Annotated in this window: 54 protein-coding genes and 1 pseudogene (1 of these 55 only partly in view); 18 read left to right on the forward strand and 37 right to left on the reverse strand. The window is 62.5% G+C overall.

Annotated elements, in window-relative coordinates:
* From hppD to CIT26_RS31260, 3 genes are all read left to right on the forward strand, one after another.
* Nucleotides 1–581, forward strand: the 3' portion of a protein-coding gene (gene hppD, locus CIT26_RS31250) for a 4-hydroxyphenylpyruvate dioxygenase (protein ID WP_095496145.1). Its footprint begins 532 nt before the window's first position; 581 of the gene's 1,113 nt are visible here — the last part of the coding sequence; its start codon lies beyond the left edge, outside the window; the stop codon is at nt 579–581.
* 72 nt (nt 582–653) lie between these two features.
* Complete coding sequence (locus CIT26_RS31255; protein ID WP_095496146.1) at nt 654–878, forward strand: type II toxin-antitoxin system Phd/YefM family antitoxin; 225 nt, start codon at nt 654–656, stop codon at nt 876–878.
* On the forward strand, nt 875–1,252 hold the full coding sequence (locus CIT26_RS31260; protein WP_095496147.1) for a type II toxin-antitoxin system VapC family toxin: 378 nt from the start codon (nt 875–877) through the stop codon (nt 1,250–1,252). Before CIT26_RS31255 ends, CIT26_RS31260 begins: the two co-directional genes overlap by 4 nt.
* On the opposite strand, the gene CIT26_RS31265 is transcribed toward CIT26_RS31260, so the two are convergent.
* The 4 genes from CIT26_RS31265 to hmgA all read right to left on the reverse strand — a co-directional run bounded on the left by CIT26_RS31265 (nt 1,231) and on the right by hmgA (nt 5,444).
* Nucleotides 1,231–1,791 (reverse strand): DinB family protein, encoded by a 561-nt coding sequence (locus tag CIT26_RS31265; RefSeq protein WP_095496148.1) that lies wholly within the window; start codon nt 1,789–1,791, stop codon nt 1,231–1,233. The two genes, CIT26_RS31260 and CIT26_RS31265, sit on opposite strands and share 22 nt — an antisense overlap.
* 345 nt (nt 1,792–2,136) lie before the next feature.
* Nucleotides 2,137–3,150, reverse strand: coding sequence for a fumarylacetoacetate hydrolase family protein (locus tag CIT26_RS31270; RefSeq protein WP_095496149.1), 1,014 nt, complete (start codon nt 3,148–3,150; stop codon nt 2,137–2,139).
* Between the two features lie 48 nt (nt 3,151–3,198).
* The gene (locus CIT26_RS31275) at nt 3,199–4,134 is read right to left on the reverse strand and encodes an MBL fold metallo-hydrolase (protein WP_095496150.1); all 936 of its coding nucleotides are present in this window, start codon (nt 4,132–4,134) and stop codon (nt 3,199–3,201) included.
* Entirely contained in the window at nt 4,131–5,444 is a 1,314-nt protein-coding gene (gene hmgA, locus CIT26_RS31280) for a homogentisate 1,2-dioxygenase (protein WP_095496151.1), read from the reverse strand. The genes CIT26_RS31275 and hmgA overlap by 4 nt, the downstream gene beginning before the upstream one ends.
* 146 nt (nt 5,445–5,590) lie before the next feature.
* Between hmgA and CIT26_RS31285 the strand changes: the two genes are divergently transcribed.
* Nucleotides 5,591–6,028 carry a MarR family winged helix-turn-helix transcriptional regulator gene (locus tag CIT26_RS31285; protein ID WP_167391607.1) on the forward strand — a complete coding sequence of 146 codons (438 nt, stop codon included), beginning with the start codon at nt 5,591–5,593 and terminating at the stop codon, nt 6,026–6,028.
* A 240-nt stretch (nt 6,029–6,268) separates the two neighbouring features.
* Here CIT26_RS31285 and tdh read toward each other — a convergent pair whose 3' ends face one another.
* The 3 genes from tdh to CIT26_RS36910 are packed head-to-tail and all read right to left on the reverse strand — an operon-like array spanning nt 6,269 to nt 8,713.
* Nucleotides 6,269–7,303 (reverse strand): L-threonine 3-dehydrogenase, encoded by a 1,035-nt coding sequence (tdh, locus tag CIT26_RS31295; RefSeq protein WP_095496153.1) that lies wholly within the window; start codon nt 7,301–7,303, stop codon nt 6,269–6,271.
* 52 nt (nt 7,304–7,355) lie between these two features.
* Entirely contained in the window at nt 7,356–8,543 is a 1,188-nt protein-coding gene (locus tag CIT26_RS31300; RefSeq protein WP_095496154.1) for a glycine C-acetyltransferase, read from the reverse strand.
* A gap of 2 nt (nt 8,544–8,545) precedes the next feature.
* The gene (locus CIT26_RS36910) at nt 8,546–8,713 is read right to left on the reverse strand and encodes a hypothetical protein (protein ID WP_167391604.1); all 168 of its coding nucleotides are present in this window, start codon (nt 8,711–8,713) and stop codon (nt 8,546–8,548) included.
* Between the two features lie 120 nt (nt 8,714–8,833).
* On the opposite strand from CIT26_RS36910, the gene CIT26_RS31305 reads away from it, so the two are divergent.
* Nucleotides 8,834–10,906, forward strand: a complete 2,073-nt coding sequence (locus CIT26_RS31305; protein ID WP_095496155.1) for a putative bifunctional diguanylate cyclase/phosphodiesterase — start codon at nt 8,834–8,836, stop codon at nt 10,904–10,906.
* A gap of 54 nt (nt 10,907–10,960) precedes the next feature.
* Here the strand turns inward: CIT26_RS31305 and CIT26_RS31310 are convergent, their stop codons facing one another.
* From CIT26_RS31310 to CIT26_RS31320, 3 genes are all read right to left on the reverse strand, one after another.
* Nucleotides 10,961–11,413, reverse strand: a complete 453-nt coding sequence (locus CIT26_RS31310; RefSeq protein WP_095496238.1) for a type II toxin-antitoxin system VapC family toxin — start codon at nt 11,411–11,413, stop codon at nt 10,961–10,963.
* A gap of 18 nt (nt 11,414–11,431) precedes the next feature.
* Nucleotides 11,432–11,674, reverse strand: coding sequence for a type II toxin-antitoxin system Phd/YefM family antitoxin (locus tag CIT26_RS31315; RefSeq protein WP_095496156.1), 243 nt, complete (start codon nt 11,672–11,674; stop codon nt 11,432–11,434).
* A 79-nt stretch (nt 11,675–11,753) separates the two neighbouring features.
* Nucleotides 11,754–12,179 (reverse strand): MarR family winged helix-turn-helix transcriptional regulator, encoded by a 426-nt coding sequence (locus tag CIT26_RS31320; RefSeq protein ID WP_095496157.1) that lies wholly within the window; start codon nt 12,177–12,179, stop codon nt 11,754–11,756.
* 117 nt (nt 12,180–12,296) lie between these two features.
* Between CIT26_RS31320 and CIT26_RS31325 the strand changes: the two genes are divergently transcribed.
* Nucleotides 12,297–12,704 (forward strand): hypothetical protein, encoded by a 408-nt coding sequence (locus CIT26_RS31325; RefSeq protein WP_095496158.1) that lies wholly within the window; start codon nt 12,297–12,299, stop codon nt 12,702–12,704.
* 141 nt (nt 12,705–12,845) lie between these two features.
* On the opposite strand, the gene CIT26_RS31330 is transcribed toward CIT26_RS31325, so the two are convergent.
* Nucleotides 12,846–14,891: an oxidoreductase gene (locus tag CIT26_RS31330; RefSeq protein WP_095496159.1), complete on the reverse strand. Its 2,046-nt coding sequence runs from the start codon at nt 14,889–14,891 to the stop codon at nt 12,846–12,848.
* A gap of 110 nt (nt 14,892–15,001) precedes the next feature.
* On the opposite strand from CIT26_RS31330, the gene queF reads away from it, so the two are divergent.
* The gene (queF, locus tag CIT26_RS31335) at nt 15,002–15,463 is read left to right on the forward strand and encodes a preQ(1) synthase (protein ID WP_095496160.1); all 462 of its coding nucleotides are present in this window, start codon (nt 15,002–15,004) and stop codon (nt 15,461–15,463) included.
* A 28-nt stretch (nt 15,464–15,491) separates the two neighbouring features.
* On the opposite strand, the gene CIT26_RS31340 is transcribed toward queF, so the two are convergent.
* From CIT26_RS31340 to CIT26_RS31360, 5 genes are all read right to left on the reverse strand, one after another.
* Nucleotides 15,492–16,676: a mandelate racemase/muconate lactonizing enzyme family protein gene (locus tag CIT26_RS31340; RefSeq protein ID WP_095496161.1), complete on the reverse strand. Its 1,185-nt coding sequence runs from the start codon at nt 16,674–16,676 to the stop codon at nt 15,492–15,494.
* Nucleotides 16,677–16,687: 11 nt separating this feature from the next.
* Nucleotides 16,688–17,218 carry a hypothetical protein gene (locus CIT26_RS31345; RefSeq protein WP_095496162.1) on the reverse strand — a complete coding sequence of 177 codons (531 nt, stop codon included), beginning with the start codon at nt 17,216–17,218 and terminating at the stop codon, nt 16,688–16,690.
* Nucleotides 17,219–17,225: 7 nt separating this feature from the next.
* Nucleotides 17,226–17,702 (reverse strand): DUF3828 domain-containing protein, encoded by a 477-nt coding sequence (locus tag CIT26_RS31350; RefSeq protein WP_095496163.1) that lies wholly within the window; start codon nt 17,700–17,702, stop codon nt 17,226–17,228.
* A 97-nt stretch (nt 17,703–17,799) separates the two neighbouring features.
* Entirely contained in the window at nt 17,800–19,449 is a 1,650-nt protein-coding gene (locus CIT26_RS31355) for an ABC transporter substrate-binding protein (protein WP_095496164.1), read from the reverse strand.
* A 42-nt stretch (nt 19,450–19,491) separates the two neighbouring features.
* Nucleotides 19,492–21,042, reverse strand: coding sequence for a trimethylamine methyltransferase family protein (locus CIT26_RS31360; protein ID WP_095496165.1), 1,551 nt, complete (start codon nt 21,040–21,042; stop codon nt 19,492–19,494).
* Between the two features lie 92 nt (nt 21,043–21,134).
* On the opposite strand from CIT26_RS31360, the gene CIT26_RS31365 reads away from it, so the two are divergent.
* Complete coding sequence (locus CIT26_RS31365) at nt 21,135–22,037, forward strand: LysR substrate-binding domain-containing protein (protein ID WP_095496166.1); 903 nt, start codon at nt 21,135–21,137, stop codon at nt 22,035–22,037.
* A gap of 54 nt (nt 22,038–22,091) precedes the next feature.
* Here the strand turns inward: CIT26_RS31365 and CIT26_RS31370 are convergent, their stop codons facing one another.
* Entirely contained in the window at nt 22,092–22,400 is a 309-nt protein-coding gene (locus CIT26_RS31370) for a putative quinol monooxygenase (RefSeq protein ID WP_095496167.1), read from the reverse strand.
* A 120-nt stretch (nt 22,401–22,520) separates the two neighbouring features.
* On the opposite strand from CIT26_RS31370, the gene CIT26_RS31375 reads away from it, so the two are divergent.
* On the forward strand, nt 22,521–23,483 hold the full coding sequence (locus CIT26_RS31375; protein ID WP_095496168.1) for a GlxA family transcriptional regulator: 963 nt from the start codon (nt 22,521–22,523) through the stop codon (nt 23,481–23,483).
* A gap of 61 nt (nt 23,484–23,544) precedes the next feature.
* Nucleotides 23,545–25,434 (forward strand): DNA mismatch repair endonuclease MutL, encoded by a 1,890-nt coding sequence (gene mutL, locus CIT26_RS31380; protein ID WP_095496239.1) that lies wholly within the window; start codon nt 23,545–23,547, stop codon nt 25,432–25,434.
* Nucleotides 25,435–25,677: 243 nt separating this feature from the next.
* Here the strand turns inward: mutL and CIT26_RS31385 are convergent, their stop codons facing one another.
* The gene (locus CIT26_RS31385; RefSeq protein WP_095496169.1) at nt 25,678–26,571 is read right to left on the reverse strand and encodes a DMT family transporter; all 894 of its coding nucleotides are present in this window, start codon (nt 26,569–26,571) and stop codon (nt 25,678–25,680) included.
* A gap of 90 nt (nt 26,572–26,661) precedes the next feature.
* On the opposite strand from CIT26_RS31385, the gene CIT26_RS31390 reads away from it, so the two are divergent.
* Entirely contained in the window at nt 26,662–27,588 is a 927-nt protein-coding gene (locus tag CIT26_RS31390) for a LysR substrate-binding domain-containing protein (RefSeq protein ID WP_095496170.1), read from the forward strand.
* Nucleotides 27,589–27,731: 143 nt separating this feature from the next.
* The gene (locus CIT26_RS31395) at nt 27,732–27,965 is read left to right on the forward strand and encodes a DUF2093 domain-containing protein (protein WP_095496171.1); all 234 of its coding nucleotides are present in this window, start codon (nt 27,732–27,734) and stop codon (nt 27,963–27,965) included.
* A 93-nt stretch (nt 27,966–28,058) separates the two neighbouring features.
* On the opposite strand, the gene lpxK is transcribed toward CIT26_RS31395, so the two are convergent.
* The 6 genes from lpxK to CIT26_RS31425 form a co-directional block, all read right to left on the reverse strand.
* On the reverse strand, nt 28,059–29,087 hold the full coding sequence (lpxK, locus tag CIT26_RS31400; RefSeq protein ID WP_095496172.1) for a tetraacyldisaccharide 4'-kinase: 1,029 nt from the start codon (nt 29,085–29,087) through the stop codon (nt 28,059–28,061).
* A gap of 1 nt (nt 29,088) precedes the next feature.
* Nucleotides 29,089–30,405, reverse strand: a complete 1,317-nt coding sequence (waaA, locus tag CIT26_RS31405) for a lipid IV(A) 3-deoxy-D-manno-octulosonic acid transferase (protein ID WP_095496173.1) — start codon at nt 30,403–30,405, stop codon at nt 29,089–29,091.
* Nucleotides 30,402–31,190, reverse strand: a complete 789-nt coding sequence (locus tag CIT26_RS31410; RefSeq protein WP_095496174.1) for a lysophospholipid acyltransferase family protein — start codon at nt 31,188–31,190, stop codon at nt 30,402–30,404. The genes waaA and CIT26_RS31410 overlap by 4 nt, the downstream gene beginning before the upstream one ends.
* A 6-nt stretch (nt 31,191–31,196) precedes the next feature.
* Nucleotides 31,197–31,442 (reverse strand): DUF4170 domain-containing protein, encoded by a 246-nt coding sequence (locus tag CIT26_RS31415; protein WP_029354097.1) that lies wholly within the window; start codon nt 31,440–31,442, stop codon nt 31,197–31,199.
* A 76-nt stretch (nt 31,443–31,518) separates the two neighbouring features.
* Entirely contained in the window at nt 31,519–32,325 is an 807-nt protein-coding gene (locus CIT26_RS31420; RefSeq protein ID WP_095496175.1) for a 3'(2'),5'-bisphosphate nucleotidase CysQ, read from the reverse strand.
* Nucleotides 32,312–33,655, reverse strand: coding sequence for a TldD/PmbA family protein (locus tag CIT26_RS31425; protein WP_095496240.1), 1,344 nt, complete (start codon nt 33,653–33,655; stop codon nt 32,312–32,314). The genes CIT26_RS31420 and CIT26_RS31425 overlap by 14 nt, the downstream gene beginning before the upstream one ends.
* 348 nt (nt 33,656–34,003) lie before the next feature.
* Between CIT26_RS31425 and CIT26_RS31430 the strand changes: the two genes are divergently transcribed.
* From CIT26_RS31430 to CIT26_RS31440, 3 genes are read left to right on the forward strand one after another with little or no spacing between them, the layout of a single operon-like run.
* Nucleotides 34,004–35,077 (forward strand): glycosyltransferase family 2 protein, encoded by a 1,074-nt coding sequence (locus tag CIT26_RS31430; protein WP_167391609.1) that lies wholly within the window; start codon nt 34,004–34,006, stop codon nt 35,075–35,077.
* Nucleotides 35,052–35,744 carry a class I SAM-dependent methyltransferase gene (locus CIT26_RS31435; protein ID WP_095496176.1) on the forward strand — a complete coding sequence of 231 codons (693 nt, stop codon included), beginning with the start codon at nt 35,052–35,054 and terminating at the stop codon, nt 35,742–35,744. Before CIT26_RS31430 ends, CIT26_RS31435 begins: the two co-directional genes overlap by 26 nt.
* Entirely contained in the window at nt 35,737–36,177 is a 441-nt protein-coding gene (locus tag CIT26_RS31440) for a GtrA family protein (RefSeq protein ID WP_095496177.1), read from the forward strand. The genes CIT26_RS31435 and CIT26_RS31440 overlap by 8 nt, the downstream gene beginning before the upstream one ends.
* 6 nt (nt 36,178–36,183) lie before the next feature.
* Here CIT26_RS31440 and CIT26_RS31445 read toward each other — a convergent pair whose 3' ends face one another.
* The 7 genes from CIT26_RS31445 to CIT26_RS31480 all read right to left on the reverse strand — a co-directional run bounded on the left by CIT26_RS31445 (nt 36,184) and on the right by CIT26_RS31480 (nt 44,650).
* On the reverse strand, nt 36,184–36,807 hold the full coding sequence (locus CIT26_RS31445) for a hypothetical protein (RefSeq protein WP_095496178.1): 624 nt from the start codon (nt 36,805–36,807) through the stop codon (nt 36,184–36,186).
* Nucleotides 36,794–37,957 (reverse strand): class-II aminoacyl-tRNA synthetase family protein, encoded by a 1,164-nt coding sequence (locus tag CIT26_RS31450; protein ID WP_095496179.1) that lies wholly within the window; start codon nt 37,955–37,957, stop codon nt 36,794–36,796. Before CIT26_RS31450 ends, CIT26_RS31445 begins: the two co-directional genes overlap by 14 nt.
* A gap of 110 nt (nt 37,958–38,067) precedes the next feature.
* Entirely contained in the window at nt 38,068–40,059 is a 1,992-nt protein-coding gene (locus tag CIT26_RS31455; protein WP_095496180.1) for a glycoside hydrolase family 127 protein, read from the reverse strand.
* A gap of 27 nt (nt 40,060–40,086) precedes the next feature.
* The gene (locus CIT26_RS31460) at nt 40,087–40,944 is read right to left on the reverse strand and encodes a carbohydrate ABC transporter permease (protein WP_095496181.1); all 858 of its coding nucleotides are present in this window, start codon (nt 40,942–40,944) and stop codon (nt 40,087–40,089) included.
* Nucleotides 40,944–41,867, reverse strand: a complete 924-nt coding sequence (locus CIT26_RS31465) for a carbohydrate ABC transporter permease (protein WP_095496182.1) — start codon at nt 41,865–41,867, stop codon at nt 40,944–40,946. Before CIT26_RS31465 ends, CIT26_RS31460 begins: the two co-directional genes overlap by 1 nt.
* A 351-nt stretch (nt 41,868–42,218) precedes the next feature.
* On the reverse strand, nt 42,219–43,475 hold the full coding sequence (locus CIT26_RS31475; RefSeq protein ID WP_095496183.1) for an ABC transporter substrate-binding protein: 1,257 nt from the start codon (nt 43,473–43,475) through the stop codon (nt 42,219–42,221).
* A 119-nt stretch (nt 43,476–43,594) separates the two neighbouring features.
* Nucleotides 43,595–44,650 carry a LacI family DNA-binding transcriptional regulator gene (locus CIT26_RS31480; RefSeq protein WP_095496184.1) on the reverse strand — a complete coding sequence of 352 codons (1,056 nt, stop codon included), beginning with the start codon at nt 44,648–44,650 and terminating at the stop codon, nt 43,595–43,597.
* Between the two features lie 388 nt (nt 44,651–45,038).
* On the opposite strand from CIT26_RS31480, the gene CIT26_RS31485 reads away from it, so the two are divergent.
* From CIT26_RS31485 to CIT26_RS31495, 3 genes are all read left to right on the forward strand, one after another.
* Entirely contained in the window at nt 45,039–45,815 is a 777-nt protein-coding gene (locus CIT26_RS31485; protein WP_206072837.1) for a Hachiman antiphage defense system protein HamA, read from the forward strand.
* Entirely contained in the window at nt 45,799–49,314 is a 3,516-nt protein-coding gene (locus tag CIT26_RS31490) for a DEAD/DEAH box helicase (RefSeq protein WP_095496185.1), read from the forward strand. Before CIT26_RS31485 ends, CIT26_RS31490 begins: the two co-directional genes overlap by 17 nt.
* A 651-nt stretch (nt 49,315–49,965) precedes the next feature.
* Entirely contained in the window at nt 49,966–50,526 is a 561-nt protein-coding gene (locus CIT26_RS31495; RefSeq protein ID WP_095496186.1) for a dihydrofolate reductase family protein, read from the forward strand.
* A gap of 470 nt (nt 50,527–50,996) precedes the next feature.
* On the opposite strand, the gene CIT26_RS31500 is transcribed toward CIT26_RS31495, so the two are convergent.
* The 6 genes and pseudogenes from CIT26_RS31500 to CIT26_RS31525 form a co-directional block, all read right to left on the reverse strand.
* A complete protein-coding gene (locus CIT26_RS31500) occupies nt 50,997–51,710 on the reverse strand; it encodes an ABC transporter ATP-binding protein (protein WP_095496187.1) in 714 nt (237 codons plus the stop codon).
* Nucleotides 51,707–52,447 (reverse strand): ABC transporter ATP-binding protein, encoded by a 741-nt coding sequence (locus CIT26_RS31505; protein WP_051407931.1) that lies wholly within the window; start codon nt 52,445–52,447, stop codon nt 51,707–51,709. Before CIT26_RS31505 ends, CIT26_RS31500 begins: the two co-directional genes overlap by 4 nt.
* A 2-nt stretch (nt 52,448–52,449) precedes the next feature.
* Nucleotides 52,450–53,436, reverse strand: a complete 987-nt coding sequence (locus CIT26_RS31510; RefSeq protein ID WP_095496243.1) for a branched-chain amino acid ABC transporter permease — start codon at nt 53,434–53,436, stop codon at nt 52,450–52,452.
* Between the two features lie 13 nt (nt 53,437–53,449).
* Nucleotides 53,450–54,322 (reverse strand): branched-chain amino acid ABC transporter permease, encoded by an 873-nt coding sequence (locus tag CIT26_RS31515; protein ID WP_095496188.1) that lies wholly within the window; start codon nt 54,320–54,322, stop codon nt 53,450–53,452.
* A 179-nt stretch (nt 54,323–54,501) separates the two neighbouring features.
* Complete coding sequence (locus tag CIT26_RS31520; protein WP_095496189.1) at nt 54,502–55,773, reverse strand: amino acid ABC transporter substrate-binding protein; 1,272 nt, start codon at nt 55,771–55,773, stop codon at nt 54,502–54,504.
* Nucleotides 55,774–55,958: 185 nt separating this feature from the next.
* Nucleotides 55,959–56,361: pseudogene (locus tag CIT26_RS31525) on the reverse strand (YciI family protein); the annotation flags it as partial.
* Nucleotides 56,362–56,395 lie beyond the last annotated feature (34 nt).

Below are 56,395 nucleotides of genomic sequence, written 5' to 3' on the forward strand. Positions count from 1 at the left end.
GCAACATGGACAAATGGTGGGATTTCTATCGCGACCTGTTTGGCTTCAAGCAGATCCATTTCTTCGACATCGACGGCAAGATCACCGGACTGGTCAGCCGCGCCATCACTTCGCCCTGCGGCAAGATCCGCATCCCGCTGAACGAGTCCAAGGACGAGACCAGCCAGATCGCCGAATATCTGAAGAAGTATAATGGCGAAGGCATCCAGCACATCGCCGTCGGCACGGACGAGATCTACGGCGCCACCGACAGGCTGGCCGCCAACGGGCTGAAGTTCATGCCCGGCCCACCCGAAACCTATTATGACATGTCCCATAACAGAGTGCACGGCCATGACGAGCCGATCGAGCGCATGAAAAAGCACGGCATCCTGATCGATGGCGAAGGCGTGGTTGACGGCGGCACAACCAAGATCCTGCTGCAGATCTTCTCGAAAACCGTGATCGGCCCGATCTTCTTCGAATTCATCCAGAGGAAGGGCGACGAAGGTTTTGGCGAGGGCAATTTCCGTGCGCTGTTCGAATCGATCGAGCAGGACCAGATCAAGCGTGGCGTGCTGAAGGTGCAGGCGGCGGAGTGAGGCGACCGCGCCAATAAATTCCTTGCGGTTCGATCAATTATGACCTAAATTCTGGTCATAAAGGATTCAACCATGAATATCTCGATCGCTGAAGCCAAAGCGAAATTGTCGGAACTTGTCAGCCGGGCGGAAGCTGGCGAAGAGATCGTGCTCACCCGGCATGGCAAGGTCGCTGCTCGCCTCGTACCGCCAGCATCGCCCGACCTCCTGCCTCGCATCGGCGCCCTAAAGGGTAAAATCCGGATCGCTGACGATTTTGACGAACTCGGTCCCGAATGGGACGAGTACGTTAAATGACGATTGGCCCGTTTCTCGCCGACACGCAAATCATCCTTTGGTCGATTGCGGACAATCCTCGTCTTCGCGAACCGCATCGTGCCATTCTAGCGTCAGATGCGGTCGTCTTTGCCAGCGCCGCCAGCGTTTGGGAGATCGCCATCAAGCGCGCTATCGGAAAGCTTGAAGCTCCCGACGATCTGGCAACGCTACTTCCGAAGATGCGCTTTCTTCCCCTCACCATTACGTTTCAACATGCGCAAAGGGCTGGGGGCCTGCCTCATCACCACGGTGATCCATTCGACAGGCTTCTCATCGCACAGGCGCAAGTGGAGAACCTAACCATTCTGACGGCTGACCCGCATTTCGCCCGTTACGATGTCGCCTTGGCCTGATCGCCTAAGTCCAGCCGCTCGACCTCGGCTTTCCTGAGTTTCAGATCATAGTCGAGGAAGAACTCGTCGAGCTGCGGCGGCTTGACCGAGGTGCCGGACAGCATGGCGTGCACCTGCCCGCGATGATGGATGTCATGGATGAAAAGGTGGGCGAGCAGATCGCCGATGCGCTCCGGTATTTTTCCGTCCTCGCGCCGGTCGGTGACGACGCGGCGATCGAGATCGTCGGCCGACAGGCGGTCGCAAAAGGCGATCAGCCGCCGGTCGGCCGCGACCTGGGCGGCAAACAGCGCTGATGGTTCATCGAACGGCACGAAATCGTCATGGGCCGCGGCGCCAACGCCGCCCTGCTCGAGAAAATCGAGATAGAGATGATCGACAGCCAGGATGTGATTGAGCGTTGCCTTGATCGAGGGAAAGAAGCTGGTTCGCTCGGCTTCGAATTCACCAGGCTTAAGCTCCAGCACGGCGCGATAGAGCCGGTCGTTCGACCAAAGATTGTTGCGCGCCATGCGGCGATTATGGTCCAGCAAGTCCACGTGACATACTCGCCCAACCAGCCCAGGCAATCAAGTTCACAGCAATACCGATAGCACCTATGGCTAGCAGACGAGCGATCATGCCACACCGCAGCGCTTGCGTTTCAACATCGCTTGCAACGTCCCGGTTCAAAGCGACGTAAATAAGCTTCGCCCGACGCGCAACGCTGCTGAAGTTGCGGAGTCTTTCAGATCGGTCCTCAACCTGATGGCAAAATCGGATTGCCGAAATTAGAAGCCAGGCAGTAGCGATGCCACAAATTCCCACAAACCAGAGATAAGTAGCAGTGTACGGCATCCTGATCCTGCCAGCGCTTCGGAACGACCGCTAGATATAGGATTGCTTCAAATTGCGTAGTTCTCGACCTTCTGCTCAATCGCACCAAAAATCGAATGTCCGGTCCTGTCCTTCATCTCGATGCGCACAGTGTCGCCAAGGCGCAGGAATGGCGTTGTGGGTTCACCAGCCTCGATGGTCTCGATCATGCGCAACTCGGCAATGCAGGAATAGCCGGCGCCGCCCGCCGAGATAGGCTTGCCCGGGCCATCGTCGAGCTTGTTGGAGACCGTCCCCGAACCGATGATCGTGCCGGCCGCCAGCGGCCGGGTTTTTGCGGCATGCGCGATCAGCGCCGGAAAATCGAAGGTCATGTCCACGCCGGCGTTAGCCCGGCCGAATGGCTTGCCGTTGAGGTCGACCAGCAGCGGCAGGCTGACCTTGCCGCCATCCCAGGCATCGCCGAGTTCATCCGGCGTTACCGCGACCGGCGAAAAGGCCGAGGACGGTTTCGACTGGAAGAAGCCAAAACCCTTGGCAAGCTCTGGCGCGGTAAGGGAACGCAGCGTGACGTCATTGACCAGCATGACCAGCCGGATCGCGGCCCGCGTCTCATCTAGGCTTGCTCCCATCGGGACATCATCGACAATGACGGCGACCTCCCCTTCCATGTCTATGCCGAAAGCCTCGTCGGCCGCCCGGATCGGATCACGTGGCGCGATGAAACTGTCCGAACCACCCTGATAAATCAGCGGATCGGTCCAGAAGCTTGCCGGCATCTCGGCGCCGCGCGCCTTCCGCACCAGTTCGACATGGTTCACATAGGCCGAGCCATCCGCCCATTGATAGGCGCGCGGCAACGGCGAATGGGCGTTATGCTCATGAAAGCGCGCTGACGGCACCGCATTGTTCTCCAGCGATTCCGTCATGGCGGCGAGATGCGGCGCTATCCGGCTCCAGTCGTCGAGCGCCGCCTGCAGCGTCGGCACCAGAAACGAGGCATCGGTGAACCGCGTCAGGTCGCGCGAGACGACGACCAACTTTCCGTCGCGCGTCCCGTCCTTCAATGTAGCAAGCTTCATGTGGTTTCCTCTCCTGATGCGGCTTTGTTGCCGCTTTGAATTTTTGTTTTACGCACGATCTCTTCCGAAAACTGGTTCCCATTTTTCGCTAACGCGGTCCTTCGGTTCGGGATCATCCTCCAGCCCCACAACAAGGCCGTCGCGAGCGATCGTCAAGTCACCGGCCCATGTTTTCCTGACGGCGGCAATCCAGTCGGCCTCGCCGATCTCGGGATCGTCGGCCGGGATGAGGTGGTTGAGCACCAGTCGCCCGACCCCGGCGTCGGTGGCAATGCGACCCGCCTCCCCGGCGAAACTGTGGCTGGCGAGCAGATGTTCTCTGAGCCGCGCGCCGTTGCCGGTTTTCGCAACGAGTCGCTCGATGCCTTCTTCCAGCATGGCTTCATGGATGAGGATGTCGGCGCCTTTGGCAAAATCGGCCAATGGCGGAAAGAATGCCGTATCGGCGGAGAACACGACGCATTGTCCGGCATGCTCGAAGCGCAGCGCAAAGCAGTCGGTCACCGGCGGATGGTCGACGCGCAGCGCTGAAACCTTCAGGCCGCGCTCCTCCATCACCCGGCCTTGGCCGAATTCGATGATCGAAACCATGTCGAGAATATCCGGCCGGCCTTCGTCGGCGATGCGTATCTCGATGTCGAATTCCATCGCCTGGCAAAAGCGCTGCCAGTAATGGCCAGTGCCGGGCGGGCCGAACACAGTGACCGGTGTCGCCAGACCCGCCGTCCATGCTGTGTGGATCAGCGGACCGAGTTCCAGCACATGGTCGGAATGCAGATGGGTGATGAAGACCAGGTCGAGCGCCTTCAGGCTGATGCCGGCGTCGGCCAGCCCGCGCGTCACGCCAAGCCCGCAATCGACGACGATGTTGCGGCCGCCGATCTCCAGCAGCGACGAACTTGGCCACGGCCCGCTCGGCCGGAGCGCCGGGCCGCCCTTCGAGCCCAGCAGCACCAGCCGATCCCGCGTAGGATCAGCGCTCAAGACCAGTCGCCCTCGGGCGTGCCGTTGAAGCGCTTCTTCAGATCGGCCCAGCAGTCGATGTAATTCTCCTGCCGGGTTTCAACTTCGGCGGCGTAGCGGGTCAGCATCTGCGGGAATCGCGTCTCGAACATGAAGGCCATGGTGTTGTCGAGCTTGACTGGTTTCAGCTCGGCGCGCGAGGCCTTTTCGAAGCCAGACGCGTCAGGCCCGTGGGCCAGCATCAGATTGTGCAGGCTGATGCCGCCCGGAATGAAGCCCTCCTCCTTGGCGTCGTATTGGCCATGGATCAGGCCCATGAACTCGCTCATGATGTTGCGGTGGTACCAGGGCGGACGGAACGTGTTTTCGGCCACCAGCCAGCGCGGCGGGAAGATGACGAAGTCGATGTTGGCGGTGCCCTCCTCGCCGCTCGGCGCGGTCAGCACCGTGAAGATCGACGGATCGGGATGGTCGAACAGGATCGCGCCAACCGGCGAAAACGTCGCGAGATCATATTTATAGGGCGAATAATTGCCGTGCCACGCCACCACGTCCAGCGGCGAATGATCGAGTTCGGCGACATGAAACTGGCCGCACCATTTCACGATCAGCCGGCACGGCGTCTCCTTGTCCTCGAACCAGGCGCAAGGCGTCTTGAAATCGCGCGGATTGGCCAGGCAATTGGCGCCGATCGGGCCACGATCCGGCAGCGTCAGCTTGGCGCCGTAATTCTCGCAGACATAGCCGCGCACTGTTTCATCGACCAGTTCGACCTTGAACACGAGGCCGCGCGGCAGCACCGCGATCTCGCCGGGTCGCAATTCGATGACGCCCATTTCGGTAACGAAGCGCAGCGCCCCCACCTGCGGCACGACCAGCAACTCGCCGTCGGCGTTGAAGAAATGGTCGTCGACCATCGAGCGGTTGGCGACATAGACATGCGCCGCCATGCCGGTCTGGCCAAGCACGTCGCCGGCGGTGGTGATCGAGCGCATGCCGGCAATGAAGTCGGTCGGCTCCTTCGGCATCGGCACCGGCTTCCAGCGATATTGGCCGAGCGCCAGTTCGTGATCGCCGATATTCGGCGCGCTCTTCCACAGCGGATAGGTCGCCGCCTTGAAGCGGCCGGTGTGCCTGACGCTCGGCCTGATGCGATAGAGCCAGGAACGCTCGTTGGTGCCGCGCGGCGCGGTGAAGGGCGAACCCGAAAGCTGCTCGGCATAGAGACCGTAGGCCGGCCGCTGCGGCGAATTCCGCCCTTGCGGCAGCGAACCGGGCAAGGTTTCAGTTTCGAAGTCGTTGCCGAACCCCGGCATGTAGGAAAAGGCCATGATTTCCTCCCGGATTCACACTGCCAGAGCGTCTTTTGTGCGCCCACGAGGACGCGCGGCGCTCCGGAATTGACCAAACTGGTTTCATTTGTAACCATCGAAAATGTAACTATCAACCAGCAATGCATGCTGCGCGGACGCGGAACATGGAACCGGAAATCCTCGAACTCGAAAGCTTCCTGCCCTACAGGCTCTACCGGCTCGCTGACGCTGTCAGCCGCGAATTCTCCAGAATTTACAAAGATCGCCACGGCCTGACGCGGCCCGAATGGCGCACGCTGGCCGGGCTCGGACAGCACGGCAGTATGACCGCGACAGCGCTCGGCGAACAATCGGCCATGCACAAAACCAAAGTTTCGCGCGCCGTCGCCGAACTCGAACAGCGTCGCTGGCTCACACGAAAACCGGATGAAAAAGACCGCCGCATCGAGCATCTGACGCTGACCAGAGCGGGCCTTGCCGCCTATCGCGAAATGGTGCCCTTGGCGAAGGCGTTTGAGCGGGAATTGCTGGCAAAACTCAGCGCTGGCGAGCGCGCAGCGGTCACGGAAGGGATGGCGGCACTTAAGGGGGCATTTGGATAGATCAACGACGAAACTATGAAACTGCTACGCAGCGATCCTTCCCACCCCCTCTGGCCTGCCCGGCCATCTCCCCCGCAAGGGGGGAGATCGGATGTCACTAATGCTTTCGCCAATCATCAATGTTGCAGAGATGGGCGCAGCGGCGAAGCTGCCAATCTCCCTCCTTGCGGGGGAGATGGCCGGCAGGCCAGAGGGGGGTGCTGTCCCTCCAACGTATCCGGAACGGCACCCGGCCAACACCTACCAGTCCATCACCACCTTGCCCGAATTGCCGCTGCGCATTGCGTCGAACCCAGTCTGAAAGTCGTCAATGCCGATGCGGTGGGTGATTAGGCCGCTGACATCGAGCGGGCCCTGCACCAGTGCGATCATCTTGTACCAAGTCTCGAACATCTCGCGGCCATAAATGCCCTTGAGATGCAGCATCTTGAAGATGACCTTGTTCCAGTCGATCTCGAAGCCGGTCGGCGCGATGCCCAGAATGGCAATCTTGCCGCCATTGTTCATGGCCTCGATCATGTCGCGGAAGGCGGGTGCAGCGCCCGACATTTCGAGGCCGACGTCAAAACCTTCGGTCATGCCGAGCGCCGGCATGATGTCGCGCAGCTTTTCCTTCGACGCGTCGACCACATGCTGGACGCCGAGCTTTTTCGCCAGTGCCAGTCGTACCGGGTTGATGTCGGTTATAACCACTTTTCGTGCGCCGACGCACTGCGCCACGAGCGCACCCATGATGCCGATCGGCCCGGCGCCGGTGACCAGCACGTCCTCGCCGACGAGATCAAAGGACAATGCGGTGTGAACCGCATTGCCCAAGGGATCGAAGATTGCGGCGATCTCGTCGGGCACGTCATCGGGGATCGGCACGACATTGTGCTGCGGGATCGCCAGATATTCGCCGAAGGCACCCGGCCGGTTGACGCCGACACCGAGCGTGTTGCGGCACAGATGCCCCCTGCCCGCCCGGCAGTTGCGGCAGTGGCCGCAGACGATGTGGCCTTCGCCCGAAACACGCTGGCCGATCTTGTATTCGGTCACCGCCGCACCGAAGTCGGCGACCGTGCCGACGAACTCGTGGCCGGTCACCATCGGCACCGGCACGGTCTTTTGCGCCCACTGGTCCCAATTGTAGATGTGGACGTCGGTGCCGCAGATCGCCGTCTTCTTGATCTTGATCAGAACGTCGTTCGGGCCGATTTCCGGTACCGGCACTTCTTCCATCCAGATGCCCGGCTCGGCCTTGGCCTTGACCAGCGCCTTCATCATGTTCGACATTCTTTTGTCCCTTGAATCTCTTGATCCGGAATCGCTTTTCGGTTCCGGCCGTTCAGGAAATCACTCCGAGTTCGCGCCCGACTGCGCCGAACGCCTCGACCGCACGGTCGATGTCGGCGCTGGAATGGGCGGCCGACATTTGCGTGCGGATGCGAGCCTGGCCCTTCGGCACCACCGGAAACGAGAAGCCGATGACATAGATGCCGCGCTTCAGCATGCGCGCCGCCATCTCCTGCGCCAGTGTCGCATCGCCCAGCATGACCGGGATGATCGGATGATCGGCGCCGGCAAGCGTAAAGCCGAGCTTACCCATTTCAGACCGGAAGTGCGCCGCATTGGCATAGAGGCGCTGACGCAGCGCATCGCCATTGCCGATCAGTTCGAAAACCCGGATCGAGGCGCCGGCGATCGCCGGCATCAGCGTGTTGGAAAACAGATAGGGACGCGAGCGCTGGCGCAACCAGTCGACCACCTGGCTCTTGGCTGATGTGTAGCCGCCCGATGCGCCGCCCAATGCCTTGCCGAGCGTGCCGGTGATGATGTCCACCCTGCCCTCGACGACACAATGCTCGGCCGAGCCGCGGCCGTTCTTGCCAACGAAGCCGACTGCATGGCTGTCATCCACCATCACCATTGCATCGTACTTCTCGGCGAGATCGCAGACGCCCTTCAGATTGGCTATGATGCCGTCCATGGAAAATACACCATCGGTGGCGATCAGCCGAAAACGGCAATCCCTTGCCTCCTTCAGCCGCGCCTCCAGGTCAGCCATGTCGTTGTTGGCATAGCGGAAGCGCTTCGCCTTCGACAGGCGCACGCCGTCGATGATCGAGGCGTGGTTCAGCGCGTCGGAGATGACCGCATCCTCCTCGCCGAGCAGCGTCTCGAACAGGCCGCCATTGGCATCGAAGCACGAGCCGTAGAGGATCGTATCCTCCATGCCGAGAAAGCCAGAAATCGTCGCCTCGAGCTGCTTGTGCTCTTCCTGCGTGCCGCAGATGAAACGCACCGACGCCATGCCATAACCATAGCGGTCGAGCGCCTGCTTGGCCGCGTCGCGCAATTCGGCGCTGTCTGCGAGCCCGAGATAGTTGTTGGCGCAGAAATTCAGCACCTTTTCGCCGCCCACCTCGATCTCTGCCGACTGCGTGGAGGTGATCACCCGCTCGGATTTGTAGAGGCCGGCCAATTTCAGCCCTTGAAGCTCGCTGTCGATATGGGAGAGGAATGCCGCGCTCATGATCAGGCCCTGTTGAGATTGAATGGACTGTCGCCCCGCGCGGGCGAAAAATCCACCGCAAAAGCGACCGCTTCGGTGATGCGACGGCCAGTGACCAGAATGCCGCCCCAGAATGCCGCCAATGACGGATGCTCAAATGCAGGCGCGGCGCGAAAGAACGCGATAACCATTTCACGAGCTTTCCACCGCTGGCGCTGTCGTAGCTCTGTCGACTTCCAGAGCTGTTAACACTTTCAAGCCAATGGTTCTCACACCCAACAATCTGTCGGCGAGAGGGACCGCCCCAGAAAATGTCGCAGCAACCGGCGCAAACCATTTCGAGCAGGCTCATACTGTTGATCAAGGCCGGCTATTGGCTGGCGCTGCTGATCATTGCAGCCATGGTGATGGCCTCCTTCATCCTTCTCCAGCAGATGATGGCTGCCCAGCGGCACGACGATACGCTGCTCGATATTGTCGGCACGCAAAAGGCGCTGTCGCAACGCATTGTCTTCCTTGCCAACGCGGCCGGTGCTGCTTCGCGCAACCAACAACCGGCTCTGGTCACCGCATTCAAACAGGCCACGGCGGAGTTCGAGAGGAACTACGACCTTCTGCTCGAGCGGGTCGTCGCCGACCTGGCGTCACCGGCAAGGTTCGATCCAAAATCAGTCGAGAGCGTGCTTTTCGCCAAGCCGTTTCATCTCGATTACTTCTCGGTCGGGCTTATCGCCAACGGCGAACGCCTGGTTTCGGCGTTTGAATCGCAATTCGGTATGGCCGATAATGGTGGCTACAAGGGCGGCGGCGAACGCGTCAACCTCGACGCTTCCATCGCCAATGCGACCCTGTCGGGCTATGCGGCACTCGGCCAGCGCATCAGCGCCCATGCCGATGCACGATCGGAAACACTTCTCGATCTCCATCGAACGCTGTTCTACACCACCATCGGCGTCATCGTGCTGGTGGCACTTTTCATCTTCAGGCCGATGTCGAACGCCATTCTGCGCAAGACGCATGAACTGATCGATGCCCGCAATTCCATGGCCTTCATCGCCGTGCATGACGGCCTTACCGGCCTGCACAACCGCACCTTCCTGACCGACCATTTTGATACGCTGATCAAGGGAGCACAGCGCCGGCGAGAGCGGCTTGCGGCGGTCCACCTCGACCTCGACCGGTTCAAGCAGATCAACGACACGCTTGGCCACGCCGCCGGCGACTATGTGCTGGTGGCGACGGCGCAGCGCATGCGCGATTCCTGCCGGGCGTCGGATCTCTGCGTGCGTCTCGGCAGCGATGAGTTCGTAATGATCCTCAATGGTGCCGGCGGCACCGAGGACATCAACATGGTCGCCAGGCGCGTCCTGACGCAGATCAACGAACCGATCGTCTTTCGGGGCACGACCATCCTTCCGGGCGCCAGCGCCGGCGTCGCCGTCTATCCGGTCGACGCCGACAATGCGCAAGATCTGCTCGTCCATGCCGACCTCGCGCTCCACTCCGCCAAGAAGCAGAGTGGCGGCAGCCTCTCATTCTTCTCCGAGGAGTTGCGGCATGAACTCGATTTCCGCAAGCAGCTCGAGCATGACATTAGGATCGCGATCGCGGAGAAGGCGTTCCAGGTTTATTTCCAGCCGCAGGTTTCGTTGTCGAACGGTACGATCAGCGGCATCGAGGCGCTGGTTCGCTGGAAACATGCCGAGCGCGGCATGATCGCACCGGGCGAATTCATTCCCGTCGCCGAAAAATGCGGACTCATGCCAGCGATCGGCCGCATCGTCATCGCCAAAGCAATCAGCGAGGCGGCCGAGTGGAACCGCGCCGGTGTTGCCTTTGGACGGCTCGCCGTCAACGTGTCCGGCTCCGAACTGCGTGAGCCCGATTTCGACGCCTTCCTCTTCGGCGTGATGGAAAAAACTGGCCTGCCGCCACAAAAACTTTCGCTGGAAATCGTCGAATCCGTCATTCTCGACGACGAGAAGACCGGCATAGCGGCAAAGCTGCGGCACATCCGCGCCGCCGGTGTTCATCTCGAACTCGACGATTTCGGCACCGGCTACGCGTCGCTCAGCCACGTCAACCCGAACGAGATCGACCGGCTGAAGATCGATCGCCGCTTCGTCCAGAACATCAATGAGAATGACGACAACACCAAGATCGTGCGGGCCATCACCGAACTCGCCCGCGGCCTCGGCATCTCGATCGTCGCCGAGGGCGCCGAAACCGAGGCCGAGCTCGATTCGCTGATGGCGATCGGCTGCGACCAGGTGCAGGGCTATTCCATCGCCTTCCCGATGCCGCAGGACACGGCACGCGAATGGCTGGTCGCGCGGGCGCCGAAGAAAGCCAGGCTAACGCTGCTGCGGGGAAGCCGGGCGTAAGGCGCCAACCTTGACATGCCGCTTCGGAAGTGGCGGCCTGACGGGTGAGTCCGGCTAAGGTGCCGCCGACTGTCCCAATGGTGGCAAATTCTTCAGCGGATTGAGCATCGGCACCCCAAGCGGTGCAAAATGACGCTCGTTGTCCGTCAGTATCGTCAAACCGTGGACCTCGGCCGTCGCGGCGATCGCTATGTCTTCGAACCCTGGCCGATGCGCCCTTGCCCGATCAAGGATGACCCCGGCGGCATGTGCGGCGCGCAAATCGAAGGGAAGAACCCTCTCTCCATAAAGGTGCTCGACCGCTTGCCACCAGTTGCGTAGCAAATCCGCCTTTGTCGTCGCACCCTCGCGCTCGGCCTTCGCTATCCCTGCAGCGATTTCGGATACAGTGACAACGGACAGGAACAGGTATTCGCTGGCTTTGTCGAGCCATGTTGCCAGCGCTGCCCGATCAGCCTTCTTGGCCGGAGCGATTGCCGAGATGATGTTGGTGTCCAACAGAAACATCAGGACCAATCGACCGCGTTACAACGCAACCTTGCGAACCTGTTTGCGGGAACGGGGAGGAATATCGCCTTTGTCACCGGGAAAAGTCGCTAGCAATTGTCCGAAGCTAGGCACCCGCGACAGCCGTTCGTAGTCTTCGAACGACAGGATCACGGCCTGCTTGCGCCCGTGACGCGTGATGACGGCAGGTTCTCCCGCGACGGCCTGATCGACCACCGCCGAAAGCGTAGCCTTGGCATCCTTCAACTGAATTTCGCGCATGCTGTTGCTCCAGTTTATGACCACTGTGGTCATAAATAGCATCGCGAGCCCACTGAAACAATACGTCCGACAGTTGGGATCAATCGACATTCGCCCGCAGCGCCGCCAGGACTTCCGCGAACTCCGCCAGCCTGTCGTCGGACAACCCGGTCCGCAGCCGCTTGTCGAAGGCAAGAGCCGCCGTGCGCAATTTCAGGAACAGCGCCTCTCCGGCTTCAGTCAGTTCGACCTGGTGAACCCGGCGGTTTTCCGGATCGCGGCGTCGGGTCAGCAGGCCTTGCGTCTCCATCGCGTTCAGATGGTGGGTCAGCGTCGCGCCTTGGATTCCGATCATGCCGGCGAGCTCGCGCTGGTTGGCCAGCTCGCGCGACTTGATCGACAACAGAGTGACCCAGACCGGCAGCGTGCCGCCCGCCTCGACCAAGGCAGCGTCGAAGGCCTGTGCGACAAGCTTTGCGGTGCGGGCGAGATTCATCCCGACTGGCGGGCGGTCAAAGGGCGTCATGATCCGACACTAGAGCAAGGGAAAGACCGATGGAACTGGCCCATGACGTTATATTGACATCTAATCATTTGATATCTAACTTTATGGTACGCGGTGGGAAAAGGAGGAAATGCGGTCATGCAATATGTCTACATCATCGTCCTCGGCCTCCACGTCATGGCCGGTGTGTTCTGGGCCGGAACGACCATCGCTGTCGCCCGCGATCCGGAGATCCGGATCGAACGGTTTTTCCGGCCGCAAATGGGTGCGGCCGGGATGGTTTTCCTGACCGGCGCTCTGCTCTGGTATTTCTTCCACGGCGGCTACTTCGGTTCGATGGAAATGGTTCTGGCGCTGGGTATCGCGACAGCCTTGATTGCCGGCGGCGTCCAGGGCGCGCTCGTCGGCTCGGCAAGCAGGCAGCTTGCCGGCACTGACGCAGCGACGGAAACCCAGCTGCGCGCGAAGATGACACGAGGCGAACGCATCGCCGGCGGGCTGCTGGTCATCACAGTGCTCTGCATGGCCACCGCCAGGTTGTTTTGAGCGGGGCCTGCCGCAATCTCAGCTTAAAGATCGTACGGTGTCTGGCGGCAAGCCGGCGGCGTGCGCGGCGCGCAGATCGGACCAACGTGCCTGGTGGCTCTCCGTGCGGAGGTTGGGCTGCGCGCCACCAATCAACAGTCCTCAGATCCGCAATCCGAACCTGATGCCGTCATAGATTGCGGCGTGGATATTGCGCGAGGCGACCGCATCGCCGATGCGGAAGAGCACGAAACCACCTTGAGGATTGCGCGCCGGAAAAATGTCGCCACCACTGACCAGCCGCTCGTAATCGACCGCGCCGCCGTTCTTCGACAGCGGTTTCAGTGCCAGATAGAGATCATCGAGCGGCAGCGTGCCGTGCTCGACCACCACCTGATCGACCCGCCGTTCGCCACGCCAGCCGTCGGCAAAGTCTGAGCCGAGCTCCGCAACCAGCTGATTGCCCTCGCGCCGAACCGAACGCAGCCGGGTGTTGATGGTGATGGTGACGCCTTTTTCCTGGAAGGCGCGCATATAGGGCACGTGGTTCATGCCGCCCATTTCCGGGGCGAAGAAGCGTTCGGGCGAAACCAGCTCAAGCTTTGCACCGCTATTGGCGATCAATTCGGCGGCACCCATGCCCTGATGGCCGCCATTGTCGTCGTAGAGCAGCACGTTCTCGGCCGGTTTGATGCTACCGGCCATGATATCCCAGCTCGAAGTGACGAGGTTGTCGCCCGCAGCCAGCGGCGGGTTCTGCGGCAGGCCGCCGGTGGCGACCACCACCACGTCCGGCGACAGCGCCAGAACATCGTCCTTCTCCGCCCAGGTGTCGTAGCGGATCTCGACGCCGAGCCGGCCGAGTTCGGCCAACCGCCAGTCGATGATGCCGATCAGCTCCTTGCGGCGCGGGTTTTGCGTCGCCAGCCGAACCTGGCCGCCGGCTTGGCTCGATGCTTCCAGCACCGTCACCTGGTGACCGCGCTCGGCCGCGACACGCGCCGCCTCCAGACCGCCGGCCCCAGCGCCGACAACGACCACGTTTCGCTTCGGTCCCTCGGTCCTCGGGATGATGTGCGGAATATCAGCCTCGCGGCCGGTTGCGGCATTGTGGATGCACAGCGCCTCGCCGCCCTCATAGATGCGGTCGAGGCAGTAAGTGGCGCCGACGCAAGGGCGGATTTCGTGCTCGCGGCCCTCCATCACCTTCCGAACGATATGCGGATCGGCCATGTGGGCGCGGGTCATGCCGACCATGTCGAGCTTGCCGGTGGCGATGGCGTGACGCGCGGTGGCGACATCGGCAATCCGCGCCGCATGGAAGGTCGGGAATTTCGTCGCCGCCCTCACCTCGCCGGCGAAGTCGAGATGCGGCGACGACCGCATGCCGGTCACCGGGATGACTTTGGTCAGCGCGGCATCGGTTTCGATCGAGCCGCGGATGATGTTGAGGAAGTCGACCTTGCCGGACCCCGCCAGCCGTCTGGCGATCTCGACGCCTTCCTGTTTCGAAAGGCCCTTCTCAAAATCCTCGTCGGCGACCATGCGGATGCCGACGACAAATTTGTCGCCGACCGCTGCCCGCACGGCGTCAAGCACCATGCCGGTGAAGCGCAAGCGGTTGTCGAGCGAACCGCCGAAATCGTCGTCGCGCTGGTTGGTGGCGGGCGACCAGAAGCCGTCCATCAGGTGGCCATAGGCCTCGAACTCGATCCCGTCGAGGCCGGCGGCCTGGCAGCGCTGCGCAGCGGCGGCGTAGTCGGCGACGATGCGCTCGATATCCCAGTCCTCGATGGTCTTGGGGAAGGCGCGGTGCGCCGGCTCGCGTACAGGCGAGGCGGATAGCACCGGCAGCCAGTCGGCCTTGTTCCAGCCGGTGCGGCGGCCGAGATGGGTGATCTGGATCATCACCTTGCAGTCATGCTCGTGGCAGGCATCGGCGAGCTCGGTGAGCCAGGGCACGATGTGGTCGTCATAGGCATGCAGATTGCCAAAGGCGGCAGGGCTGTCGCGCGAGACGATCGCCGAACCGGCAGTCATGGTCAGCGCCATGCCGCCTTTGGCCTTTTCGGCATGGTAGAGCCGGTAGCGCTCTTTCGGCATGCCGTCCTCGGAATAGGCCGGCTCATGACTGGTCGACATGACCCGGTTCTTCAGCGTCAGGTGTTTTAGCTTATAAGGCTGGAGAAGCGGATCGTTGGTGGTCATCGTCTTCCTGCTGTTTCAAATTGTGCTAAAGAGCGGCAAATTTTTGTTTTTACGCTCGTTGTCCCAACACCGCTGCGCAGTTTGGGCGACGTGCAGCAAGGAATCCGCCCATGACCGATACGAAAAACCTTACCCAGCTCGGTACCAACGTCGAGGCGCCACAGAGCCCTGAAGCGGCAGTGCTGGAAACCGTGCCGTTTTCGCGCGGCGACGGGCCGCCGGCCATCGTTCGCTTCACCTGCCCGGAATTCACCTCGCTCTGTCCGGTCACCGGCCAGCCGGACTTCGCCCATATCGTCATCGACTATGCGCCCGATGCAGTGCTGGTGGAGTCGAAGTCGCTCAAGCTGTTCATGACCTCGTTTCGTAACCATGGCGCCTTCCATGAAGAGTGCACCGTCATGATCGGCCGCCGCATTGTCGCCGCGACCAAGCCGCTGTGGTTGCGCATTGGCGGCTATTGGTATCCGCGCGGCGGCATTCCGATCGACGTGTTCTGGCAAACCGGCGCGCCGCCGGAAGGCGCCTGGCTGCCCGACACCGGCGTGGCGCCCTATCGTGGCCGGGGTTGAACCGGATCCGTCGCGCAAGTCCATAGCATCAATTCAGCGGCAGCCGCCGGTAACGGCCAGGATTGTTCGGGTCGCTGAAATGGTGCATCGGCCCGTGTTCGGCGAAGTGCGCTGACCAGCGTTTCATTGCGGCTGGATCGAGCTCGACGCCCAGCCCGTCACCTTCCGGCACGCGCACTGTGTTGCCGGTCTGCCGGAACGGTCCGTCCTTGATCACGTCGCCTATCTGCCAGCGAAACAGCGACTGCGATGCTTCCGTGATCCACGGCGTCGCCGCCACGACGTGCAGATAGGCCGATGTCATGATGCCGAGATCGTTCGAGTAGCACCAGAACCCCTTGCCCATCGCCTCGCAGGCGGCGATGAATTTCAGGGTTTTCGACAGTCCGCCGAGTGCTGCGAAATTGCAGACGAAGTAATCCGGAGCGCCAAGCGCGACCGCCCGTCTGAGATCCGGGACATGCGTGGAGAAAGGAATGCGCGAGTGCTGGCGCAGCGCCGCCATCTCCTCGAAGGTTGCGACCGGATCTTCGTAATTGCGGATGTTGAACGGCTCGATCTCGCGCAGCACCCAGCGCGCCGTGGTCAGCGACCACTGCATGTTGGAATCGAGTTTGATCTGCGCCTTATGGCCAAGCGCCTCGCGCAACATCCGCACCGTCCGGATCTCGAGTTCGGGATCGCCCATGATCAGCTTGCCTTCGAAGATCGTCGAGCCATGCTGCTCGCGCATCCTCAGGCAGTAGTTGACGATCGCTTCGGGGGTCATCTCGCCGCCCGCTCCATCCTGGGCGGAGCGAAAAGAGAAATATTCCGAAAACGGAATGTCCTTGCGCACCGCGCCGCCAAGCAGCTTGTAGAGCGGCATGCCGAAAACCTTGCCTCTGATATCCCACAGCGCCAGCTCGACGGCGCCGAACGCCACCGAGGCTGCATTCTCGCCGGTGTTGGCGGTAATCTGCCAGGGCGGCACGCAGCGCGCCTCGCAGTCGGCGATGTCGAGCGGATCGGCGCCGATCAGCGCCGGCACGATCTCGGCCTTGATCACCTCGCCGAAATGCCACCACGGCGCCTCGCCCAGTCCGACCACGCCTTCGTCCGTCTCGACCTCGATGATCGATTTCGAGGCGCCGCCATAAAGCCCGGCCGTCCACCAGAACGGAGCGTCGAGCGGAACGTTGACATGGGTGACGCGGATGTTGGTGATCTTCATCGGTTTCCTTCTCACTCGCACTGGTATTGGCTGAGCGCCCATTCGCCGGTCACCGACAGAAGGTCTGATATCTTCCAGTCACCGTCGACTTTCATGAATTTCCATTCCAGCCGGTGCGGATTGCCGGCGACGACGAAGGCGACGACCACCTTGGCCTCGTCGCCATTGACCGCTTCGATGGTCTTCAGGCTCTTGTCGATCTCGGCCTTGTCGTACGCCGCATTGTCGAGCGCCATGTTGGGATCGAGACACTCGCCCTGCCCTGATTTGCGCAGCGCATCGCTCTTGTCGAGCACCGACTTCGCGGGATCGGCGAAGTGGCTGCGCTCTGCCGGATCGAGCTCAACCCCGACATGCTCGTAGAACGGTTTCACCACCGCCGTTGGCGAGCCCGGCTGCACCGGGGCGGCCGGGGGCCCATCAGTCGGCAGGGACGCGGCCGGCGCATTTGCGGGCGGCGCGCCGAACAGGCCTTGAGCGGCGGTGCTGCTCAACCCCGCCGCCAGCAGGCACACAGTCGCCAGGGCCAGGGCGCGGACCATGGCATCACTACGGAGTCTGGCCAGCCAGGCATTCGAGCGCACTCAGCGTCCAGCCGCTGGTCTTCGAGGTGATGTCGGCGATCTTCCATTTGCCGTCGATCTTCTTCAGCGACCAGACCATTTCGCGTTTGGAGTCATCGCCTTCCGGGAAAAGGTTGAAGGTCACCGTCACGTTGGCGCTGTCGCCATCCACCGCTTCCGACAGCTTCAGCGTCTTGGCGACTGTCTTCTCGTCATAGTCCTGCGCGTCGAGACCGGGGGCGAAATCGATGCAAGGCACCTCATCCGGCTTGTTCTTCTGCGCCAGATCGTTGAGGTCGAACAGGTTGGTCACCGGCTCGGTGAAACGGTCGCGGTATTTCGCGTCGGCCTCGAACTTGACCTCGGGCATGTAGAAGAACTTCACCGCGTTGGATGCCGGCCCGGCCAGGGCGGCCGCAGGCGCTGCGATCGAGAGAGCGGCGGCAAGCACAGTCAGTCTCATCCGATAATCTCCAGGCTTTCGTGGTGGGAACCGTTCAATACCACGAATCCTGCATCCCGGCTTTTTTGCGGCCCATGAAATCCCCTTGGGCGTTAACTCAGGCGTCCAGCCAGACGTTCTGGAGATCCATCTCGAAAGTCTGGTGAACAGCGTAATTCTTCACCTTCTTGCTCATGTGGCAGTACAGTTTCTGCCAGAACGGCTGAATGATGACGCCCGAATCCTGCAGGATCTGCTCGACGTCCTTCATGACCTCGCGGCGCTTCTCCACGTCGACGAGGGAGAGAGCCTGCTTGAGCTTGGCGTCGAAATCAGCATTCGAGAACGCCGTTTCATTCCAGGCCTCGCCCGTGCGATAGCCGAGCGCCAGCACCTGGACGCCAAGCGGGCGCATGTACCAGATGGTCAGGGAATAGGGATATTTCGTCCAGTCATTCCAGAAGGTCGAACCCGGCAGCACCGTGCGTTTCACCTTGATGCCGGCCTCACGCAGCTGGCCGGCGATCGCGTCGCCGGTGTTCTTTTGCCAATCGTCCTCGACGGTGATCAGTTCATGCTCGAAGTCGGCCTGTCCGGCCTCGGCCATCAGCTTCTTGGCACCCGCGGCGTCGCGCGTCTTCTTGGGCAACGGGTAGTATTCCGGATGGATCGGGCTGACGTGATGGTTTTCACCGGGGGTCCCTCGCCCGGCATAGCCAAGTTCCAGTACGGCATTGTTATCGACGGCCATTTGCAGGGCGTTGCGCACCCGTTGGTCGTCATAGGGCTTGTGCGTAATGTTGGTCCGGGCAACGAGCGTCGTCGCTGTCGCGACCTCCGTTTTCACCAGATCCATCTTGTCGAGGATGTCGATGAAGTCGGCGGGCGTCTCAGCGTTGAGGTCAATTTCGCCGGAGTCGAATGCATTCACCGAGGCATTGAAGTCGGTGCCGTAGTCGACAAATTCGACGCTGTCGAGCGGCGATTCACCGCCCCACCACTTGCCATTCTCACGACGCTTGACGACCGCATTCTGGCCGACCGAATAAGACACCAGTTCGAAAGGCCCGGTCCCGATAGGCTTTTTGATAGGATCGGCGCCGTCGGCATCGAATTTGCGATGGACCACGAGCGCTGGATAGTCGGTGAAGTTCGGGATCAGCGAGATATCAGGTTCGTTCAGCTTCAGCTTGACCGTGTTGTCGTCGACCTTGGTGATCGCGCCGTCCCTGGCCTTGCCGGTTTTTGCGTCGATCAGTGCGCCGACGCGCGCGGCCATGGAATTGCCGGCGGCACCTTTCTCGCACCAGCGCGTCAGGTTGTAGACCACATCATCGGCGTTGAAAGCATCGCCATTGTTCCAGGTGACGCCCTTGCGCACGTGCAGCACGTATTCGGTGGCGTCGTCGTTGATGTCCCAGCTTTCGAGCAAGACCGGCTCGAATGTGAATTCGTGCGTGTAGCGGACAAGCGGTTCGAGCCAGGTGCGGGTGATGTTTGCCATCTCCACCCAGTCGTAGGTGCGCGGATCCTTTTGCCCCTTCACCGACATCGACACGTGCAGCGTTCCGCCTTTCTTCGGCTCCTCGGCCAAGGCCCGTTCCGGCACGGCGAGACCGATCATGCCGTAGGCCAAAGCCGTGGATGCGCCAAAGGTGCTTGCCAGCGCCAGAAACTCGCGCCGGTCCACACGACCTGAGCGGGCTTCTTCCGCCATCGCCTCGATAGCATTCGGCACGCGATCACCGTTGCTTCTGAAGAGTGCCATTTTTTCCTCCCTTATGTTTCCGTCAGGTCTTCGCCTGTTGCATTAACTAACGCTGTCCGGCAGCTTTTCCTCGCGCAGCGCGATCAACTCTTCGAGACCATCGGCGATGCCCTCATCGAGCTTCGGCTCCTCATAATCCGCGAGCATGTTGCGCGCTTTCTCGCGGCCGCGGGTGTCGTGGTCCTTTGCGCCTTCAGCCTTCCACTGTTCATACGAATTGAAGTCCATCATGCTGGGCATGAAGAAGGCCGACTCGAAATGTTCGAGCGTGTGTTGGGTGCCGAGGAAATGGCCGGCGGGGCCTACCTCGCGGATCGCCGCCATCGCGTCCTTGAAATCGTCGAAGGAGAGCCCGCCTGCGTATTTGTACCAGGCAACAAGCTGTTCGCAGTCCGTCGCGAATTTTGAATAGCCGCAGGTCAGGCCGGCCTCGAGCCATCCGGCGGAGTGCCAGATGTAGTTGGCGCCGGAAAGGATGGCGGCATGCATCAGCATGTTCGCCTCGTAGCCCGCCTGGGCGTCGTTCAGCTTCGATCCGACATGGAAGCCCGACGTGCGCCACGGCAGCCGGTATTTCCGCGCCAGTGCTCCCATCAGATACATCATCTGGGCGGCCTCTGGCGTGCCGCCCATGGGAGCGCCGGTCTTCATGTCCACCGTAACCATGAACTGTCCGTAGATCTGCGGCGAGCCCGGACGGAGAAGCTGTGTGAACGCGACGCCCGCCAGCGCTTCCGCATTGACCTGCGCGACCGCACCCACGGCAGAGGCCGAAGTCGAGGCGCCGCAGAGGGCGAACGGCGCGAGAATCAGCGGCTGGTTGTGGCGCGCATAGACCTTCATCGCGTCCAGCATGGTGGCATCCCACACCAGCGGCGAATTGCAGTTGGTGATCGCCACCAGGACCGGGTTGTCACGGACATAGTCCTCGCCGAACACGATGCCCGCCATCGCCATCGTGTCTTCCGCTCGCTCCTTGGACGTCACGATGCCCATGAACGGCTTGTCGGAGTGCTTCAGCGCTGAATGGATGATATGGAGGTGACGCTTCGGCACCGCAATTTCCATCGGCTCGCAGATGATCGAGCTCGACGAGTGCAGCGCTGGCGCCATGTAAGCGAGCTTATGGAAATTCTGAAGGTCGGCGAGCGTGCCATAGCGCCTGACGTTGTCGAGGTCGCGCACGTAAGGCGCGCCATACATCGGCACGAAGATGGAGTTGTTTCCGCCCACGCGCACCGAACGCTGCGGATTCCTCGCATTGAGCGTGAACTCCGAAGGGACCTTCGATACGAGCTCCATCAGGAGGGCGCGGTCGATCCGGACTCTTGTGTCCGAGACATCGGCTCCCGCCGCCTTCCACATTGCGATGGCCTCGTCGTCGCGGAACTCGCATCCCACCTCTTCGAGGATGCTGAGCGACTCCTGGTGGATGAGTTCCACCGCCTCGTCCGGGACCATCTGATATACCGGAATCTTACGGACCAGGGTCGGAAACGACGCTATGGGCGTTCCCCGCAGCGCCTTGCGCCCCAGGCGGCCACCCGCTCGACGATTGGTGTGTTCGGTCACTTCAGCGGCCTGTGTGTTCATGGCAACTCCATCCTCCCAGAGCCAGTCAACTTAGCGAGACGAAATATTGCTGTGACGTTGGAAAATCCTGATCTCCTGTATAAGCTCTGCTTATGCGAAGCCTGCGCCACCTCTTGCCCTCGGCCGGCAGCCTGATCGTCTTCGAGGCGGCCGGGCGGTTGTCGAGCTTCACCGCCGCCGGGCGCGAACTCGGCATGACGCAGGCTGCCGTCTCCTACGCCATCCGCGGGCTCGAGCAGCAGCTCGGCGCCAAGCTGTTCCAGCGCCGCCACCGGCAGGTCAGCCTGACCGAAGCCGGCAATCGCTTTCATGCCGACGTCTCGCTCGGCCTGTCACACATCCGCAAGTCGGCGGAGGATCTGCGCCAGCAGGCGACCGGCGGCCATGTGACGCTGGCCGCGTCGACTGCCTTCGCCTCGTTCTGGATGATGCCGCGCCTGCAACAGTTCCGCGACGAATTGCCGGGCATTGATCTGCGCATCCACACCGCCGACCGCGATCTCGACATCATCGCCGAAGACATCCCGCTCGGGGTCCGCGGCGGCGAACCCAGGGAATGGCCGGACTATCATTCGCTGCCGCTGGCCGATGAGGAAATATTCCCCGTTGCCGGCGCGAGCTATGTGGCGCGGTTCGGGCTGCCGGAGGCCGTCGAGGGTCTCACATCGCACCGGCTCATCCATCTCGAAGAGCCGTTTCGCGAGGCCGCGAGTTGGGACGAGTGGTTCCAGTCGGCCGGGGTCAACATCACCGACGCCGGGCGCGGCTTGCGCATCAACGACTATGCGTTGGTGATCCAGGCGGTCATGGAGGGGCAAGGCATTGCGCTCGGGTGGGGTCACCTCACCGAGCGGCTGCTGGCGTCAGGGCTGCTGGTGCGCGTCACCGGCCACACGATGACGACCGGCAAGGGTTTTCATATCATCTGGTCCAGGAACCGCGAGCTCACCGACAACGCCCGCAAAGTGCGGGACTGGCTGGCCGCGCAAGCGTGAAGCTGCCGCTGCAATCCGGCACATGGCCGGACCGCAGCGCGCAGCGGGCGCAGGTCAGACGGAACCGTCGTTCTTCAGGCCGAGCACGTCGATCTTGTCGATGGTCGGCGGGCCGACAAACAGTGTTTCGGCATTGGCCATCAGCGCCTTGGCGATCTCGCCGGTGAGATGCGCCTGCCGCCCCGTCTCGTCATGAAAGGCATCGAACACACCGAACATGCTGGGGCTTAGCCTGAGCGCAAACCAGATTGGCGTGGTGGCCTCCTGGTTGGCCAGTTGCAGGCCTGTCTTCAGGAACGCGGCGACATCGTCCTCCTTGCCGGGCTTGGCTTCGAAGCGTGCGAACAATGCGAGCTTGATCATCGGTCTTCTCCTCCACGTTGGTCGTTGTTGGGCGGCCGATCGGGCCGTCGGGAGCAATAATCGCAGCAGCGTAACGAAAAGCGTATTGGCAAAAATGACATCTTTGATATCATTTTTGCCATGAATATTTCCGTTCTTGCCCTCGATGGTGTTTTCGATACCGGACTGGCCACAGTGCTCGACGTGTTCGGCACCGCCAACGAATTGGCAGGCATGCTGGCGGCACCGCCCAGCCGCTTCGCCACGACCATTGTCGGAGTGAGCGAAACGGTGCGCACGGCGCAAGGCCTGCAGGTTCCGATCACGGCGATCGGCAGAGAGCCGACCCCCGACTGGCTGGTTATCCCGGCGCTTGGTGAGAAGATGCCCGACCCGCTGCGCGGGGCGCTGCAGCGGGGCGATGTCGCCGAGGCGGTCGCAGCGTTGCGTGCCACAGCAAGCGCCGGCACGCGCATCGGCGCCGCCTGCATCGGCACCTTCGTCTTAGCGGAGTCCGGCCTGCTCGACGGGCGGCCGTCGACGACGACATGGTGGCTGGCACCGATGTTCCGGCAACGTTATCCGCGTGTGCTGCTCGATGCGGGGCGCATGCTCGTCAATGACGGGCAGTTCGTCACCGCCGGGGCCGCACTCGGCCATATCGACCTCGCCTTATTGGTGATCCGGCAGACAAGCCCGGAACTGGCGGCGCTGACCGCAAAGTATCTTATCGTCGACAGTCGGCCGCTGCAGTCTGCCTATGCGATATCAGACCATCTCGCTCATTCGAACCCGCTGGTGGAGCGTTTCGAGCGCTGGGCGCGCGATCATCTCGCCAACGGCTTCAATCTGGATGAGGCGGCGAGTACGCTCGGCGCTAGCAAACGCACCCTGTCGCGGCGGGTCAACGACGTGCTCGGCAAGACGCCGCTGTCCTATTTCCAGGACTTGCGCGTCGAGCACGCGGTGCATCTGTTGAAGACCACGTCCGACAGCGTCGAGCAGATCGCCGCAAAGGTCGGTTATGGCGATGGGGTGACGCTGCGCAATTTGTTGCGTCGGCGGCTGCGCAAGGGCGTGCGCGAAATCCGCGCTGTGGACTGATCTATCCCGCAGGCAATTCTACCCCTCCCGCATGGACCGCGAATCCGCCTATAGTGTCGCCATGCCCATCCGCCAGCTTTCAGAAACGATGATCAACCAGATCGCCGCCGGCGAAGTCATCGAGCGTCCGGCAAGCGTGGTCAAGGAGCTGGTCGAGAACGCACTCGATGCCGGCGCTGCCAGAGTCGAGATCGTCACCGCCGGCGGCGGGCTGAACCTGATCCGCGTCACCGACGACGGCGCGGGCATCCCGGAGAAGGAACTGGCGCTGGCGATCGCACGCCATTGCACCTCGAAGCTTGCCGACAACATCCACGACATCCGCTCGCTCGGCTTTCGCGGCGAGGCGCTGCCATCGATCGGCTCGGTGGCGCGGCTGTCGCTCCGCTCGCGCACGGCCAACGGCGACAGCGCCGCCGAGATCGGCATCGAGGGCGGCCGCGTCTCCGCCGTCAAGCCGGCGGCGGCCAATCGCGGCACCACCGTCGAGGTGCGCGACCTGTTCTTCGCCACGCCGGCGCGGCTCAAATTCATGAAGGGCGAGCGCGCCGAAAGCTCGGCGATAAGCGACGTGGTCAAGCGCATTGCGATTGCCTTCCCCGCCGTGCGCTTCACGTTGGCCGGTTCAGACCGCTCGACGCTGGAATTGCCGGCGGCCGACGACAGCCCCGAAGGCCGGCTGCGCCGCGTCGCGCAAGTGATGGGTGCCGACTTTCCGGACAATGCCATCGCCATCGACGCCGGGCGCGACGGCGTCCGTCTCGCCGGCCACGTCTCGATCCCGTCCTTCAGCCGCGCCAACGCGCTGCAGCAATATGCCTATGTCAACGGCCGGCCGGTGCGCGATAAATTGATCGCCGGCGCCATCCGCGGCGCCTTCGCCGACGTGCTGCCGCGCGACCGCCATGCGGTGACAGTGCTGTTCCTGATGCTCGATCCGGCCATCGTCGACGTCAATGTCCATCCGGCCAAGGCCGACGTCCGCTTCCGCGATCCGGGACTGGTGCGCGGACTGATCGTCGGCGCCATCCGCGAGGCGCTCGCCAATGCCGGCATCCGTGCCGCCACATCAGGGGCGGCCGGCATGATGGCGGCGTTCCGGCCGGGCGCAGCGTCCTATGCGCATGCCGGTCCAGCCAACGGCCATCGCAGCTATGAGGCCGCCTACCGTGCCTCCGGCTTCGCCGGTTTCGATCCGGCCCGCTCGCCGCAGCGGCCGCTGGACATGGGCTTGGAAGGCGGGGGACTTGAGGACACGGAACCAGGAAACGGCGGCTTCGGCGAAAACGATCAGGTGGCGTTCGACGCCGGACCGCTTCACAGCGCCGACGCGCGTGCCCGACAGACTGAGGCGACGGAAACGCTGCTCGGCATGGCGCTGGGTGCCGCACGCGCCCAGGTGCATGAGAACTACATTGTCGCGCAGACCAGGGATTCGCTGGTCATCGTCGACCAGCATGCGGCGCATGAGCGGCTGGTCTACGAGGCGTTGAAGAACGCGCTTCATGCGCGCGCCGTGCCGTCGCAGATGCTGCTTTTGCCCGAGATCATCGATCTGCCGGAAGAGGATGCCGAGCGGCTTGCCTTGCATTCCGAAACGCTGGCTCGCTTCGGCCTCGGCATAGAGCGTTTCGGCCCGGGTGCTGTCGCCGTGCGCGAGACGCCGTCGATGCTCGGCGAAACCAATGTCCAGCAGCTGGTGCGCGACCTTGCCGACGAGATCGCCGACAACGACACGGTCGACACGCTGAAAGAGCGGCTGGACAGGATAGCCGCGACCATGGCCTGCCACGGCTCGGTGCGTTCCGGCCGCCTGCTCAAGGCAGAGGAGATGAACGCACTGCTGCGCCAAATGGAAGCGACACCAGGCTCCGGCACCTGCAACCACGGCCGCCCGACCTATATCGAGCTCAAGCTTGCCGACATCGAGCGGCTGTTCGGGCGGCGGTGAAGGGACTGAGCTTGTCAGTTCTGACGGCGCAGTCCCCCCCTCCGGCCGCTTCGCGGCCACCTCTCCCCCATTAAAATGGGGGCGAGGAAACACCAATCGCCAAGGCCGCGACCCCGGAAAACTTGGGTTCCTCGCCCCACGAAGTGGGGAGAGGTGGTTTGCGAAGCAAACCGGAGAGGGGAAATCATAAAGAGCCGTTCGAAACAGATCTCTATGATTCAAGCAAACATTCGAGCCTCTGCTTCACCGCTTCAAATTCACCACGATGACGCCGCCCAGCGCCAGTGCGCCACCGAGAATGCCGAGCAGCGTCGGTATCTCGCCCAGCCAGAAAAAGCCGATCAGCGTCGCTACCGGCGAAACCAGATAGAGGAAGTTCGAGGCGCGCGCTGCCGGGAGCCGGGAAAGTGCTGTTGCCCAGGCAGCGTAAGCGATCAGGCTCGGCACGATGCCGAGAAAGATGACGGCGCCAAGGCCGGCGGTATCGGCAACTGCCGCCTGCGCCAGGCCGCTCGGCAGGAAAGGCAACAGGCAGAGCGCGCCGAGCACCATGTTCGAGGCCGAAATGGTCAGCGGATGATGGCGGGCAAACAGCGGCTTTTGCACGATGGTGTTGACGGCCGAGCACAGTGCCGAGCCGAGGACAAGCAGCGCACCATTGTCGAAATACAACCCTTGCCCCTCGCCCATCGCGATGATGCCGATGCCGGCGAAGGACAGGAGTGTGCCGGCCCAGGCCAGGCCTGAGAAGCGTTCGCCGAGCAGCGCCATCGCCATGATCGCGGTGAAGATCGGGCTGACGTTGATGATGAAACCGGCAGCACCCGCCGAAACCGTCAGTTCGCCGAAATTGAGCATTGCCGTGTACAGCGCAACGAAGACGGCCCCGCCGAAGGCAAAGCGCCAGAATTCATCGAGCCGGGGCAGCGCCGGCCGCTTGACGGCGAGGAAGATCGCCGCCGGCACCGCGGCGATGGCGAAGCGCAGCGCGCCGAGTTCCAGCGGTCCGAAAGCGACGAGGCCGGCGCGGATCGCCGGGAAGGCGGAGGCCCAGCCGACCACTGTCAGCGCCACCGCAATGGCCGCCGTGGTATCTATCCGCTGTGTCGTATTCAACGTGCCGGTACAGGCGTTCATTTCACTATTCCCGCGTTTCATGTCCTCAAACACACAAAACGCCTTTCCTGATCGGTTGACAAACGACCAAATCGAGGGTCAGCTGTGACTATGGATCACAGCTCGGACGCAATACTGCCGCTCGAAACCCTGCGCGCCTTCGACGCCGCGGCGCGGACGGGCAGCTTTTCGGCGGCTGCCGAAAAACTCAACATCACCCATGGCGCCGTCAGCCGGCAGATCGCCAAGCTCGAGGACTGGCTCGGGCTGAAAGTGTTCGATCGCGGCGCGCGTGGGGTGTCGCTGACGATCGAAGGCAACCGCCTGCATCTGCGCACCACCGAGGCCTTCGCGCTGATATCCAGCAATTCGGACCGCTGGGTCGAACCGCGCGGCACCGCCGTGGTGCGGCTGACCTCGATCCCTTCGGTCAGCGGGCTGTGGCTGATGCCGCGCATGGCGGCGCTGGAAAACAATCCGTCCAGGCTGCGCATCGTGCTCGACGTCGACATCCGCCAGGCTGACCTTGCCGATGACGGCATCGATCTGTCGATCCGCTGCGGCCGCGGCCGCATTCCCGGCCGCGTCTCGGTGCAGCTTTTCGAAGAACATGTGTTTCCGGTCGCCTCGCCGGACCTCGCAAGGGAGATCGGCCGTGGCGACCCTGCCCGGCTGCTCAAATTTCCGTTGATCAATGATTCAGACGCTTCGGCCTGGCGCGCCTGGTTTGCCGCGCAGGACATGGACTATCGCCCGCGTCCGCAGGACCGCCGCTTCGAGGACTACAATCTGGTGCTCGATGCTGCCGCCCATGGTCTCGGCATTGCGCTGGCGCGGCCGCCAATGATCGAGCATCAACTGAAGTCAGGCCGCATCGTCGCTGTGGACGACCGCATCGTTCTCAGCCCGATATCCTACTGGCTCGACCGGCCTACAGGGCGACCGCGCGCCGCCGCAGCCGAGCTTGCCCGGCGCATCGCGGCCCAGGCCGGGCTGGCGGCGGAAAAGATCGAGGAGTTCATCGTAGCCGAGCAGTAGGATGCCGGACATCCACTTTGCCGGCTTGCTCGGCTGGTTGTCGTCTGAAACAGAGCCGACCAAAACCAATCTTGTCTCGCTCCAAGCTTGACCTTGCCAGCATTTTGTGGCGATGACATCGTCATGAACCTCGGCTCCATGTCATGATGAACCGCTTCGAAGGCCCCGGCGGCAAGGAAGCCCGTATCCGCTACCTGGACGGCGACTTCCAGGTGACCAGCCCCGGCGCCTTCGTGCGCTGCGCGGTCACCGGCGAAAGCATCCCGCTCGATGAGCTCAAATACTGGAGCGTCGCCAGGCAGGAGCCCTATGTGAGTGCCGCGGCCTCGCTGCGCCGCGAGATCGAGGCACATCCCGAAATGCGCAGCCGGCGCTAAACCGGTTACGCAGAATGAGACCCGATCTGTAGCGATTCTTCGCCGGCATCTCCGCAAAAGTTCGACCGCCGCGGCGCTCGAAGGTTCTCTGATTCACCCCTGCAGCTTGCGCTGCCGCCAGGCATCCAGCGTCTCGTCGATGATGCGTTCAGGCACGTGGTCGGGATCGAACACCGTGTCGATCTCCAGCACATCGAGCTGTCCGAGGAAATCGGCGGACGCGGCATCATGGCGCAGCCGGGCGGCGTCCTTGGCGGTGGTGATGAGGCCAAGTCCGGCACCTCGCGCTGTCGCTGACAGTTCGGCAAGCTCGTCCTCGCCGTAGAAATGATGGTCCGGAAACGACCGGGTCAGCGCAACCTCGCCGCCGGCCTCACGGACCGTGTCGAAGAATTTGTCGGGATGGCCGATGCCGGCAAAGGCGAGAAATCGCTTGCCGGCCAGCCCCGCCTTGCTGCTTGGCCGTGTACGCGCCTCGAAGATCGGCCGGCCGGCACGCGCCGCCTGGCGGACGACCGCATCGGCAGCAAGGCCCTCGCCCATCTTCAGCAGCGCGCTGGTGAAAACCAGTTGGTCGACGATATCAGCCCTGAGCGGACCGCCAGGAATGACGTGGCCGTTGCCGACGCCGTAGCGTGCATCGACGACGACCAGCGCATAGTCGATATGGATGCGGGCGCTCTGGAAACCGTCATCCATGATCAGGAAATCACAGCCATGCTTTTCCAGCAGAAGGCGCGCGCCGGCGGCACGGTTCGGCGTCACTGCGACCGGCGCGTGCTCGGCCAAAAGCAGCGGCTCGTCGCCGACATGCTTGGCGGCGTCGTGATGCGGATCGACGACATGTGGCTGCGCGAAGGAGCCGCCATGGCCGCGCGACAGGAAACCGGGATTGAGCTGCATGCGCCTGGCCTGCCGGGCCAGGGCGATCGCCACCGGCGTCTTGCCGGTGCCGCCGACGGTGAAGTTGCCGACGCACAGCACCGGCGCCTCGACTTTTTCGCGCGCGGCCGAGCGCATGCGGCGGCCGGCAACGAGCGCATAGATCGCGGACAGCGGCGCCAGCGCCAGCGCCCGCCAGTCCGGTTTTTCCCACCAGAAGGGGGGCGCTTCGCTGGCCATCTTAGCGGCCGTTGGCGCCCTTGAGGCGCGACTTGACGACCAACGGCTGAATGTAGGGTTCGAGCGACTTCAACGTGAGCGCCAGCGCGCCGCGCATCTCGTCGACGGTCGCCGCGCCGGCCGCCATCATCTCATGGCGGGCCACCTCATTGCTCAACAGGAAATTGACGGCGCCGGCCAGCATGTCGCGGTCGCGCACCAGCTTGGCGCCGCCGCTGTCGAGCAGGCGCTGATAGGTCTCGCGAAAGTTCTGGACATTGCGGCCGGCCAGCACCGCCGTGTCGAGCATGGCCGGCTCCAGCGGGTTCTGGCCGCCCTCGGAGGTGAGCGAACGGCCAACGAAGGCGATCTCTGTCAGCCGGAGATAAAGCCCCATCTCGCCCATCGTGTCGCCGAGCAGAATGTCCGTATCGGCGGTGATCCGGTCGCCCTTGCTGCGCCGAGCGACTTTCAGGCCCATGCCGGAAATCTGCGCGGCAAGCGCTTCTGCGCGATCGGGATGGCGCGGCACGACGATCGTCAAAAGACCGTGGTGACGCTTGTGCAGCATCGCGTGAACCTCGGCAGCGACCACCTCCTCGCCGTCATGGGTCGAAATCGCCGCCCAGGTCGGGCGGGCGCCGAGCTGGCGCTTCAGCGTGTACAGCGTCCTTTCATCGGCCGGCGGCGGCGTGGTGTCGACCTTGAGATTGCCGGATACGGTGACCGGCCGGGCGCCGAGCGAGAGGAAGCGCTCGCCGTCGACATCCGACTGGGCGACGACATGAGCGAGATTCTCGAACAGCGCCTCGGCGATGTTGGCGCGCTTCTTCCAGGATTTGAACGAACGGTCGGATAGCCTGCCATTGACCAGCACCTGCGGCACACGGCGCGCGCCGAGCTCCAGGATGGTCATCGGCCAGATCTCCGATTCGGCGATGATCGCCAGGTCCGGCCGCCAATGGTCGAGGAAGCGGCTGACCGCCGGCTTGAGGTCGAGCGGCACATATTGGTGGATGATGCGGTCGCCGAGCCGTTCGTCGGCAACCTGAGCGGAGGTGACAGTCCCCGTCGTCAGCACGATGTTGACGCCGTAGTCGAGAATGCTCTCGACCAGCGGCACGACGGCGATCGTCTCGCCGACGCTCGCCGCATGGATCCAGATCACCGGCCCGTCGGGGCGCTCGCGCCCGGCGATGCCATAGCGCTCGCGCCGGCGAATTCGGTCTTCCTTGCCCCTGGAGGTGCGCCAGGCGACATAGGGCCCGATCAGCGGGTAGGCGGCTGCGCCAGCGAAACGATACGCCGTCAGGAAGGTGCGCGCCCAGCGCTCGCTCATTTCGAGCCATCCACGAGGCGGTAGGCCTCGGCGGTCGCGGCGTTGAGCGCGGCCGTGACTTCCTGGCGCTTGCGTTCCATTTCGGCCTCATCGGCATTGGCCGGAACGAAAACCGGCGTTCCCAGAACGATCGAGGAGCGGCCGAACGGCAGGTTGATCGTGGTCTTGTCCCAGCTGCGCTCCAGCACCTTGCGGCGGCTGGTGGCGATGGCGGCGGGCAGGATCGGGCGGCCCGAAAGCCGCGCCAGGAGAACGATGCCAAGCCCAGCGTCGCGCGGCGTGCCATGCGGAATGTCAGCGATCATGGCGACGTTCTTGCCGGTGGCGAGTGACTTTTTCAGGGCGATCAGCGCTTTGGCGCCGCCCTTGTCGCGACGCTTCGAGCCTTCGCGTCCACCCGAGCCGCGCACCGCCTCGATACCGAATTTCTCGATCATCAGAGCGTTGAGCTCGGCATCGGCACTACGCGACACCATGGCGACCACTGGCCGTCCCCTGGGATAGTAGGCCGGAGTCAGAAGATGCTGGCCGTGCCACAGCGCGATGATGGCGGGTTCGAACTCCGAGTAGGCGCCGCCCGACATCTGCGCCGATCCGTCGACGACACGATTGGTCAGGCGGACGAGGCGAACGAACTGCGCAAACAGGCTGGCGATGGCGTTCTTGACGAATCGCGATTGCGCCAGCGGTTCGCGTATCTTGCGCCAGAATGTCTTCGAGGTGCCACCGCGGCGCCCTCTGACCGCGGACCTCGTGGCCGGCCCTTTCACGGCTTCATGATCCATCAAATGTCAACCGGCGGCCTTGTTGTCGGGGTCGAGCAACCGGTGCAGGTGAACGACGAAATAACGCATGTGGGCGTTGTCCACGCTGGCTTGGGCCTTGGCTTTCCACGCCGTTTGCGCGGATTGATAATCCGGATAGATGCCGACGATGTCGAGCGCGTCGAGATCACGGAATTCTGTCCCGCCCAGCGTCTTCAGTTCGCCGCCGAACACCAGGTGCAAAAGCTGCTTCTTTCCGTCTTCCGCGGTCATGTCGGTCCTTCACATATCGTGAGTTTGTGACAGGTCTAGACCAAAGCCGCCGACTTTGGAACCATTGATGACATGTTCAACCGCCCAGCCCTGCGATGATGCCGGAGAGCACGGCGAGCAGTTCGCCGTTGCCGGCGACCAGCGCGCCGTGGTGGATCACTTCACCGGCATAGCGCGGTGCGCGGCCCTTTTGGTCGAGCAATGCGCCGCCGGCCTCGCGCAGGATGAGATCCGCCGCGGCGATGTCCCAGTCATGTGCATTGGGTTTGACGAACGTCGCGTCGAGCCTGCCATTGGCGACCATCGCCAGCCGGTAGGCGAGCGAGGGAATATAGGGCACGCGGCTCAGCCGGCCCTGCCATTCCGCCGGCATCAAAGCGATCAACGGCTTCGGCCCGCCAATTTCGACCATTGCTGCCGGGCGGCGCACGGCAATGCGACGGCCGTTCAGGAACGCCCCCTCACCGGGCAGCGCCCAGTAGGTCTCCTCCGTGGCCGGACATTCGAGCACACCGGCAAGCGTGCGGCCGTCTTCGACCACCGCGACGCTGACGCACCAGGAGCGCAGGCCTTCGAGGAAGCCGCGCGTGCCGTCTATCGGATCGACGACGAAGGTGCGGCGGGCGGCAAGCCTTGCCGGATCGTCGGCCGTTTCCTCCGACAGCCAGCCATAGTCCGGCCGCGCTGCAAGCAAGGTTTGGCGCAGATAGGCGTCGGCGGCGTGATCGGCCTCGCTTACCGGCGAGGTGCCGCCCTTCATCCACACCTGCGGATTGTTGCCGAAATAGCGCATGGCGATGGCGCCCGCCTCGCGGGCAGCTTCGCGCAGCAGCGGCAGATCCTCGCGAGCCCCGGCAGAGGTGACCTGGTCAAGCTCCGGCAAGGGTCATGCCTTCGATCAGAAGCGTTGGTGCAGCGGTGCCGAAATTGCGATCGAGATCGCTCGCCGGAACCATGTTGAGGAACATGGTCTTCAGGTTCGAGGCGATGGTCACTTCCGCAACCGGATAGGCGAGCTCGCCATTCTCGATCCAGAAGCCGGAAGCGCCGCGGCTGTACTCGCCAGTCACCATGTCGACGCCCTGGCCGAACACTTCGGTGACGTAAAAGCCTGATTTGAGCGACTTGATGAGGTCCTCGGGCGTCCGCTCGCCCGGCTCGATGGCAAGATTGGTCGACGACGGCGAGACGGAGGAGCCGTTGCGCGAACCGCGCCCGTTGGTGGTCAGCCCCAATTCCCGCGCCGCCGAGGTCGACAGGAACCAGTGGTTCAAAACGCCCTTCTCAAGCATGAGCAGCCTTTCGCCCTCGATGCCTTCGCCGTCGAACGGGCGCGATGCCTGGCCACGGAGCCGGAGCGGCTCGTCGGTGACGGTGATCGCCGCCGCCGCTACCTGCTTGCCCATCATGTCGCGCAGAAAGCTGGTCTTGCGCGCGACGGACGCGCCGTTGATGGCGCCGGCGAGATGGCCGGCGATGCCGCGGGCGACGCGCGGGTCGAACACCACGTCGACCGGCCCGGTCGCCGCCTTGCGCGCGCCGATGCGCCGCGCGGCGCGTTCGCCGGCCTTGCGGCCGATGTCCTCGGGCGCGTCCAGGTCGGAGAAATGTTGGCGCGAGGAGAATTCATAATCGCGCTCCATGCCGGTGCCCTCGCCGGCAATGACGCTGGTCGAGCGCGAAAAGCGCGACGCGACATAGTGGCCGACAAAGCCGTGCGAGGTGGCGAGCACCAGCCCGCCAAGCCCGGCGCTGGCGCCGCTGCCGGCCGAATTGGTAACGCCCTTGACGGCAAGGGCTGCCGCTTCCGCGGCCAGCGCTGCTTCCTTCAACTGGTCGGCCGAAACTTCCGTCGGATCGAACAGATCGAGGTCGCGCGGCTTCCTGACCAGCAGGGCCGGATCGGCGAGCCCCTGATAGGGATCTTCCGGCGAGACTTTCGCCATCGCCACGGCGCGTTCGGCTAGCGCCTTCGGGTCGGAGGCAGCGGTTGCCGAGACGCTCGCCACCCGCTTGCCGACGAAGACGCGCAGCGAGACATCCTCGCTCTCGGACGCCTCGGTACCCTCGACCTTGCCAAGCCGCACCGACACGCCGGTCGAACGGCCGCGCACCGCAACCGCGTCGGCGGCGTCGGCGCCGGCCCGTTTGGCAGCCTCGACCAGGGCCGCGACGCGGTCGGTCAATTTCGCTGAGTCCAGCGTATCGGTCATGCACATGTTCCTGTTTTTCCGCCTGACATAAAAGGGCGGCCGTTTCGCACCATCTATTGCTCCGATGTGGCTTGTGCAATGGCAGAAGTCGCAAGCAGATGGATCGGCCAGCAGACACCCGGCTTTAGGCGGCATGATCGAAGCGGGTCCTCAAAGGCTGCTTGGCGCCAGGCTCAGACTGGCCGACAGCCCTTTGATGCCGTGTCTCGATCACATGCGGACGTTCGATTGCGATAACGCCACCTATGTCCGTTCCACGCATGATCGGCACCTGCCCGAAACCGCTAAATTTTAGCGATTTCTTGTGTGTCCTTGGAACTTTGTAGCTTGCGTTCCATTTTCAACGGCATGCGAGACTCTGTGATCCAAGGCATTAGGACTGCGGTGAACGAGTCGCCGCCGCGGTACTCGCTGGTCCTTCCCATTTACAATGAAGAGCAGGTGCTGCCGCGACTGATCGAGCGAATCAACTCGCTGATCTGCAGGTTGGACGGAGAGGCTGAGGCGATCTTCGTCGACGACGGAAGCCTCGATGGAAGCGTCGAATACCTTCGGAAAATGGTCGCCGTCGAGCCGCGCTTCCGCCTGATCGAGCTTTCCCGCAATTTCGGCCACCAGGTCGCGATCACGGCCGGCATGGACGCGGCTGCGGGTGATGCCGTCATCGTCATGGATGCCGACCTGCAAGACCCACCGGAGGTGGTTCTCGATCTGGTGGCGAAGTGGAAGGAAGGTTTCGAGATCGTCTATGCCCGCCGTGTCAAGCGTGAGGGCGAATCCTGGTTCAAGCGCATGACGGCGAGTCTCTTCTACCGCCTGCTGGAGAAGATGACGTCGGTCGACATCCCCCGCGACGTCGGCGATTTTCGCCTGGTCGGGCGCAAGGCTCTGGAAACCTTCAAGCAAATGCCCGAACACGACCGCTTCGTCAGGGGCATGTTCGCCTGGATGGGGTTCAAGCAGACGGCGGTGCCTTTCGAACGTCCCGCGCGGACCCTTGGCCAGACCAAATACCCATTCTGGAAGATGATGCACCTTGCCGTTCACGGCATCGTCAGCTTCTCCGAGAAGCCGCTGCGCATCGCGTTGTGGGGCGGATTGGCCATCTCCGCGCTTGCGGTGGTGTTCGGTGCTTACGCTATCTTCGCCTGGATTTTTGAAACCGGCATCATTGCCGGCTGGACATCCACCGTGGTGATCGTGTCGCTCCTTTGCGGCATCAATCTTTTCATGACCGGCGTGGTCGGGCTCTATGTCGGCGGTATACACGCCGAGGTGAAACGCCGTCCGCTTTACGTGATCGATCGGGTCGCCGGCTTCGACAAGGCAGTGCGTTCCGCCACCCCGGGTGAGAGCCGTCGATCGTTTCGAAAACCCAGGAACGGAGCCGCGGCGGATGGCCGAACTCTTCGACAGCTATAAATCAAATTATGGCGAGGCGGTCGCAGGATCCATCCGGTTTTCCGGCCTCAGGCACGACTTCTTTCTTATCGCCAAAGCCGACCTGCTGCAGCGTCTTGTCGTCGAGCGAAGGCTTCGGCAGGATGGTGCCGGTGTGCGGGCGCTGGATGTCGGCTGCGGCGTCGGATCGCTCCACCCTTATCTCGAAGGCGTCTTCGAGAGCCTGGATGGCTGCGACGTCTCGGAGGAATCGATCCTGCGCGCCGGCCAGGACAATCCACGTGTGAGCTACAGAGCCTGCACCACGCCGAGCCTGCCTTATGAGGACGGCGCATTCGATCTGGCTTTCGCCAGTTGCGTCGTCCATCATGTTCCGCCCGTTTCCTGGCTCGATTTCTTCCGGGAAATGCGGCGCGTTGTGCGGCCGGGCGGCGTCGCCTGCATCATCGAGCACAATCCCTATAATCCGCTGACGCGTCTTGCGGTGTTGCGGTGTCCGTTCGACCAGGATGCGGTCCTGCTCAAGGCTGCCAAGGCAAGGTCCCTCTTTCAGGAGACGGGTTTCCGGGATATCCGATCCGAGCACTTCCTGCTGCTGCCGTCGGCCAGGCCTTTTGCCAGAAAACTCGAACGCCTGCTCGCGCCCCTACCGCTCGGAGCCCAGTACGTGTGCAGCGCGCATGTCTGAGGACCGTTCGACCGCCGGCACAGGGCTGAAGCTGCTGGCGCGCTTCGGCTTGGTCGGCATCGCCGCGACAATCCTGTATGCTGCCTTGGCTATCGCGTTGGTCGAATCGGAATGGATCGGCTTCTCGCCTGTCCAGGCGTCGCTTGCGGCTTACGCCGCGGCTGCCGTGTTTTCGTATTTCGCCCATAAATCAGTAACCTTCATGTCGAGCGGATCGCATCGATCGGAAGCGGCGCGTTTTGTCCTGCTGACGGCGACAGGCTTCGCCGTGGCTTACGCGGCGCCGGCGCTTTTGACGGCGAAACTCGGCCTGCCGCCCATCATCGCCATTCTGGTTACATGCCTGCTTATTCCGGCGGTCAACCTTCTCATGCTCGACCGATGGGTTTTTGCGCAGCGTAGACCCGGCCGGCAAGGCGACCGCTCCACCTAATCCACCTCAAATTGCATCGAGCCGGAACGCCACCAGCTTGATGGAGCGCTTGTAGATGTTGCTGGCGGCCGGAGTTGGCGGAATGCCGTCGAGATAGTCGAAGGCGATTTCGAGTGTATCGGCGTTGCCGAGCGCCGCCGGTGGAATGACGAACGAGACCATTCGTGGTTCTTTGCCAGACAGCGTCACCGCATGCGCCCGAACACCGTTCACCGAGATCACAACCCTCTGCGTGATCTGTGGAGGACGAATGACGGCGGCCATTTGCAGCGTGGCTGTCAGCCCGTTGCGCAGCGGCGGTATCTTAACGCGAAGCCGCGAGGTCTCGCCTAGGGAATGGGTGCCGTCGGCAACGGGTCCCGACCAGCCGCAGACCTTTATGCCGGCTGCCTGTTTGGCGCCGTCGTTCCGGAACGATACCGTCCGGCCAAGTGTGTAGCTGCCGACGGCATCGCGATTGAGGCAGGTCGTCGTCCGATCGATGTAATAGGCGCGATAATCGGCATTGACGTTTGGATTGAGAGCAAGCGCAAGGATGACGATCTCGGACCCGGCCAGAACCGCCGCGAGCGCGTAGCCGCCGAGCGAGGCGGCGCGTCTGTAAGGCCCCAGAGTGTCAGACCAGGGCAAGGTAGCCTCCGATCCACGCCACAGTCGTGAAATAACAGGCGCCAAGGAAGAGAACCAAAGCTGCGAGCCAAATGAGCCTCGACGCCGACAACAGGACGACGAGCATCATTGTCAGAGGCGCAAGCCCAATGACGTATCTGACCATCGAGGCCAGGTTGGTGATCAGTGGCAGGATGATGCAGAGCGCGCAGAACAGTGCCGCGCCATATTGCTTGCGAGCCGCCAGAACGGCCGACAGTGCCAATCCGCTGATCGCGGCCAGCGCGCTCCATTGCGGCGCCGTGGGCAGCCATCCAGTGGTCGGAACGGCGGAGAGCCCGTCCCATAGAAAGACCAGCGGATTACCGGCCACCCGTCCGAACGCGCGCTGGATGTGCAAGAACGCAAAGCCGTCTCCGACGGTGAGGTACAGGAACAGGATGTAAGCGAACAGACCGGCCGGCGAGATGAGGACAGCGACCAGCAGATCCGGTCGGCCAAGTACCCATCGTGGAAAAGACAGCGCCGATCCGCCCTGCTGGCGGTGCTCCCTGAACATTTGAATGACGGTCGCAAATACGACGAAAACCCCGACCAGCCTGGTCGCCGACAGCAGCGCGGATGAGACGCCCGCGGCGAGATAGCTGGAGCGTTTGAGTGCCAGAAAAACGCACGAGGTCAGGAGCACGAAAAGCGGTTCGCTCAGGAAGGTAGTGAAGTGAAAGGAGAACGGGCCACTGAGCAGAAATGCGCAATACAGCACATAGGCCCGCATGTTCTTCTCGAGCAGCGGCCATGCCACCAGACTGGCGGCGTAGCTGCAGACAATGGAAGTGATGGTGGCGACCAGTATCGTAGGGAAAGGGAAAACAGACCGGATCGCCGCCACCAGCATCGGATAGAGCGGGAAGAAGCCCCAGCGACCGACATTGCTGTGGTCTGGAATGGGAAAGCGCTCGTAACCTTGTTCACTGATGTCAATATACCAGGCACAATCCCACCGGCAGAGCGCGCGGGCATAAGCCGCGAAACCTGGTTCCTCCGACACCGAAGCAAATGCCGCATAGCGAATGGCCAGTCCGCTGAGCACGAACAGCAACGGCACCGCTGCGACGGTCAGGACCATGGCGCGAGCGCCAGCGCTCGCACGCGCGACATCTTCGAGCGCCAACTCTGCCTCCACCCATTCGAGTGGCTGGCGCCACTCTCCCCTCTAAATTAGCGCCGCCGGGGCAAATTCAAGACATCCCTCTCGTCGGCGGCATCATCTTCGTCTCCGGATCACGAGTCTCTCAGCCAGACGAGCATCTCTCCGGGATCGCGGTTGTCCCAGGCGAAGTAAGGAACGGCGGTGACTTTTGCTTCCTCAACCGCCGGCGGTTCGGTGCGGTAGAGGCCGTCGTCCCAGCTCTCAAACGCCTCTCTCCTGGCCAGAGCCGAAAGCGTCACGACGCCGCCCAATAGGTTCGGCTGCTTATGCGCCTCGATGTTTGCTGTGCGTGGCAAGGCGATGCGGTGCAGCTGGCCGGCATTGTCGGTCTCCTCGATGCAATAGATCAGCGGGCCGCGCGCGAGCGCGACACGGCCGATGTCCTGGCGCACCTCCGGGTTGGCGTAGAGGCGGTCGACAGCCATTTCAACATCGAGCTCGACCTGGTCGCCCTTGCGCCACTCGCGCCGGATCGCGGCATAGCCGTCGCTGGTGACATCTCCCAGATCGACATCGGCGCCATTCACCTTGAGCGCCGCGTTGCGGCACCAGGCCGGCAGGCGCAGGTGCAAGGTGAACTCGGTCGGCGCCTCGGGTTCGATAGTGATCGAGACCGCGCCGTCCCATGGATAGTTGCTGGTCTGGATCAGCTCTATTTGCGTCCCTGCGATATCGAAACGAGCCGTGCTGTTTCCATAGAGATGGACGGCCAGCGCGTCGTCCGACAATCCGTAGAAATAGCTGCCGATCGAGGCCACCATGCGCCCGATATTGGGCGGGCAGCAGGGGCAGCGATGCCATTTCCAGCGGTTGTGCTTGCCCCGGCTTTCCAGCGGATTTTCATAGAAGAACAGCGAGCCGTCGAGCGACAGGCCCGAAATCGAGCCGTTGTAGAGAGCTCGCTCCATCATGTCGGCATAGCGCGCATTGGGGCCCATGCCGAGCATGCGGCTGGCCCAGAACACCAGTCCGACCGAAGCGCAGGTCTCGGCATAGGCGGTTTCGTTGGGCAGATCGTAGTCGGCGGTAAAACCCTCATTGTGCGACGACGGCCCGAGGCCGCCGGTGATGTAGAGGTTCTTGGTCGTGAGATCGTCCCACAGCCGGTCGAGCGCCACGCGCAGCGTGTCGTCGCCATATTCGGTGGCGATATCGGCCATGCCCGAATAGAGGTACATCGCCCTGACCGCATGGCCGACGACCTTGTCCTGATCGCGCACCGGCTTGTGCGATTGGCTGTATTCGTAGGTCTTGAAATGATAGGCTTTTGGGTCGGCGCCGCGGGCACGTGCCTCCTCGTCGAAATAATGCGGCTCAAGGCCGCGCTGGTCGATGAAGTATTTTGCCAGGTCCATGTACTTTTGCTGGCCGGTCACGCGCGCGAGCTTGACTAACGCCAGCTCGATCTCCTCGTGGCCGCAATAGCCCTGCCTCTTGCCGGGCTCGGGGCCGAACGTCTCGGCGATATGGTCGGCATAGCGGCACATGATGTCGAGCAGCTTGCGCTTTCCCGTCGCCTGGGAGTAGGCGACCGCGCCCTCGATCAGATGGCCGGCGCAATAGAGCTCGTGGCAATCGCGCAGATTGGTCCAGCGCAGGCCGGGCTGGATACGCTGGTACCAGCTCGACAGATAACCGTCCGGCTGCTGCAGCTTGCCGTACATGTCGATGACGGCATCGATCTTCTTCTCCAGCGCGTCATTGCGGCGGCGGTAGAGCGAATAGGCGGCGGTCTCGATGGTCTTGCCCCAGTCGCTGTCCCAGAACATCTGCGTCGTCACCGTCGATCCCGTGAACTCGTTGCCGGCGGTGGCTGCCTCGTCCGGCGAGGGTGAGTGGAATGGAATGACGACGCCCGGCGATGGCCGGTCCGGATCGATCTGCTCGAGCATGCGCGCCTCGACGCAGCGGTCATACAGGATATTGGCGGTCCTGGTGGCGACGGCATCGACACGGTCGCCCCAGAAGCCGCGCACATCGACCTGCGGCACGGGAAGCGGACGGAAGGCGAGTTTCGGCTTGCCCGGCGTGGTGCCCTGAGGGGCCGATTGCGATGCGGTCATGAATTTACTCCGGTTCGATTCGATTGGTCACTTCACGGCCCCTGCCATGAGGCCGCGGATGTAGAAGCGCTGCAGCAACAGGAAGAGCACCAGGCACGGCACCATCATCACGGTGACGCCGGCCTGCACCGCGCCCCAGTCGATGGCGCCGAAGCGGCCGGACTGAAGCGCCGTCATCATGATCGGCAGCGTGAATTTGGACTGATCCGTCATCAGCACCAGCGCTGCCAGAAACTCGTTCCAGGCGCCGAGGAATGCGAACAGCGCGATGGTGACGATGCCCGGCCAGACCAGCGGCAGCATCACCCGCAGCAGCATGGTGACATTGTTGGCGCCGTCCATACGGGCCGCTTCCTCGATCTCGCGCGGAACCGCGTCGAAGGCGTTGCGCATCATGAAGATCGAGAACGGCAGCTGCAGCGTGACATAAACGCAGACCAGCCCGGTCAGCGTGTTGTGCAGGCCGATCTTGGTCAGCACCAGGAAGATCGGCGTCAGGATCGACTGGAACGGGATCATGATCGTCGACAGGATGAGGACGAAGAGCAGGTTCTTCAGCGGAAAGCGGAAGCGCGAAAAACCGTAGCCGGCCAGCACGCTGACGATCACCGACAGCACCACCGTCATGACCGAGACATAGATGCTGTTTTGCGCCGGCAGCCAGAGGCCGTCGCCGAAAGTGTTGAGCGTGGCGTAGTTCTCGACTGAAAAGCCCGTCGTCGGCCAGGGTGGCAGCGGCGGCTGACGCGATTCCTGCGCCGGCTTGAACGCCGAAAGCACGGTCCAGACGATCGGCGCCAGGAACAGCAGCGAGGCGATGATGCCCGTCGAGTGCTCGGCGATCTGCATCCCGATGCGGCGTTTGCGGCTGCGTGCCTGCGCCATCAGTCAACGCCCTCCGGTTGGCGCAGCAGCCGCAGTTGGATGAGGCTGAGCGCGACCAGGATGACCAGCAAGATCATCGACAGTGCGGCGCCATAGCCGAGCTTGAACGACACGAAGGACTGGTTGAAAATCCAGTAGACGGCGGTCAGCGTCTGGTTGCGCGGCCCACCGCGCAGGATGATGTAGAACTGGTCGAAGGCGAGCACCGAGCCGGCAACCGACAGGATCAGCGCCAGCGCCAGAGTGCGGCGCATCAGCGGCAGGGTGATGGCGCGAAACCGCGCCAGCGGCCCTGCCCCGTCGATCATCGCCGCCTCCTGCAGATCCGGCGGGATGGATTGCAGGCCGGTCATCAGGATGATCATGGTGAAGCCCGCCACCTTCCAGACGACCATGGCGATGATCGACCAGAACGCCGGCTGAAAGGTCGCCAGCAGATTGACCTTTTTCTCGGTCAGGCCGAGCTCGAAGGCGGCCGGACTGAACAGGCCGGAATCGACATTGAGCAGCCACGACCAGAGCAGGCTGGCCGAGGCGAAACCGATGACGGCCGGCATGAAGAAGGATGTCCGGTAGAAGCCGGTCAGCGGCCGCGGCCTTTCGATGAACAGCGCCAGCGGAAAGGCGACGGCGAAGATCGCGATCGTCACCACCACCGTGTAGTAGCCGGTGAAACGCAGCGCGTTCCAGAACCTGGTATCGCGCAGGATCGCCCAGTAATTGTCGAGGCCAATGAAGGAGTGCGCGCCCATCAGCGGCCAGTTGTGCAGCGACATCCACGCCGTCATGCAAAGCGGGACGATGAAGAAGACGACGACAAGGGCAACGGCCGGCGCGACATAGAGCAGGCCAATCCACTGCCGGCGGCCGGCGCCGACCAGTTTGCGGCGTGTTGGGGTGGAAAGTGCTGCGATGGAGGTCATGCGCGGTTCTTGCTGTTAAATGGATGCAAATGTCCGGCCGACTGCGCCAAGGCAATCGTTTGGGGTTGGCGCTGCCCCTCATCGCCCTGCCGGGCACTTCTCCCCGTATAGTGACGGGGAGAAGGATGCCTTCGCAAAGGATTTCGCCGACACCCAGCGTTGCAGAAAGGGTACCGAGGTCGCGGCCAGCCTCTTCTCCCCGTCACTATACGGGGAGAAGGTGCCGGCAGGCGGATGAGGGGCAGCGCCGACATTGACAATTGGTCTTCCAACATGAGTAGAGGCGGTCTTTTGCCAGATACAAATGTCCGGCCGCCCGCCAGGAAGACGGGCGAGCGGCCGGATCAGCGCCTACTGCTGCGGCGCCGAATCGATGATCGACTGCATGGTTTCCTGCGCATTGGCGATGGCGCCGTCGACGTCTTCGCCGAAGAAGACCTCGTTGACCATCTGGTTCCACGGACCGTTGGCGGAGTTGATCAGGTCGTTGAACACCACCGAATAGGGTGTGCGGCCCTTGGCCATGGCTTCTGCGGCGACCTTGTAGCGCGGGTCGAGGTCCTTCAGCGCCTCATTGGCGATGTCGCCGCGCACGGGAAGGCTGCCATATTTCGCCAGTATGGTCTGGCCTTCCAGCGAGTAGGCGAAATCGAGGAACTCCTTCACCACCGCGATTTTCGTGGTGCCCTTGGTGACGACGAAGTTGTCGCCGCCGGCAAAGGACGACCAGCCGCCATCCTTGCCGGGCAGGAAGGTGACGCCATAGTCGATGTCTGGGTATTGCGTGTTCAGCGCGCCGATGGCGAAAGCTCCGGACGGCGAGATGCCGATATTGCCGCCGGCGAAGGCGGCAAAGAAGTTGGAGCCGGTGTCGGTCTGCGCGCCTGCCGGCACCAGATCCTTCTTGACCATCGAGCGGTAGAGATCGATGGCGCCGCGCAGCTGCGGGCTATCGAGCGTCGCCTTCGAGCCGTCCTCGGTGAGGATGTCGCCGCCCGAGGCCCAGATCAGCGGCGTGAAGGTGAAGATGTTGCAGCCGCCGCAATTGCCGGAGAAGTAGAATCCCTTGGTGTCGCCGCCGAGCGCGTTGACCTTCTCGGCATAGGCTTCGATCTCGGCCCAGTTGGTCGGACCTTTTTCAGGGTCGAGACCGGCCTGCTTGAACAGCTTCTTGTTCCAGATCAGCACCGAACTATCGGCGGAGAACGGCAGCCCGTAGATGCGGCCCTTGTAGGTGCCGGTTTTGACATGCGCCGGCGACAGGCTATTGAAATAAGGCAGCGATTTCGCCCAGTCGGTGATGTCTTCCAGCTGGCCGGCGGCAGCGAAGGACGGCGTGTAGATCAGATCGAGCGAAAGCGCATCGGGTGCTGTGCCGCCGGCGGCGGCAGCGCCATATTTCGGGATGATCTCGGCATTGGGGATGATGTCCAGCTTGATCTGGTTCTCATGCCCCTTGTTGAAGGCATCGACGATGCGCGGCATGAAGTTCGAGCCGTCGGCGCGCACCCAGATGTTGGCGGTCTCGGCTGCGGCGGACGGCTCGACTGTCGCCAGCGTGGAAAAAACGCTCGCGGCAAAGGCGAGCCCGGTAATGATGGTTTTCATGGTTCTCCTCCTCATGGTTCTGTTTTCCTGCGGCCGCGCTCCCCGCGCGGCGGCCTTTCGCTTTGATGCATGTCGTTATCCCAAAACCGCTGCGCACTTTTGGGCGACATGCATTGGTCTCAGCCGCCCGGCGGACGGCCGCATGACTGACGCACCACGAGCCGGCACGGCAGTTTTCGGATGCCCGGCTCGGCGGGTTCGCCGCCGACGAGCGAAAGAAGCGTAAGACCGGCCTCGCGCCCGAGTGCCGCCAGATTCATGTCGACGGAGGTCAGCGGCGGGCGGGTCGCCTCGGCCACGATCTGCCAATTGTCGAAACCGATGACGCCGACATCGTCCGGCACGCCAAGCCCGCGCTCGCGCAGCGCGTCGATGACGCCGCGCGCGATCTGGTCGTTGCCGCAAAACACGGCATCGGGTTTTTCGCCCCCACTCTTCGACAGCTTACCGTCGAAGAGCTTCTTCACCGCCTCGTGACCCCACGCTTCCGACCACGATCCGAGCAATGGTTCCATGACCGGCAAGCCTTTCTCGGTCAGCACGTCACGATAGGCCTGTGCCCGCGCGTGCACCACCTCAAAACTCGCCGGCCCGGTGACATGGGCGATGCGCCGCCGCCCAAGCCGCCAAAAGTGCTCGACCGCCAGGCGCGCGCCGCCGGCGTCGTCAGACACGAAAGCGATGGCGCCGGGATCGGGCTGGGTGAAGGCGTAAATCACGGGAACGCCGAGATTGGACAGGTCGACCGGCAGATGGCGATCGATGCGCTTGCCGGTGGCGATGATGCCGTCGACGCGCTTGTCGAGCATGGCATCGACATGGAGCTGGCCGAGGCGCTGGTCGTCCTCGACATTGCACAGAAAGACCGAGACGCCCTTGTCGACCAGCGCATCCGAAATGCCCGACATGACCGGCAGCGAAAAGCGGCCATAGGTGTCGTTGGTCAACAGCCCGACGGTGAAGGAGCGCCGCCGCAACAGACTCTGCGCCAGGCTGTTCGGCCGAAAGCCCAGCCGCTGCGCCGTCTCGCGAATGCGCTCGCGCGTCTCGGCCGTCATCCGCCCCTGCCCGTTCAGCGCCTTCGACGCGGTGGCGACGCTGACGCCGGCAAGGGCTGCCACCTCACGGAGGGTGACGGGGGTTTTGGTGGGCGCTGGCGAGGCGTCAGAAACCATGTTGCGGGTGCGGGTCCCTCGAGTTGGGAAAAGCTTTTCTCTTATGGGCCTGCGAAGCGCTGAATGGGGAGGTCAGCGGATGCGAGGCGATTTGAGAAAAGGTTTTCTCTAAGGGAGATTAAGAGAAGGGTGTGGGGATGGCAAGGGGGGAGAACTTTGGTTCGAGATTTCCTGTTGAGTGCGGTAGCCAGGAGCGGTCATTGCCGAGCAGATACTCCAACGTCGCGTTCTGGGCCGCAAGTTGACTGGCAGCTTCTGGCCCCCTAAGCCAATCGATTAGCGGACGTCAACTAGAAGTGGCCCAAGGTCTCAGAATGGCATATTGCCACCTTTCCTGTAGTCACCGCCACTCGGCTGGTGCAGAATTGCAGCTAAGAGGGGGCGACACGTGGGCAAGATCGAGGACTGGGTCGTTGCAACGACCGTGGACGTTAATGGCCACACTGTTGCAACGCTCAAGCCTGATGCTACAAAGTTGAGTGGCGCCATCGATGAGCTTGCGACGGCGCTGCCGTCTCACTATGCCTCGAAAAAGCGCATTGCTTCGATCCTGAAGCGCCTCGGCAAGTCGGCCGCAGCCGCGTATGTCCAGAACAAGCTTCCAACCGGCTCGCGTATAAGGTCTGGCGACCTCGCCGAAATTCTCGCTTCCCGCTATGTCGAGGAATCGACCGACTTCCCGGCCGGTATAAGCAAGCTGCGGTGGAAAGATCACCGCGAGATGGCGATGCGGGGCGATGATCTTATCGGTCTCCAGCCGGTGGACGGGCCGGAGAAGATCCGCTTTCTGAAAGGCGAAGTGAAGAGCCGCGCCAAGCTGACGACGTCGGCAGTAACCGACGCACGAAAGGCGCTTACTGCATTTCAGCAAAAGCCGTCGCCACATGCGTTGGAGTTTATCGCCGACCGGCTTCACGAGGACGGTGAGGACGAGTTGGGAAACCTTATCGACGACGCCCTCCTGGTGGATGGCATTGCGCTGAAACAGGTCTCACATCTGATCTTCACCTTCTCGGGAAACAACCCGTCCGCGATCCTGGCGAAGAACCTCGCAGCATACATGGGGAAGGTGCCGCAATCGGCTGTCGGCCTTCGCGTAGACGGGCATCAAGATTTCATCGCTAGCGTGTTCAAAAAGGTGGGGGAACATGCCGACGGGGAATGAGGCGCTCGAAGCGAGCATCCGGGGCGCCGTTGAGACGGGATTCAGGAGAAACCTTCTCGCGCGTGGGCAGGCAAGATCGCTGATCTGGCGCGACGGACAACTGCCCGATGACGCACCACGGTTCACCTCGAACCTGTCATACGATCTCCTTTCCTACGGCTACGCCCTGCTGGGACAGGGCATTCGCCTGCTTGAGGGCGGCGGCGACGCCAGCGTTGCACGGATTGGTTTCGAGCGGAGTGCCGAAGCGCTTGAAGCCGTCATTGCAAGGGGAGCGGCGGCGGCGTCGCGAGACTTCCATCGCTTGGTTGCGGCCTCAGCATATCATCTGGGTCGGTTTTCGGCGCGGGCTTACTCGCTTCTTGTCGCGGCCGCCGACAACGCCAACTTGAGCCGTCCCGAGCGATGCCTTGCACTGTTCATACTTCGCGATTTAGATGCGCTGGAAGCGATGATCGCGGAATGGCGGGCTTCGGGTCAGTCAGACGACAATACTCTCGCAGCTGCTTTGGCCGCCCATTTCGAAGGCCAGGACGAAAGTGCGGATGACGAGGAAGACGGGGGCGATGGCGATCTCCTTCGTGTTGTCGATCTCGCACTCACGGATCAATATTTCGGAGCAATTTCGGTCGCGCTCCTCGCATTTGAGCGTGGAAGCAGCGAGCTGATAGAGGATGCGATTAAACGTCTAAGCGATGGTCTTGCCAGCTGCGCCGAACTCAGCATGGTTCCGCAATGGTGGTGTTTCCGGCTTACGATTCATGTCCTGCGGGATACATGGGAGGCAAGCTTCCACCAGCGCTTGCCGCTGAAGCCTCTGAACGAAGTGGCCACGGAAGAGTGGCAGCGATGCAGGAGACTTTTCATTGCGGCTCTCTACCGGCGCCGCCGGGCGGAAATCGAACTCTGGCCATCGCAGCTCGACGCGGCTGATCGAGCGATCGTGGGCAGCGGCAACATGGTTGTGTCGCTGCCCACGAGCGCCGGCAAGACCCGTGTCGCAGAGCTTTGCATTCTGGCCTGCCTCGCGGACGGAAAGAAGGTCGTCTTCATTACGCCGCTGCGCGCCCTGTCTGCCCAGACTGAAGCCGTACTGCAGCGTACCTTCGCGCCGCTCGGCAAGACTGTATCGACGCTCTACGGCAGCATCGGCGTGAGCGAGCTTGATTCAGACTTCTTCGAGGACCGCGACATCATCGTTGGCACGCCCGAGAAGCTGGATTTCGCGTTGCGAAACGATCCGTCCATTCTCTATGACGTCGGCCTCATCGTGCTTGATGAGGGGCACATGATTGGCCTGGGCGAACGTGAGATACGCTACGAGGCCCAAATTCAGAGGCTCCTGCAGCGTCACGATGCCAACAAGCGACGGATCGTCTGCCTTTCCGCCGTGTTGCCCGATGGCGATCAGCTCGAAGATTTTACCGCGTGGCTATCGAATGATGACGACGACGCGTTGGTGCGGAAGAACTGGCGACCAACGCGCCTGTGGTACGGCGAGGTTGTCTGGAAGAACGGGCTTGGACGGCTCAACGCTAACGTGGAGGGCGAAACGCCGTGGGTGGAAACATTTGTAGGAGGCTTTGTTCCGCCCAAGCGGAAAAAGGAATTTCCGTCGGACCAGCGTGAGTTATGCCTCGCCTGCGCGTGGCGGCTTGTCGAGGACGGGCAGACCGTCCTGATCTTCTGCCCCGAGCGACGGTCAGTCGAGCCCTATGCGGAGGCAATCGTCAAGCTTCACCGCCAGCTTGGCCTACCGTCCTTGTACATTGGCGATGGATCGGACCTCAGCACCGCAATAGCCATTGGAACGGAGTGGCTGGGCGCGGATCACGTGCTTCTAAAGTGTCTCAAGCTTGGCGTGGCGATTCACCACGGGGCGCTGCCCACACCGTACCGGAAAGAAATCGAGCGGCTGCTGCGCGAAGGTGTTCTGCCAGTGACAGTGTCGTCGCCAACACTGGCGCAAGGTCTCAACCTTTCCGCCTCGGTCGTCATTTTCCACGACTTGAGGAGAAACCAGGAAGTTATCCGCTCCTCGGACTTCCGCAACATCGTTGGACGGGCCGGAAGGGCCTACGTCGATGTAGAGGGCCTCGTCCTGTACCCCATGTTTGATCGCGTTAGGAAACGGCGCGACGACTGGTCTGGACTCATCGCTTCCAAAAAGGGGCATGAGATGGAGAGCGGTCTTTTGCGTCTGGTTCTGGCGTTGCTGCGCCGGCTTGCGCGCAAGATCAAAGCGAAGGATTTCAACACGCTAGTCGAATACGTTATGAATAACGCCGAAGTCTGGGACTTTGGCCATGCGATGGTTCCGGTGGGGCAGGTGACGGAACTTAGCGAAGAACAATGGAATGAGTACCTAACCACCCTAGATACGGCGATCTTGAGCCTTCTTGGCGATAAGGAGATCGCGGATGTCAATCTGGAGAAGACGCTGGACGCCGTGCTTGCATCTTCGCTGTTCGAACGTCGACTGGCGAGACGAAAAGAGGCGCAGCATGCAGCGTTTCGCGGCCTCATTCTTGCGCGCGCCAAACACCTTTGGCGGAACTCTTCAGCCCGTCAGCGACGGGGGTACTTCCTCTCCGGCGTCGGCCTGAAGACCGGACAAATGCTTGACCAGCATGCTGCTGCACTCAATAATCTTCTCGTGCAAGCCAACGGCGGGATATTAAATGACGAGAACGATGCGGCAATAGGAGCCATCACGGCATTTGCCGCAATCGTCTTCACGATCGATCCATTCATTCCAAGGCAGTTGCCAAATGAGTGGCCGGCGATACTCAGGGCGTGGCTGCTCGGCGAGCCCATCGCCTCTTTCACTGCTGACGACCAGGACAGGGTCCTCAACTTCGTGGAACAGGGACTCTCGTTCCGCCTGCCCTGGGCGATGGAGGCAGTGCGCGTACGAGCGCTTGCGAACAATGATCCTGTGAGTAACGGCGCCATTGGCAATCTCACGATGGATGATATGGAACTGGGCCTCGCGGTGGCTGCGGTCGAAACCGGTACACTCAATCGTTCCACCGCACTGCTAATAAGATCGGGCTTTAGCTCGCGGCTGGCAGCAATCAAGATCGTGACCGACCTTGCGGCGACATTCGAGAGTGGCGTTGAACTTCGCAGGTGGCTCCGTAGCCGGGCTGTGCGCGAAGCAGGCAACGATCCTGACTGGCCCATGCCGGAGGCGCATCAGCTTTGGTTGGATTACGTGTCTACCTATTCGCGCTTTGCTGCGCGGAAGTGGGAGGAGATCACCCTCTATTCGGACGTCAGGTGGGAGGTTGATGCTGTGGTAAGCGAAGGGATGGCTGTACGGCTTGAAACGTCAGAAGATGGCTCGACCGAGCTGCTGGCGCCGGACGGTACGCGGCTTGGAGTTCTGAACGAGCGCCTCAATCCTGCACGTTGCGGTCTTACGATCGCAACCCTTGAAGGTGGCAGGATCGCAATTAGCTATCTCGGACCCGACACGCTCGAGGCTACGGCATGAAGCTGGTGTGTCTTGGCTGGGGATCGCTGATATTGCAGCCAGAAGACCTGCCATGCGGCGAGTGGCACGCTGATGGCCCGTTCTTACCAGTGGAATTCTCCCGCGTGTCGGAGGACGGCAGGATAACGTTGGTGATCGATCCCGTTGCGCATGACGTTCCTGTACTCTGGGCTGAGCTTGACGTGGCTTCGCTGGATGCGGCCGTAAAAGCGCTGGCGGCAAGGGAAGGTGTGACTCGGCTCGCGTCAATCGGGCGGTGGCCTCGCGTTCGCAGTATGCGGAACGGATCGGATCGTGGGCGGCCGGCAAAGGGATCGACGGCGTCGTCTGGACGGTCCTAAAGTCAGGTTTCTCGGGTAGTCGAGGCAGATCGCCTAGCCTCTTGAGATGAGGCGCACTGCGGTCATTCGCGAGGCGGACGGTGGAGCTCACCGATGGGTCAGAGGCGACCATCGTGGACAAACAAGCACCGGCCGCTCACACTGCTTCCGCTCGCCCACGCGCTTCTGCTGCCGGTTTGAGTTGGCGCCAAGCCTCAGATCGGCGCTCGCGTCTGACACCGACTAAAAGCAACAATGCGCTGCTCTATTTTATTTTCACGGCGCGGTTCTCGGAAGGCCGCTCGGTCCCCCCGCCAGAAGAGAAAGCGCCATGAGAAAGCTCATCATCACCGAATTCATCAGCATCGATGGCATCGCCGAGGTCGAGAAGCTGCCCGGCGTGACCTGGAACGATGAAATGCAAAGGTTCAAGGAGGACGAGCTTGCCGACAGCGGCGCGATGCTTTTGGGGCGCACGACCTATGAGATCTTTGCCGGCTCATGGCCCAATGAAACCGGAGACTTCGCCGACCGCTTCAACGCACTGCCGAAATATGTCGCCTCGACCAGCCTGAGGGCGCTCGACTGGAAGCCGGCAGAGCTGCTGAAGGGCGCCTTGCCGGATGCGGTCAGGGAACTGAAGCAAGGCAGCGGCGGCAACATCTATGTGCATGGCAGCCTGAGCATCGCCCAGCAGTTGCTGCGCCATGGGCTGGTCGACCGCATCAGGCTGCTCAGTTATCCCGGCGCCGTCGGCCAGGGCAAGCCGCTGTTCCCGCCCGGCGAGCCAGTGCCGCTCGAGTTGATATCGGTCACGCCATTCAGCAACGGCGTGGTGGCGCTTGAGTATGCGCCTGTGACGGGGAAGTCTGATGAGGGCGAGCGCCGATGACAGCCAATCTCCCCACTGTGGGGGAGATGCCCGGCAGGGCAGAGGGGGCGCGAAAGAACGCAAGCATTTGAGTTTTAGCTGCCGTAACGGCGCAGTTGCGATTTAGGTTGGCGGGACAGCGCCCCCCTCTGGCCTGCCGGCCATCTCCCCCACAAGGGCCCGCAAGGGGGGAGATCGGCAGCTTCAGCCTACGACGCGCTACTGGACGGCTCGCTGAAGCCCGACGAGCGCGAGCTTTCGCTGCGGCCAGGCGTGTCGCGACCGCTACTGCGAGAGGCGCTGCGCTCGCTTGCCATGCTCGGCTTTCCTGGACATCCGCTACGGCAGGGGGGCCGCCGCCGTCGGGCTCGCGCGCGCCATCAGGGCCTGCCACAGCCTCGGTAGGCTACCGCGAGACTGTGACAGCGGCTCGGTTGGACAATTCACGACACAGTTTGCAGTACCTATTACCTATAAAGTGCCAAGCCGCATCAGGCGCCGCCCATATAGATGTCCATGATCTGTCGGTCGTTGCGGACATCTCCGGGCGTGCCTTCGAAGCGCTTTTCTCCGGCGGCCAGGATATAGAGCCGGTCGGCGATCGGCATGGCCTCGCGAATGTTCTGCTCGACCATGAGAACGCCGATGCCGCGCGCGGTCAGCACCTTGATGCGCTCCAGCGTCTCGCTCACCATGGCCGGCGAAAGGCCGGCGGACGGTTCGTCGAGCAGGATGAAACGCGGTTCCGACACCAGCGCGCGCGCCAGCGCCAGCATCGCCTGTTCGCCGCCCGAAAGGGCTCCGGCCGTGGTCTTGCGCCGCCGCGCCAGCGATGGATATTGGTCGACCAGAGCCTCGATGCGCCCGTCCACCAGCTTCCGGTCGGCAATGGCGTAGCCGCCCATGCGCAGATTTTCCATCACCGTCAGCCGTGGAAACACGCCGCCGCCCTGCGGCATCAGCACCAGGCCCTGGCGCACGACTTCATGGACCGGCAAATTGCTAATCGTTTCGCCGCCGAGCCCGATTGTGCCGCCCCATACCGGCAGCGCGCCGGCGATCGCTTTCAGCAAGGTTGACTTGCCGCAGCCATTGGGGCCGAAGATGCAGGTGATCTTGCCGGCTTCCGCGACAAGGGAGACGCCATGGACGATCTCCTGCTTGCCGTAGCCCGCAACGACGCTGTCTGCGACCAACGTGCTCATTGCGGACGCCCTAGATAGGTCTGCATGACTTCGGAATTTTGCACGATGTCCTCGAACGCGCCGCTGGTCACCACCCGCCCCGAATCCATGACGATGATGCGGTCGCAGACATTGCGCACCATTTCCATGTCATGCTCGATGACGAAGAAGCTGGTTCCCTGCTCGCGCAGCCTGGCGATCGCTTCCAAGATGATCTTGCGGATGTTGGGGTGGACGCCGGCCGTCACCTCGTCGAGCAGGATGAGGGACGCCTGGCGCATGATCACGCGGCCGAATTCGAGCAGTTTCTGCTGGCCGCCGGACAAGTCGGACGCGCGGTTGTTGGCGACCGGTTCGAGATGCAGCAGCGCCAGCGTCTCGTCCGCCCGCTGTTGCGCGCCATGCCAATGACCCTCGGCAGCCGCGGCCAGAAGGTTCCCGCTGACTGTCATGTTCTCGAACAACGCCGGGATCTGAAAGGTGCGCGCGAGGCCGAGGCGGGCTATCGTATAGGCCTTTTTGCCGCCGATCTCATGGCCGTCGAATAGGATCTGCCCGCGATCGGGCGTCTCCATGCCGGCGACGAGATTGAACAGGGTCGATTTGCCCGAGCCGTTGGGGCCGATGAGGCCGGCGATCTCGCCGCGTCCGACCTCCAGGTCGACGCCGGCGGCTGCCTGGATGCCGCCGAAATGCTTGTGCACGTCGCGAACGAAGAGGATGGGCTGGTCGCCTGGCGCGGGCGCTTGCGCCGTCATGCTCACGAGCGTCCTCCCTGGCGGGAGCCGAGCAGGCGTCCGAGCACCGTGTCGAGCACGCTGCCTGATTTCCCGCTTCGCCGCGCAAACAGGCCGGCGATGCCGTTGGGCAGGAACAGCACCACCAGGATGATGGCGGCGCCGAGAATGGCGATATAGAAGGCGGTATCGCCATAGTACATCCAGATAAGCCGGTTGACGAAGAACAGCGCGACGCCGCCGATGGCCGGCCCCCACAGGCTGCCGAGCCCGCCGAGCAGGACCATGACGACCATCTGATCGGTGATGTCGCCGCCGAACACGCTCTTTGGATTGATGAAGGTCACCCAGTAGGCGAAAATACTGCCGAACACGGAGGCGACGACGGCGCTGAGCACGAAGGTCTGCAACTTGACCAGCGAGGTGTTGATGCCCATGGCTTCGGCCGCCGGTTCGTGATCCCGTAAGGCCTTGACCTTCAAGCCGAAGCGGGAGCGCTCGAACAGCAACCAGGTGAGGAAATAGGTCAGGACGGCGGCCGCGAACATGGCGAAATAGAAGAAGCGCTCGTTGAGGAAGGGAGGCAGGCCGATACCGCCGGTTCCGCCGGTGAAATCGACGACGGTGGCGAACTGCATGAGCACTTCGGCGAAGGCCCAGGTGGCGATGGCGAAATAAGCGCCGCGCAGCCGCAATGTCGGCGCGCCGATAACGACCGCAAACAGTGCTGTGACGATCATGCCGATGGGAATGGTGGCGAGGAACGGCACTGCGAAATCCGCGCCCATCAGGATGGCGGTGGCGTAGGCGCCGATGCCGAAGAAGGCCGAATGGCCGAAATTGATGTAGCCGGCATAGCCGCCTAGCATGTTCCAGGAACAGGCGAGCCCCGCCCACATCAGCGCGCCGGTGGCGACGCGCAGCCAGTAATTGTTGACCAGCACCGGCAGCAACGCCAGCACGACGAGGATGCCGACGAGGAGAAGCAGGCCGGCCCAACGATTTTTCATGGTCTGGGCCATCTCACAGTCCGCGCCGCAGGATGCCGCGCGGGGAAACCAACAGGACAAGGAAGAGCGTTGCGAAGATCGCGAGATGCGAGTAGCTGGCTCCGCCATAAGTCGCGACAAAGGCTTCGATGACACCCAGAAGCAGGGCCGCCACAAGCGCGCCGCCCAGCGAGCCCAGCCCTGCCAGCACGGCGACGAAGAAGGCGAACAGCGTATAGCGCAGGCCGATCTCCGGATTGACCGAATAGATGCCTCCCATCAGAACGCCCGACATCGCCGTGATCCCCGCGTAGAGCCCGTAAACATTGGCGCTGAGACGCCGGATGTTGACCCCCATCAAGGCGGCGTTCTGGCGGTTTTCGGCCGTCGCTCGGATCGCCAGCCCGTAGCGCGTGCGAAAGAGAAAGAAAAACAGCCCCCCGGCGATGAGCACCGCGAACGACGCCGCCGCCACCCGGATCAGGGGCACCGTGACCGGGCCGATCATGATGCTGTGACCGCTGAGCGCCGTCGGCACGCTATGCGTATTGAAACCCCAGACGGTCAGCATTCCGCCGCGCAGCAAGGTGAAGATGCCGAAGGTCAGCGCGAGCGCCATCAGTTCGGGTCGCGCCGTGCGGCTGTTTCGAACATTGTAGATCATCGGCCCCATGAGATAGCCGATCGCGCCGAACAGGACGAAGGCCATCGGCATGACGAGGAACCCGTCTATGCCGAGAAAGGCAGCCATGTAGTAGGCGAGGTAGCCGCCGAGCACGACCCACGCGCCGACCGCAAAGTCGATGACATGGAGCACGCCGAAGGTCAGTTGGAAGGCGATCGAAAACGTGGCGATGACGCCGCCTATCAGCAGGCCGTTGAGCAGGGTTTGAAGAAAAAGATCCAATGGCAAACCTGTCCGTCAGTCCAAGAAGTCCGCAACATGCTTTTGGCGCGAGTGCGAATTGACGCCCGCAGTATAAAGCCCAACCTACAGCCGGCCTTTGGAAGAGCCGGCCGTCATCATGCTGCCCGCTGCCGTGGCAGGCGACGGCGAATAGCGCCTCCGCCCGCCTCAAGTCGCGATTATTTCCAGGACGGCAACGGGTAGATGAACTCGGCCGCGGCCGCTTCCTTCGGGCCGACAGCGACGGTCTTTCCATCCTGGATCTGGATCACGACTGGCACCGGCTGGATGTTGTCGTGATAGTGGTCGCCTTCCTTCTCGAACTTGATCGGTCCGTAGAAAGTCGTGATGTCGGTGTCGGCGATGGCATCCTTGAGGGCGACGCGGTCCTCGGGGGTGAGCGAAGGCTTCTTGCCCAGTCGCTTGGCCGCGTCGGCGAAGACGAGGCCGCTGGCCGAGCAGGCGGCTTCCGTGTAGTCGGGCTCATGGCCGAACTTAGCCTGGGCCCGCGCGACATAGTCCTGTGCGGTGCCGAACAGGTCGTCCTTGTAGGGCACCGTAGGCAGCCATACGGCGACACCGGAGGTGCCGTTCGCATCGGCGCCGAGCGCTTCGGCGAAGGCCGGATTGGTCACGCCGTAATGCATGATCAAGGCCTTCGGCCGATAATTCAGCGATTTCGACGTCTTGATCACATTTATCAGCGGCTCTTCATGCCCGCCCACCGCGACGATGTCAGGGTTGAGGGCGGCGATCTTAGACATTACGGGGGTGAGATCGCCGGAAGCCGGAACGAGTTCGTAGGCGACGACTTCGAGCCCCGCTTCCTTGGCGCCGCGCTGGAAGCCTTCGCCGGTCTCCTTCGAAAAGGGTTCGTTGACCCCGATCACCGCGATCGTCTTCGCCTTCGGGTTTGACAGCGCCGCCAGCACGCCCAGCGACTGGCCGGATGTCGTGTCGACGGAAGGGATGATGCCGAAATTGAATTCGGGCTTGGCCAACCAGACATTGGGCGACTCGGCCGAGCCCGAAATCATCGGCACCTGGTATTTCTGGCAGATCGGCTGAACGGCGATTGTCGAGCCACTGGTGTAGGGGCCGAGCAGGAAATCGACCTCGTTCTGCACGATCAGCCGTTCGGCGGCGTCGGCGCCGGTGGCCGGATTGCTCTGGTCGTCGCCATAGAACATCTCGACCATGAAACGCTCGCCGCCGACCTCGACGCCGCCCTTCTCGTTGGCCGCTTCGGCCCAGAGATCGTAACCGTTCTTGGTCAAATTGCCGCCCGAAATATTCTCGCCCGACAGAGACGTGATGACGCCGGCCTTGAAAGTCGCCGCCTGGGCGCGCGCGGTCCGCACGAACGGCATCGAAATCGTGCCGCTGGCAAGCGCCAGGGCGCTGCCGCCGAGAAATGTGCGTCGAGAAAAGCTTACGTCCTTCTTTGGCATGATGGTCCTCCCGCATTCGTTCCTAAAGTTGCAGGATATGTCCGCACACCACACAAATCTACTGGAAACGCTCGCTGCAGCTCTCTGAAAATCCATACTTGCAGCGCACCTCAGCACTTCGTGCTGGTCGTCCATGTAGCGACCCGCGCGACAGAAGCCATGTTCGGTCCTCCCTTTCCAATGCCGCTGAGCTTTTCGCGCGTCCGGTCATGGATTTCCGTGACCTCCGGCGTCAGAGTGTCATTGCAAATCAGCCATCTCGTACAGCGGCCGGATTTCGATCTTGCTCGGTCCCGGCATGGGATTGGGCAGCGCTTCACCCAGGCGACCGCCTCGTCCATGTCCTTAAATTCCCAGAGCCAGAAGCCGGCGACCAACTCGCGGGTCTCGGCGAAAGGCCCGTCGATGACCGTACGGCCTGGGCCATCGAACGCAACACGCTTGCCCTGCGAGGAAGGCTTGAGGCCGTCGGCGGCGAGCAGGATGCCGGCATTGCGAAGCTCGTCATTAAATCTGCCCATCGCCTCCGGCGGGGACAAAGCCCTTTTCACTGTCTTCGGCAGCCTTCACGAACACCATCACACGCATCGTCTGTCTCCTTGTTTGAGTCGCCCTCATCGGC

The organism is Mesorhizobium temperatum (assembly GCF_002284575.1).
In the GTDB taxonomy this organism is placed as follows: domain Bacteria; phylum Pseudomonadota; class Alphaproteobacteria; order Rhizobiales; family Rhizobiaceae; genus Mesorhizobium; species Mesorhizobium temperatum.

Coding starts and splice junctions, on each gene's coding strand:
- CIT26_RS31255 (WP_095496146.1), top strand. CDS start 654: ATGAATATCTCGATCGCTGAAGCCAAAGCGAAATTGTCGGAACTTGTC.
- CIT26_RS31260 (WP_095496147.1), top strand. CDS start 875: ATGACGATTGGCCCGTTTCTCGCCGACACGCAAATCATCCTTTGGTCG.
- CIT26_RS31270 (WP_095496149.1), bottom strand. CDS start 3,150: ATGAAGCTTGCTACATTGAAGGACGGGACGCGCGACGGAAAGTTGGTC.
- hmgA (WP_095496151.1), bottom strand. CDS start 5,444: ATGGCCTTTTCCTACATGCCGGGGTTCGGCAACGACTTCGAAACTGAA.
- CIT26_RS31285 (WP_167391607.1), top strand. CDS start 5,591: ATGGAACCGGAAATCCTCGAACTCGAAAGCTTCCTGCCCTACAGGCTC.
- tdh (WP_095496153.1), bottom strand. CDS start 7,303: ATGTCGAACATGATGAAGGCGCTGGTCAAGGCCAAGGCCGAGCCGGGC.
- CIT26_RS31300 (WP_095496154.1), bottom strand. CDS start 8,543: ATGAGCGCGGCATTCCTCTCCCATATCGACAGCGAGCTTCAAGGGCTG.
- CIT26_RS36910 (WP_167391604.1), bottom strand. CDS start 8,713: ATGGTTATCGCGTTCTTTCGCGCCGCGCCTGCATTTGAGCATCCGTCA.
- CIT26_RS31305 (WP_095496155.1), top strand. CDS start 8,834: ATGTCGCAGCAACCGGCGCAAACCATTTCGAGCAGGCTCATACTGTTG.
- CIT26_RS31310 (WP_095496238.1), bottom strand. CDS start 11,413: ATGTTTCTGTTGGACACCAACATCATCTCGGCAATCGCTCCGGCCAAG.
- CIT26_RS31315 (WP_095496156.1), bottom strand. CDS start 11,674: ATGCGCGAAATTCAGTTGAAGGATGCCAAGGCTACGCTTTCGGCGGTG.
- CIT26_RS31320 (WP_095496157.1), bottom strand. CDS start 12,179: ATGACGCCCTTTGACCGCCCGCCAGTCGGGATGAATCTCGCCCGCACC.
- CIT26_RS31325 (WP_095496158.1), top strand. CDS start 12,297: ATGCAATATGTCTACATCATCGTCCTCGGCCTCCACGTCATGGCCGGT.
- CIT26_RS31330 (WP_095496159.1), bottom strand. CDS start 14,891: ATGACCACCAACGATCCGCTTCTCCAGCCTTATAAGCTAAAACACCTG.
- queF (WP_095496160.1), top strand. CDS start 15,002: ATGACCGATACGAAAAACCTTACCCAGCTCGGTACCAACGTCGAGGCG.
- CIT26_RS31340 (WP_095496161.1), bottom strand. CDS start 16,676: ATGAAGATCACCAACATCCGCGTCACCCATGTCAACGTTCCGCTCGAC.
- CIT26_RS31345 (WP_095496162.1), bottom strand. CDS start 17,218: ATGGTCCGCGCCCTGGCCCTGGCGACTGTGTGCCTGCTGGCGGCGGGG.
- CIT26_RS31350 (WP_095496163.1), bottom strand. CDS start 17,702: ATGAGACTGACTGTGCTTGCCGCCGCTCTCTCGATCGCAGCGCCTGCG.
- CIT26_RS31355 (WP_095496164.1), bottom strand. CDS start 19,449: ATGGCACTCTTCAGAAGCAACGGTGATCGCGTGCCGAATGCTATCGAG.
- CIT26_RS31360 (WP_095496165.1), bottom strand. CDS start 21,042: ATGAACACACAGGCCGCTGAAGTGACCGAACACACCAATCGTCGAGCG.
- CIT26_RS31365 (WP_095496166.1), top strand. CDS start 21,135: ATGCGAAGCCTGCGCCACCTCTTGCCCTCGGCCGGCAGCCTGATCGTC.
- CIT26_RS31370 (WP_095496167.1), bottom strand. CDS start 22,400: ATGATCAAGCTCGCATTGTTCGCACGCTTCGAAGCCAAGCCCGGCAAG.
- CIT26_RS31375 (WP_095496168.1), top strand. CDS start 22,521: ATGAATATTTCCGTTCTTGCCCTCGATGGTGTTTTCGATACCGGACTG.
- mutL (WP_095496239.1), top strand. CDS start 23,545: ATGCCCATCCGCCAGCTTTCAGAAACGATGATCAACCAGATCGCCGCC.
- CIT26_RS31385 (WP_095496169.1), bottom strand. CDS start 26,571: ATGAACGCCTGTACCGGCACGTTGAATACGACACAGCGGATAGATACC.
- CIT26_RS31390 (WP_095496170.1), top strand. CDS start 26,662: ATGGATCACAGCTCGGACGCAATACTGCCGCTCGAAACCCTGCGCGCC.
- CIT26_RS31395 (WP_095496171.1), top strand. CDS start 27,732: ATGATGAACCGCTTCGAAGGCCCCGGCGGCAAGGAAGCCCGTATCCGC.
- lpxK (WP_095496172.1), bottom strand. CDS start 29,087: ATGGCCAGCGAAGCGCCCCCCTTCTGGTGGGAAAAACCGGACTGGCGG.
- waaA (WP_095496173.1), bottom strand. CDS start 30,405: ATGAGCGAGCGCTGGGCGCGCACCTTCCTGACGGCGTATCGTTTCGCT.
- CIT26_RS31410 (WP_095496174.1), bottom strand. CDS start 31,190: ATGGATCATGAAGCCGTGAAAGGGCCGGCCACGAGGTCCGCGGTCAGA.
- CIT26_RS31415 (WP_029354097.1), bottom strand. CDS start 31,442: ATGACCGCGGAAGACGGAAAGAAGCAGCTTTTGCACCTGGTGTTCGGC.
- CIT26_RS31425 (WP_095496240.1), bottom strand. CDS start 33,655: ATGACCGATACGCTGGACTCAGCGAAATTGACCGACCGCGTCGCGGCC.
- CIT26_RS31430 (WP_167391609.1), top strand. CDS start 34,004: ATGCGAGACTCTGTGATCCAAGGCATTAGGACTGCGGTGAACGAGTCG.
- CIT26_RS31435 (WP_095496176.1), top strand. CDS start 35,052: ATGGCCGAACTCTTCGACAGCTATAAATCAAATTATGGCGAGGCGGTC.
- CIT26_RS31440 (WP_095496177.1), top strand. CDS start 35,737: ATGTCTGAGGACCGTTCGACCGCCGGCACAGGGCTGAAGCTGCTGGCG.
- CIT26_RS31455 (WP_095496180.1), bottom strand. CDS start 40,059: ATGACCGCATCGCAATCGGCCCCTCAGGGCACCACGCCGGGCAAGCCG.
- CIT26_RS31460 (WP_095496181.1), bottom strand. CDS start 40,944: ATGGCGCAGGCACGCAGCCGCAAACGCCGCATCGGGATGCAGATCGCC.
- CIT26_RS31465 (WP_095496182.1), bottom strand. CDS start 41,867: ATGACCTCCATCGCAGCACTTTCCACCCCAACACGCCGCAAACTGGTC.
- CIT26_RS31475 (WP_095496183.1), bottom strand. CDS start 43,475: ATGAAAACCATCATTACCGGGCTCGCCTTTGCCGCGAGCGTTTTTTCC.
- CIT26_RS31480 (WP_095496184.1), bottom strand. CDS start 44,650: ATGGTTTCTGACGCCTCGCCAGCGCCCACCAAAACCCCCGTCACCCTC.
- CIT26_RS31490 (WP_095496185.1), top strand. CDS start 45,799: ATGCCGACGGGGAATGAGGCGCTCGAAGCGAGCATCCGGGGCGCCGTT.
- CIT26_RS31495 (WP_095496186.1), top strand. CDS start 49,966: ATGAGAAAGCTCATCATCACCGAATTCATCAGCATCGATGGCATCGCC.
- CIT26_RS31500 (WP_095496187.1), bottom strand. CDS start 51,710: ATGAGCACGTTGGTCGCAGACAGCGTCGTTGCGGGCTACGGCAAGCAG.
- CIT26_RS31505 (WP_051407931.1), bottom strand. CDS start 52,447: ATGACGGCGCAAGCGCCCGCGCCAGGCGACCAGCCCATCCTCTTCGTT.
- CIT26_RS31510 (WP_095496243.1), bottom strand. CDS start 53,436: ATGAAAAATCGTTGGGCCGGCCTGCTTCTCCTCGTCGGCATCCTCGTC.
- CIT26_RS31520 (WP_095496189.1), bottom strand. CDS start 55,773: ATGCCAAAGAAGGACGTAAGCTTTTCTCGACGCACATTTCTCGGCGGC.